General features: G+C 59.3%; 53 protein-coding genes, 4 tRNA genes and 1 pseudogene (2 of these 58 running past the window's edge). 49 read left to right on the forward strand and 9 right to left on the reverse strand.

Going from position 1 to position 57,671, the window contains the following annotated elements:
• Positions 1–107, reverse strand: the 5' end (the start) of a protein-coding gene (locus tag ACUY2T_RS05110; RefSeq protein WP_448307856.1) for a hypothetical protein. 766 nt of this gene lie to the left of the window's left edge; the window shows 107 of its 873 coding nt (coding positions 1–107); it begins with the start codon at positions 105–107; its stop codon lies off the left edge, out of view.
• Positions 108–272: 165 nt separating this feature from the next.
• On the opposite strand from ACUY2T_RS05110, the gene ACUY2T_RS05115 reads away from it, so the two are divergent.
• From ACUY2T_RS05115 to ACUY2T_RS05155, 9 genes and pseudogenes are all read left to right on the forward strand, one after another.
• On the forward strand, positions 273–1,208 hold the full coding sequence (locus tag ACUY2T_RS05115; RefSeq protein ID WP_035002620.1) for a Ppx/GppA phosphatase family protein: 936 nt from the start codon (positions 273–275) through the stop codon (positions 1,206–1,208).
• A 526-nt stretch (positions 1,209–1,734) separates the two neighbouring features.
• Positions 1,735–2,340, forward strand: coding sequence for a methyltransferase domain-containing protein (locus ACUY2T_RS05120; protein ID WP_434828314.1), 606 nt, complete (start codon positions 1,735–1,737; stop codon positions 2,338–2,340).
• Positions 2,341–2,551: 211 nt separating this feature from the next.
• Positions 2,552–2,914: a DoxX family protein gene (locus tag ACUY2T_RS05125; protein WP_034972524.1), complete on the forward strand. Its 363-nt coding sequence runs from the start codon at positions 2,552–2,554 to the stop codon at positions 2,912–2,914.
• A gap of 111 nt (positions 2,915–3,025) precedes the next feature.
• Positions 3,026–3,592, forward strand: a complete 567-nt coding sequence (locus tag ACUY2T_RS05130) for a cysteine hydrolase family protein (RefSeq protein ID WP_049358769.1) — start codon at positions 3,026–3,028, stop codon at positions 3,590–3,592.
• 809 nt (positions 3,593–4,401) lie between these two features.
• Positions 4,402–4,545: pseudogene (locus ACUY2T_RS05135) on the forward strand (IS481 family transposase); the annotation flags it as partial.
• A gap of 446 nt (positions 4,546–4,991) precedes the next feature.
• Complete coding sequence (locus tag ACUY2T_RS05140) at positions 4,992–6,023, forward strand: DUF2157 domain-containing protein (protein ID WP_448307800.1); 1,032 nt, start codon at positions 4,992–4,994, stop codon at positions 6,021–6,023.
• A gap of 79 nt (positions 6,024–6,102) precedes the next feature.
• Positions 6,103–6,969, forward strand: coding sequence for a pyrroline-5-carboxylate reductase (proC, locus tag ACUY2T_RS05145; protein ID WP_448307801.1), 867 nt, complete (start codon positions 6,103–6,105; stop codon positions 6,967–6,969).
• Positions 6,970–7,282: 313 nt separating this feature from the next.
• A complete protein-coding gene (locus tag ACUY2T_RS05150) occupies positions 7,283–7,483 on the forward strand; it encodes a helix-turn-helix domain-containing protein (protein ID WP_293792386.1) in 201 nt (66 codons plus the stop codon).
• 306 nt (positions 7,484–7,789) lie between these two features.
• Complete coding sequence (locus ACUY2T_RS05155) at positions 7,790–7,891, forward strand: 30S ribosomal protein bS22 (RefSeq protein ID WP_003855542.1); 102 nt, start codon at positions 7,790–7,792, stop codon at positions 7,889–7,891.
• 96 nt (positions 7,892–7,987) lie between these two features.
• On the opposite strand, the gene ACUY2T_RS05160 is transcribed toward ACUY2T_RS05155, so the two are convergent.
• Entirely contained in the window at positions 7,988–9,190 is a 1,203-nt protein-coding gene (locus ACUY2T_RS05160) for an HAD family hydrolase (RefSeq protein ID WP_448307802.1), read from the reverse strand.
• Between the two features lie 88 nt (positions 9,191–9,278).
• On the opposite strand from ACUY2T_RS05160, the gene ACUY2T_RS05165 reads away from it, so the two are divergent.
• The 18 genes from ACUY2T_RS05165 (at position 9,279) to ACUY2T_RS05250 (ending at position 29,867) form a co-directional block, all read left to right on the forward strand.
• Complete coding sequence (locus tag ACUY2T_RS05165) at positions 9,279–9,593, forward strand: glutaredoxin family protein (protein WP_448307803.1); 315 nt, start codon at positions 9,279–9,281, stop codon at positions 9,591–9,593.
• Between the two features lie 166 nt (positions 9,594–9,759).
• Positions 9,760–11,262 carry a glutamyl-tRNA reductase gene (locus tag ACUY2T_RS05170; RefSeq protein ID WP_448307804.1) on the forward strand — a complete coding sequence of 501 codons (1,503 nt, stop codon included), beginning with the start codon at positions 9,760–9,762 and terminating at the stop codon, positions 11,260–11,262.
• 8 nt (positions 11,263–11,270) lie between these two features.
• Positions 11,271–12,317: a hydroxymethylbilane synthase gene (hemC, locus tag ACUY2T_RS05175; RefSeq protein WP_448307805.1), complete on the forward strand. Its 1,047-nt coding sequence runs from the start codon at positions 11,271–11,273 to the stop codon at positions 12,315–12,317.
• 149 nt (positions 12,318–12,466) lie between these two features.
• Positions 12,467–14,311 (forward strand): uroporphyrinogen-III synthase, encoded by a 1,845-nt coding sequence (locus tag ACUY2T_RS05180; RefSeq protein WP_448307806.1) that lies wholly within the window; start codon positions 12,467–12,469, stop codon positions 14,309–14,311.
• Between the two features lie 84 nt (positions 14,312–14,395).
• Positions 14,396–15,409 carry a porphobilinogen synthase gene (gene hemB / locus ACUY2T_RS05185; RefSeq protein ID WP_448307807.1) on the forward strand — a complete coding sequence of 338 codons (1,014 nt, stop codon included), beginning with the start codon at positions 14,396–14,398 and terminating at the stop codon, positions 15,407–15,409.
• Positions 15,410–15,441: 32 nt separating this feature from the next.
• Positions 15,442–16,341, forward strand: a complete 900-nt coding sequence (locus ACUY2T_RS05190; protein WP_448307808.1) for a hypothetical protein — start codon at positions 15,442–15,444, stop codon at positions 16,339–16,341.
• Positions 16,342–16,343: 2 nt separating this feature from the next.
• Positions 16,344–16,889, forward strand: a complete 546-nt coding sequence (locus ACUY2T_RS05195; RefSeq protein WP_448307809.1) for a hypothetical protein — start codon at positions 16,344–16,346, stop codon at positions 16,887–16,889.
• A 5-nt stretch (positions 16,890–16,894) separates the two neighbouring features.
• Positions 16,895–19,666, forward strand: coding sequence for a heavy metal translocating P-type ATPase (locus ACUY2T_RS05200; RefSeq protein WP_448307810.1), 2,772 nt, complete (start codon positions 16,895–16,897; stop codon positions 19,664–19,666).
• A gap of 66 nt (positions 19,667–19,732) precedes the next feature.
• The gene (hemL, locus tag ACUY2T_RS05205; RefSeq protein ID WP_448307811.1) at positions 19,733–21,064 is read left to right on the forward strand and encodes a glutamate-1-semialdehyde 2,1-aminomutase; all 1,332 of its coding nucleotides are present in this window, start codon (positions 19,733–19,735) and stop codon (positions 21,062–21,064) included.
• A 97-nt stretch (positions 21,065–21,161) separates the two neighbouring features.
• Positions 21,162–21,767: a histidine phosphatase family protein gene (locus tag ACUY2T_RS05210; RefSeq protein WP_448307812.1), complete on the forward strand. Its 606-nt coding sequence runs from the start codon at positions 21,162–21,164 to the stop codon at positions 21,765–21,767.
• Between the two features lie 2 nt (positions 21,768–21,769).
• Complete coding sequence (locus ACUY2T_RS05215; protein WP_293792203.1) at positions 21,770–22,378, forward strand: TlpA disulfide reductase family protein; 609 nt, start codon at positions 21,770–21,772, stop codon at positions 22,376–22,378.
• A complete protein-coding gene (locus tag ACUY2T_RS05220) occupies positions 22,379–23,176 on the forward strand; it encodes a cytochrome c biogenesis CcdA family protein (protein ID WP_448307813.1) in 798 nt (265 codons plus the stop codon).
• Positions 23,177–23,260: 84 nt separating this feature from the next.
• Entirely contained in the window at positions 23,261–24,925 is a 1,665-nt protein-coding gene (locus ACUY2T_RS05225; protein ID WP_448307814.1) for a cytochrome c biogenesis protein ResB, read from the forward strand.
• A gap of 74 nt (positions 24,926–24,999) precedes the next feature.
• Positions 25,000–26,094 (forward strand): c-type cytochrome biogenesis protein CcsB, encoded by a 1,095-nt coding sequence (ccsB, locus tag ACUY2T_RS05230; RefSeq protein WP_448307815.1) that lies wholly within the window; start codon positions 25,000–25,002, stop codon positions 26,092–26,094.
• Positions 26,095–26,110: 16 nt separating this feature from the next.
• Positions 26,111–27,199 carry a dTDP-glucose 4,6-dehydratase gene (rfbB, locus tag ACUY2T_RS05235; RefSeq protein ID WP_448307816.1) on the forward strand — a complete coding sequence of 363 codons (1,089 nt, stop codon included), beginning with the start codon at positions 26,111–26,113 and terminating at the stop codon, positions 27,197–27,199.
• Positions 27,200–27,218: 19 nt separating this feature from the next.
• The gene (gene rfbC, locus ACUY2T_RS05240; protein WP_448307817.1) at positions 27,219–27,926 is read left to right on the forward strand and encodes a dTDP-4-dehydrorhamnose 3,5-epimerase; all 708 of its coding nucleotides are present in this window, start codon (positions 27,219–27,221) and stop codon (positions 27,924–27,926) included.
• Positions 27,926–28,801 (forward strand): glucose-1-phosphate thymidylyltransferase RfbA, encoded by an 876-nt coding sequence (rfbA, locus tag ACUY2T_RS05245; protein WP_448307818.1) that lies wholly within the window; start codon positions 27,926–27,928, stop codon positions 28,799–28,801. The genes rfbC and rfbA overlap by 1 nt, the downstream gene beginning before the upstream one ends.
• 4 nt (positions 28,802–28,805) lie before the next feature.
• Positions 28,806–29,867 carry an aminoglycoside phosphotransferase family protein gene (locus ACUY2T_RS05250; RefSeq protein ID WP_448307819.1) on the forward strand — a complete coding sequence of 354 codons (1,062 nt, stop codon included), beginning with the start codon at positions 28,806–28,808 and terminating at the stop codon, positions 29,865–29,867.
• Positions 29,868–29,878: 11 nt separating this feature from the next.
• On the opposite strand, the gene ACUY2T_RS05255 is transcribed toward ACUY2T_RS05250, so the two are convergent.
• The gene (locus ACUY2T_RS05255; RefSeq protein ID WP_448307820.1) at positions 29,879–30,223 is read right to left on the reverse strand and encodes a hypothetical protein; all 345 of its coding nucleotides are present in this window, start codon (positions 30,221–30,223) and stop codon (positions 29,879–29,881) included.
• A gap of 85 nt (positions 30,224–30,308) precedes the next feature.
• Here ACUY2T_RS05255 and ACUY2T_RS05260 point away from each other — a divergent pair, with 85 nt between their 5' ends.
• Both ACUY2T_RS05260 and ACUY2T_RS05265 read left to right on the forward strand, forming a co-directional pair.
• Complete coding sequence (locus ACUY2T_RS05260; protein ID WP_293792185.1) at positions 30,309–30,701, forward strand: DUF4229 domain-containing protein; 393 nt, start codon at positions 30,309–30,311, stop codon at positions 30,699–30,701.
• Positions 30,702–30,761: 60 nt separating this feature from the next.
• Positions 30,762–31,412, forward strand: a complete 651-nt coding sequence (locus tag ACUY2T_RS05265; protein WP_448307821.1) for a hypothetical protein — start codon at positions 30,762–30,764, stop codon at positions 31,410–31,412.
• Here ACUY2T_RS05265 and ACUY2T_RS05270 read toward each other — a convergent pair.
• From ACUY2T_RS05270 to ACUY2T_RS05290, 5 genes are all read right to left on the reverse strand, one after another.
• On the reverse strand, positions 31,409–32,305 hold the full coding sequence (locus tag ACUY2T_RS05270; protein ID WP_448307822.1) for a 1,4-dihydroxy-2-naphthoate polyprenyltransferase: 897 nt from the start codon (positions 32,303–32,305) through the stop codon (positions 31,409–31,411). The two genes, ACUY2T_RS05265 and ACUY2T_RS05270, sit on opposite strands and share 4 nt — an antisense overlap.
• A 50-nt stretch (positions 32,306–32,355) precedes the next feature.
• Complete coding sequence (locus tag ACUY2T_RS05275) at positions 32,356–33,663, reverse strand: AMP-binding protein (RefSeq protein WP_448307823.1); 1,308 nt, start codon at positions 33,661–33,663, stop codon at positions 32,356–32,358.
• Positions 33,664–33,810: 147 nt separating this feature from the next.
• On the reverse strand, positions 33,811–34,227 hold the full coding sequence (locus ACUY2T_RS05280; RefSeq protein ID WP_448307824.1) for a hypothetical protein: 417 nt from the start codon (positions 34,225–34,227) through the stop codon (positions 33,811–33,813).
• Between the two features lie 206 nt (positions 34,228–34,433).
• Positions 34,434–35,408, reverse strand: coding sequence for a DoxX family protein (locus ACUY2T_RS05285; RefSeq protein WP_448307825.1), 975 nt, complete (start codon positions 35,406–35,408; stop codon positions 34,434–34,436).
• 83 nt (positions 35,409–35,491) lie between these two features.
• Complete coding sequence (locus ACUY2T_RS05290) at positions 35,492–36,454, reverse strand: 1,4-dihydroxy-2-naphthoyl-CoA synthase (protein WP_448307826.1); 963 nt, start codon at positions 36,452–36,454, stop codon at positions 35,492–35,494.
• A 44-nt stretch (positions 36,455–36,498) separates the two neighbouring features.
• On the opposite strand from ACUY2T_RS05290, the gene ACUY2T_RS05295 reads away from it, so the two are divergent.
• The 5 genes from ACUY2T_RS05295 to ACUY2T_RS05315 all read left to right on the forward strand — a co-directional run bounded on the left by ACUY2T_RS05295 (position 36,499) and on the right by ACUY2T_RS05315 (position 42,124).
• A complete protein-coding gene (locus ACUY2T_RS05295) occupies positions 36,499–37,599 on the forward strand; it encodes an o-succinylbenzoate synthase (protein ID WP_293792176.1) in 1,101 nt (366 codons plus the stop codon).
• A gap of 49 nt (positions 37,600–37,648) precedes the next feature.
• Positions 37,649–39,478, forward strand: coding sequence for a 2-succinyl-5-enolpyruvyl-6-hydroxy-3-cyclohexene-1-carboxylic-acid synthase (gene menD, locus ACUY2T_RS05300; RefSeq protein ID WP_448307827.1), 1,830 nt, complete (start codon positions 37,649–37,651; stop codon positions 39,476–39,478).
• Positions 39,478–39,942, forward strand: a complete 465-nt coding sequence (locus tag ACUY2T_RS05305; RefSeq protein WP_448307828.1) for a DUF3592 domain-containing protein — start codon at positions 39,478–39,480, stop codon at positions 39,940–39,942. Before menD ends, ACUY2T_RS05305 begins: the two co-directional genes overlap by 1 nt.
• Before the next feature lie 92 nt (positions 39,943–40,034).
• Positions 40,035–41,354, forward strand: coding sequence for a glycosyltransferase family 4 protein (locus ACUY2T_RS05310; RefSeq protein WP_448307829.1), 1,320 nt, complete (start codon positions 40,035–40,037; stop codon positions 41,352–41,354).
• Between the two features lie 83 nt (positions 41,355–41,437).
• Positions 41,438–42,124: a demethylmenaquinone methyltransferase gene (locus tag ACUY2T_RS05315; RefSeq protein ID WP_448307830.1), complete on the forward strand. Its 687-nt coding sequence runs from the start codon at positions 41,438–41,440 to the stop codon at positions 42,122–42,124.
• 38 nt (positions 42,125–42,162) lie between these two features.
• Here ACUY2T_RS05315 and ACUY2T_RS05320 read toward each other — a convergent pair whose 3' ends face one another.
• The gene (locus ACUY2T_RS05320; protein ID WP_448307831.1) at positions 42,163–43,590 is read right to left on the reverse strand and encodes a geranylgeranyl reductase family protein; all 1,428 of its coding nucleotides are present in this window, start codon (positions 43,588–43,590) and stop codon (positions 42,163–42,165) included.
• Between the two features lie 210 nt (positions 43,591–43,800).
• Here ACUY2T_RS05320 and ACUY2T_RS05325 point away from each other — a divergent pair, with 210 nt between their 5' ends.
• The 15 genes from ACUY2T_RS05325 to ACUY2T_RS05395 form a co-directional block, all read left to right on the forward strand.
• Positions 43,801–44,811: a polyprenyl synthetase family protein gene (locus ACUY2T_RS05325; protein ID WP_448307832.1), complete on the forward strand. Its 1,011-nt coding sequence runs from the start codon at positions 43,801–43,803 to the stop codon at positions 44,809–44,811.
• A gap of 186 nt (positions 44,812–44,997) precedes the next feature.
• Positions 44,998–45,079: transfer RNA gene (locus tag ACUY2T_RS05330), tRNA-Tyr, on the forward strand.
• 572 nt (positions 45,080–45,651) lie between these two features.
• Positions 45,652–45,724 (forward strand) — tRNA-Thr (locus tag ACUY2T_RS05335).
• A gap of 73 nt (positions 45,725–45,797) precedes the next feature.
• A tRNA-Met gene (locus tag ACUY2T_RS05340) sits at positions 45,798–45,871 on the forward strand.
• 350 nt (positions 45,872–46,221) lie between these two features.
• Positions 46,222–46,294, forward strand: a tRNA-Trp gene (locus tag ACUY2T_RS05345).
• A gap of 40 nt (positions 46,295–46,334) precedes the next feature.
• Positions 46,335–46,679: a preprotein translocase subunit SecE gene (secE, locus tag ACUY2T_RS05350; protein WP_293791657.1), complete on the forward strand. Its 345-nt coding sequence runs from the start codon at positions 46,335–46,337 to the stop codon at positions 46,677–46,679.
• 87 nt (positions 46,680–46,766) lie between these two features.
• Positions 46,767–47,687 carry a transcription termination/antitermination protein NusG gene (nusG, locus tag ACUY2T_RS05355; protein ID WP_448307833.1) on the forward strand — a complete coding sequence of 307 codons (921 nt, stop codon included), beginning with the start codon at positions 46,767–46,769 and terminating at the stop codon, positions 47,685–47,687.
• Between the two features lie 199 nt (positions 47,688–47,886).
• Positions 47,887–48,327 (forward strand): 50S ribosomal protein L11, encoded by a 441-nt coding sequence (rplK, locus tag ACUY2T_RS05360; RefSeq protein ID WP_293791653.1) that lies wholly within the window; start codon positions 47,887–47,889, stop codon positions 48,325–48,327.
• Between the two features lie 74 nt (positions 48,328–48,401).
• Positions 48,402–49,112 (forward strand): 50S ribosomal protein L1, encoded by a 711-nt coding sequence (rplA, locus tag ACUY2T_RS05365; RefSeq protein WP_293791651.1) that lies wholly within the window; start codon positions 48,402–48,404, stop codon positions 49,110–49,112.
• A 206-nt stretch (positions 49,113–49,318) separates the two neighbouring features.
• Positions 49,319–51,145, forward strand: coding sequence for a TIGR03773 family transporter-associated surface protein (locus tag ACUY2T_RS05370; protein WP_448307834.1), 1,827 nt, complete (start codon positions 49,319–49,321; stop codon positions 51,143–51,145).
• A 2-nt stretch (positions 51,146–51,147) separates the two neighbouring features.
• Complete coding sequence (locus tag ACUY2T_RS05375; RefSeq protein ID WP_448307835.1) at positions 51,148–52,713, forward strand: anchored repeat ABC transporter, substrate-binding protein; 1,566 nt, start codon at positions 51,148–51,150, stop codon at positions 52,711–52,713.
• 113 nt (positions 52,714–52,826) lie between these two features.
• A complete protein-coding gene (locus tag ACUY2T_RS05380) occupies positions 52,827–53,885 on the forward strand; it encodes a choice-of-anchor M domain-containing protein (protein ID WP_448307836.1) in 1,059 nt (352 codons plus the stop codon).
• Positions 53,882–54,601 carry an anchored repeat-type ABC transporter ATP-binding subunit gene (locus ACUY2T_RS05385; RefSeq protein WP_448307837.1) on the forward strand — a complete coding sequence of 240 codons (720 nt, stop codon included), beginning with the start codon at positions 53,882–53,884 and terminating at the stop codon, positions 54,599–54,601. The genes ACUY2T_RS05380 and ACUY2T_RS05385 overlap by 4 nt, the downstream gene beginning before the upstream one ends.
• On the forward strand, positions 54,598–55,479 hold the full coding sequence (locus tag ACUY2T_RS05390; protein WP_448307838.1) for an anchored repeat-type ABC transporter permease subunit: 882 nt from the start codon (positions 54,598–54,600) through the stop codon (positions 55,477–55,479). The genes ACUY2T_RS05385 and ACUY2T_RS05390 overlap by 4 nt, the downstream gene beginning before the upstream one ends.
• On the forward strand, positions 55,469–57,671 hold the 5' portion of the coding sequence (locus ACUY2T_RS05395) for a choice-of-anchor M domain-containing protein (RefSeq protein ID WP_448307840.1). The gene runs 581 nt beyond the window's last position; the window shows 2,203 of its 2,784 coding nt (coding positions 1–2,203); the start codon lies at positions 55,469–55,471; its stop codon lies off the right edge, out of view. The genes ACUY2T_RS05390 and ACUY2T_RS05395 overlap by 11 nt, the downstream gene beginning before the upstream one ends.

Below are 57,671 nucleotides of genomic sequence, written 5' to 3' on the forward strand. Positions count from 1 at the left end.
CGGCAACGGTACGTGGACAGCAACCAGGTGAGATCCACCTGAATAATGTGTTCTGAATCGGCGGGGTCGATGAATTCTAGCCATTCGCGTGCGTGGTCAGCGGGCATTTCGCGGCCGGCTCGGATGGAAAGGTCGGCAGGGGTTCCCTCCGGGTAGCCGGTAGCCAGACCGTTGTTGAGGCCTTCTGGCTGGACCGTCGAGGGGGTTGCAGATTCGCTTTCCATAGACGTTTCATTCACGAGTTCCACCGTAGACGCATTAGGCTGGGAGGCGTGCGATTAGGTGTGCTTGACGTAGGTAGCAATACAGTTCATCTGGTGGTCGTCGATGCACAGCGCGGCGGACCGCCGACCCCCATGAGCAATTGGAAAACACCCATGCGCTTGGTGGAGTACCTGGATGACAAGGGAGCGATTAACCACAAAGGGCAGGAAAAGCTCCTCAACGGTGTGGCATTGGCGAAGGAGATGTCCGAGCAGTTCCGCTGTGAGGAAATGCTGCCTTTTGCCACCTCCGCAATCCGCTCAGCGGAAAACTCCGACAAGGTGTTGGACAAAGTGGAGAAGGAAACCGGGGTGCGCCTACGGATTCTTTCGGGGGATGATGAAGCGAGGCTGACGTTCCTGGCGGTGCGCCGTTGGTACGGCTGGTCCGCGGGACGGATTTGCGATCTGGATATTGGTGGTGGATCGCTGGAAATGTCCATCGGCATGAACGAGGATCCGGATGTCGCCTGCAGTGTGAACCTGGGCGCTGGGCGGTTGACTCGCGAATGGTTCGATACTGATCCGCCGTCGAAAAAGAAGATTGCTGCGCTGAAGGAATTCATCGATGAAGAGCTGAATGATCCGGTGGAGAAGCTGTTGGATTCCGGTGATATTGACTTGGCGGTGGGTACGTCTAAGACCTTCAGAATGTTGGCGCGACTCACAGGTGCAGCGCCTTCTTCTGCAGGCCCGCGGGTCAAGCGCACGCTGACTCAGGCTGGTCTGCGCCAGTTGATTGCCTTTATTTCCCGCATGACTGCCGCCGATCGCGCGGAGCTGGAGGGAGTAAGCGCCGAGCGCTCTCACCAGGTGGTTGCCGGTGCACTTGTGGCGGAAGCGACGATGCGCAAGCTAGATATCGACGTGCTGCACATGTGTCCGTGGGCGCTGCGCGAAGGAGTGATTTTCCGGCAGCTCGACCATAGTTCGCAGACGAACTAACAGTCCTTAACCTGGTTGATAGACCCCGTCTACGCAGACAGTCGCGCAGACCCGGCAAATATACGCCTCATGAAGCTTGAAGCGTTCTAGGTTTAATTCCTAGTTTGTCTGTTGCATCCTGTCGTCTGTGTGCGTTTCGCAGCCTCTAGATGACTATCGTGTGCAGTAAACATCCCGTGAGGCCGGTACCCCACGCGGTGCCTGACACAACCAGAGTCATCGAAATATGGATTACTTTCTCTCCGACCACCATGAAGTTGAGCGCAAGCAGTCCAGTTCATGGCACATATGCAGAAAACCTTCTTACGGCATGTGACAGTTTGTATGTTGGAGTAATTAGCAGCTCGCTGGCAACCCTGGATCTATGAGACCTATTTTTATGGTCATGCGTTGTTGACTGACTATTCTTTCTGCTTGATCGCTATGGGTCACGATAGATTTTTACCATTGGAGCTCTTTGTTGTCGCTGATTTACCCAGTCGCAGCGTTGTCTGCTAGGTCTCCGTTGAATACCAGCCAACAAGAAATGATGGGAGATAAAGTGCGGGTGCGGCAGTCATATGCAGAGCGTGCTTTCGAATACGTTGCGGCGCTAGGTGATGTCGACAGCATGGATCCACTAGACGTTAACCTTATAACTGATTGGGGGATGAATATTCATGGTCCTTTGCTTGATGCTGGTTCAGGGCCAGGTCATTGGACTGAACTCCTGCGTAGTTTGGGCTGTGACGTCACGGGTCTCGATATAGTTCCAGAATTTGTTGACTCGGCACGCCAGCGATTTCCTCTAGCCACCTTCGAGACAGGTAACCTTTTGGATATGCCGTTCGAATCTTCTAGATTCGACGGGATCCTTGCTTGGTATTCACTCATCCATATGACACCAAAAGAACGCCGCGCAGCTTTAAGAGAGTTTTCTAGGGTCCTCAAACCGAAAGGAACTCTCCTTATCGGGGCGTTCCTAGGGCAGCAGGGCGTTTCGTTTAGCCATGCGATCACAGAGGCCTTCTACTGGTCGGAAGCGGGATTGGTTACCTATTTGGAGTCTGCGGGTTTTCAAGTGATCTCCGTCGATACTCGTGATTCCGAAGGTAGGCGACCTCATATTTCAGTGCTAGCTCGACTTCCTTAGGAAGACTCATGGAGCACGGATGGGTTCTTCGTGTTTGGCATGATCTGTTCTTGATCTACAGGATTCCGATAGAACGTGAGGCTGCATTTAGGGGCGCACACCACAGGAAAGATGACAACAGGGTAAACGCTGAGAGGTAAAATTCGGGACAGCGCACTAAAATTGTTGAAGGAGCGATACCGCGCTATCTCTTGTCTAAGAAGGTGCTTCAATGAACTCTTTAGCAACCCGTGGAAATTATCTGCTGGCCTCGGTTCTTGCCGGGGATGCGTTAATGTCGATTAAGCCTCCGAAATTCATCAGCCGATGCCTCAACGGTGTGAACTTTCCCAAAGACTGGTGGTGGGCGCTCATTGGAATCAAGTCGCTCGCAGCGACAGGTTTAGTCACAGGAACAGTGAGCAAGAACAACTCGATGACGGCAACCGTGTCGGTAGGGGTTTTGGGCTACTTCATCTTCGCCATCATTGCTCACATCAGAGCAAACTTCCTCGGGCGAGAATTTTGGGTTAATTGCTTAGGTATGACAGCACTCAGTGCCACAGTCGTCTCAATGAATCTGACGAAACGATAACAAAAGCTATTACTAGATATGGCCTACCCCTAGGAAGAATGTCTGAGGTTGACTACCGATAGTGCTCGAACCTCGAAGTAATCAAGCTAGTTGTTGTTAAAAAGGAAGTCTATGAACCCTGCTGCACTGATCGTGATCGATGTTCAATATGCCTTTGATGATCAAACATATTGGGGAAAGCGTAACAATCCGGGCTGTGAAAGCAATATTTCCCGTCTGGTGAGTACTTGGCAGGATAGGGGTTGGCCGATCGTGGTTGTGCGCCATGATTCCGATCACCCAGGGTCGCCACTACATCCAAGTTCCGCAAAACATTCATTCAAAGATTGCGTGCCGCAAAACTTCGACTTGTTAGTCACCAAGAACGTAAATTCGGCGTTTTACGGTACCCCGTCCTTGGAAGAGTGGTTGCACACACGGGGGATCAACAAGCTCGTAATTTGCGGCATCACTACCAACCACTGCTGTGAAACTACCGCACGCATGGCCGGAAATCTGGGATTCGACGTGTCATTCATTCTAGATGCCACTGCTTGTTTCCCGCGCACTGATCATGAAGGAAAAACTGTATCCGCAGATGAGATCATGCGTGCCACTGCTGCAAATCTTCATGGCGAGTTTGCCAACGTAATGACAACGGCGAACTATGTGGAAACCTGTGCGAGAAACTTCAATTAGTACGTTGCACTTTAGCTATATACAGCTTGTTTCAGTCGTGAGAGGTGAACGGTTGCTAAGGCTTACAGGGGCTGTGAGTGCTGTGAGTACAAACATAACCTATGTGGGACCTGTCTGAGCTGCCCCAGATTTTCCCGTCTGCTCTAACGGAACAAAACTTGGGGTACTTCAGATGGATCGGTGCGCGCGTTCACTGACGGATCTGTACGCCATTGTTGACGAGTTGGTAAGCAAAAGGGGTGTCGGTGAAGTTCCTCAAAGAGAGGCAGACCTATTCGAAAGATTCCACCCCAATCACCAAACTGATGCTGGGTCTGCTGGGCTCGTTGGCGGAGTTTGAGGCTTCGATCATTAAGGAGCCCAGGCCGATAGGATCGTCCGTGCCAAAGCGCGCGGGGTCTACAAGGGTCGGGGCGAAGGTGTTTACTGACGCCCAGGAAGAGTTGAGAGGTCTTGCGCTCTCGCCAGTTCGTCGCGCACAGACCGTGTACGAGGAGAAGGCACGTTCGGCCGCCCCTCCCGCCCTCCATGTCCATCCACACCGTGCCTCCTCGCTCCCGCTCATGCGATTCCGGCCAAGGTCAAACTAGTCGACCAGCAATGTCCGGACACAACCATCACCCGCGTCGCCAGCACGAAGGTCCTCCTCGCCGAAGTGGCGATCGTTATCGCCTTGACAGCGCTGCGCGCCCTGACCTGACCCAGCCGCGCTCACATCGATCCGGAAGAACAAGCTATGTTGCACCCCACCGCCACACGTGAGCGCGAGAGACGTTTAAGGCAGTTGGGAAGCGTTGCATGAGTCTGCCGGTGGCGGCTGGCGTTATGTCGGACGACAGCAAGGCGGCAGTAAACGCGGTGCGACGCCGGACAAGCCCCGCAACCAATACGGCGGACCGAAGCACGGCTACGCGTTCGTGCACACTGTCATCGACGACTACTTCCGCGTCGCCCGTCGAGGGATTATGGTCCAGTCGAGGCGTCCAGGAGTTCCCCGCCAAACCGACTTAGGAGACAGGGATTGCGTAGTTGTTCCACACCGCGCATTACTTCCAGCATGCGTTTTGAACTTCTTGCAGCTTCATATAGATGCGATGGCTCAATGAATAAGGCACCGCACCAGTCGGGTTCCTCTAACCTCATGAAAGCTAGGTGCACTAGCAGTCCACCGAAAGAATGCCCTATGACAGTAACCTGCCGGTTAGTTATCGTGTGGTGTGGTCGGCTCAGAACTGGATTTCTTATAAGTGGGGCGACAAGCGCCAGTTGCTCCAAGCCAGGTGCAGGGGAGTACAGTACTCTGTTTGAAGACATATGTTTAAAGTGACACTTGAGGGCAGAACGTAGGCGAATGCCTCGTGCCTCTGTTATTCAGGTGGTCAAGTGATGGGATCAATGGATGAGTGAGAAGCTGACAGTCGCCGAACTCCTCGCCCGCAATGGGCGAGAAAGCAGTTCCGCTGACACTGGCCGGCGTCGACGTCGTCACCGCAACTTGGAACAGGGCGGCGTGTCCGTTGCCGAGCTGACGGGTTCCATTCCAGTAGTCCAGACTGAGGACGACGTAGCTAAGGCAGCTAAGCCGGAAGACGCGGCTGCGAAGGTAACTGAGAAGCCCGCAGCGCCGAAGCAAGAGCCAGCACCGAAGCAAGAGTCAGCACCGAAGCAAGAGTTCCAGCAGGATCAGCGTTCCGTGAGCCGCACTTCGGAGCGCCCGGAGGAAAAGACTGGTCAGCTTTCCAGCGTTGAGTCTTCCCCAATGAAGGCTGCCGAGGCTCCACAGGGGCGGAAGGCGACGGAGCCGACCTTTGGAGATGTTGCGCGCGGTCGCGTAGCGGAAAAGCCCGCTGAGCCCACTCAGCCCACTCAGTCCACTGAGCCCGCTAAGACTACTAAGGCCACCAAGGTCACCAAGCCGATCAAGCCCTCCAAGTCTGCAGCAGCCGGCACGGCCGCGGGAACCGCGGCTGCAGGCACCGCTGCGGCTGAGGCGGCTTCGGGTACTGACGCTAAGACCCCTGAAAAGGGTGGCGTCACAAAGCGCGAAAAAGACAGCGCAAAGAAGAAGGCAGTAACAGCTGCAGCCGCGCCTGGCGTGTCGAGTGACGAGCGGGCGCAGTTCGCGGAACTCGAGCGCACTCTCGAGGATGGCGAAGTCGTCGAATACGAAGACGACACGATTTCCTGGCCAATGATGATCCTGCAGGCGATCCTTGCTATCGCTGTGGGCGTGGGCGTGTTCTTCGGATTCAGCCTGGTATGGGCCAAGGCGCCGACGATCTTGGCGCTGGTACTGGCAATCGCCGTGACGCTGCTGCTCGTCGGCTTGGTACACGCACTGCTACGCCACCGCGACAAGCTGCTGATGATCCTCGCAGCCGTCGTTGGACTCGTGCTCACGATCGGGCCGCGTTTGGTTCAGGGGCTATAGAAGCCCAATATGTTCGCTGGCATGGGGGGAGCCAGCGGGGAGGTAGCAGGAAGCCGCCAATCCTGGCACGCTGGGTTATATGACTCAAATTGGAATTATTGGCGGAGGAAATATCGGCGAGGCCCTGCTGGCCGGAATCGTTGCGGATACGAAGGATGCCGCAGACGCTAAGAAAATCATCGTTGCGGATCCGTCGCAGGAGCGACTCGACGAGCTGAAGGATAAGTACGGCATGGTCACCGCCCACGAGGGGCGCGAGGCTGCTGAAGGTACCGATATCCTCTTCATCTGTGTAAAGCCCAACATCGTCCCCATTGTTTTGGATGAGGTAGCGGAGGTGCTGGATAGCAACTCACAGGACACGATCGTGGTTTCCCTGGCTGCGGGCGTCACCATCGGCACCATGGAATCCACTTTGCCGGCCGGTACCACCGTGGTGCGCACAATGCCGAATACCCCAATGCTGGTCGGTCAGGGCGCCATCGGTATCGCGGGCGGTCGCTTTGCCGAAGAGGGTCAGCTGAAGACGGTGCAGGACATCATGTCCAAGGTCGGCGAGGCTGTCATCGTCAAGGAAAAGGACCTGGATGCGGTGACGGCTGTGTCCGGCTCGGGTCCGGCCTATATCTTCCTGGTTGTGGAAGCCATGATCGAATCGGCAGTGCAGCTGGGGCTGGCACGCCCGCTGGCGGAGCAGCTGGCTATCGCTAACGTGCAGGGCGCGGCCACCATGATGTCCCAGAACTTCGCCGAGGGCGGGGATACACCGTCCGTTCTGCGCACCAAGGTCACAAGCCCGGGCGGTACCACGGCGGCGGCTCTGCGCGAGCTGGAAGAGTCCGGCCTCCGCGGAGCCTTCTACCGTGCGATGGAGGCATGTAAGGATCGTTCTGAAGAGCTGGGTGCGCCGAAGCCGAGTGCACAGTCTGCGAACAACGACGACTAGTTCGGCGCATAGCGGTAGCGTCACGCCCATTTGGGGTTAGTTTCACCGCTACACAGTCGACCCCAGTGATCTTTTTAGACACATTTATTTAACACAAATCACGCCTGTTCAATCCAGTCACGAGCGATCACTGGCGTGAGCTTTATTACCCCGAGTTGCGTGAGTCACTCGGGGCAAACTGCCCTCAATGGTTCCCCTTGTTGCACATTGTTCACAGGTTTCACGTTATGATGGTTCGCGAGCGATCACGTGTGACGTCCTGCAGGAGGGGAAGCCTGCAGCGCATGAGAGCGCAAAAGAAAGAGAATGATCTATGGCTAACACCGATAATGGAACATTTCTGACCGTCGCAGAGGTCGCTGATCTGATGCGCGTGTCGAAGATGACTGTTTACCGCTTGATCCACTCGGAGGAGCTGCCTGCCGTTCAGGTTGGCCGCAACTTCCGTGTTCGCGGATCTGCCGTTGATGCGTACCTCGGAGCTTCCGAGTACAACCCCGGCCAGACCGGCTAAAGAACCGTACCTGCAGTTCTCAGATACGGTCTGATTTAGCAGAAACAACAGTCCTCCATTATCGGTACTCAGTGGCTTCGACCGCTGACCCGGTGATGGGGGATTTTTGTTTCTCCGCGGTGGGGGAGGCTAAACTGTGGAACATTCGTGTCTGCGAGTGTGAGCAAACTCTTATGCGGTCGCCCGTCGCGGCGGCTCGCGCACATTCGAGGACACATCTTCCCTGCCGCCGTAAAAGGTCCGGCGGTGGGGGAGCAGACCTTTGCATTGAAGAGATAACTAACCGAGAGAAACGAGGCTTACCCCATGGGTTCTGTCATCAAGAAGCGCCGCAAGCGCATGTCCAAGAAGAAGCACCGCAAGATGCTGCGCCGGACTCGCGTTCAGCGTAGGAAGCTCGGTAAGTAACCTCCGCTGCCGCATATAAATAAACCCACCGCGGACGCCCCGATATAAGGCGCAGCCCCGGTGGGTTTTTGCGTGCTTGCGGGGTGACACTGGGCGCTAGCGGGACTGCTTCCGCCAAACCCACGCCCAACCGCTAGCCAGCCCCAGTGCACCGGCTCCTAGGGCAAGGCGCAGGCCACCTACTCGTCGGAGCATGCGGCGTAGTCGCCGATAGTCACGTACCTCCCAGCCCCGCTCGGTCGCAGCCTTTCGCAGCTTCGAATCCGGGTTAATAGCCACCGCCGTGCCCACGGTCGACAACATTGGCAGGTCATTTACGGAATCGGAGTATGCGGTACAACGGCTCAGATCCAGCCCTTCGTAGTTCGCCAGGGCGATCACCGCATGCTTCTTTTCCTCACCATGCAGCAAGTCACCGACCATGCGGCCGGTAAAACGACCATTCTTTACCTCGGCCACCGTGCCCAATGCGCCGGTGAAGCCAAGCTCCTTAGCGATGATCTGAGCCAGCTGCACTGGCGAGGCCGTCACCAACCACACCTGTTGCCCTGCCTGGATATGCATATCGGCCAGTTCCTTGGTGTCCGGGAAAATTCGCTCCGCTATGGTCGCGTCCCAGATCTCCTGTGCCATCTCGATAACCTCGGACTCTTTACGTCCCTTCACGAGTGCCAGGGCTTGTTCGCGGCCGCTGGAGATATCGTCGGCGCTTTCCTTACCCAATGTGCGAAACTTCAGCTGCACCCAAATGAAGCCAAGTAGCTGCCGCACGGTGAAGAAGCGACGCTTCGCCAGGCCACGCGCGAAGAGCAAAATTGAAGCTCCTTTGATGAGCGTGTTGTCCACGTCGAAAAATGCACCTACGCCCGTGTCCTGCGGAATCGATGGATCCGGATGTTCCAGGTGGCGCGGTGGCATCGTTGCGATGCCCGCACCTTCCAGGTTCGCTAGGCCGGTGCGTAGCTGATTGCCGTCAATCGCGTAGTTGTGCGCGAGCTGATCCAGCTGCGCTTCGCTGAGTTCCCACAGTGCTTGTGGCGCCCCGGTGCCGTACCCGACCTGTAGGTTTGGAGACGACGCCACCTTTTCCTTTACTTCATCCTCAGTAGCGGCCTCATGATCTGCGTGGCGAACCTTTGCAGCGCGCTCATCGCGGAGCTCCCGGAAATATGCCCTGGCGCTCAGCGACAGGGCGCGTAGGTAACCACGCCATTCGCTACTGGTATAGCGCCAACCCACGCGCCAGCGAGGGGCTGGCTTGGGGCGGTCCGACGGTTCCAGATCAGGCGCTTCATTCACATAGACAAAGTTACCCTGAAAGCACCGCATAAGCGTCCCTCTGCAAGAGCGCTTGTTCCGTCCAGGCTGACGGGTAGCATGATCACCCGTGAGTTCCGACAACATCGCAGCAGATAATGCTTTCGCCACAGCTGGGCAGCCGCAGGCACGCGTGCAGCTGATTACCCGTTCGACTTGCGGATCCTGTGCCCGCGTACACCAGCAAATCCTCCCCATCGCACATCGCTATGGCACGACGGTGGAAGTGATTGAACTGGACCGTGGTGGCGTCACCAAGGAAAAAGAAGAATTGGCACAAGAATTCGGCGATCGTGTACCGGTCGTGCTCGTCGACGACGAGGAAGTCGCCTGCTGGGAAATCGACGACGATGACCTGATCGCAGCGCTGGAACAGAACCACTAACTGAATCGATAGGGCGCAAGGGGAGCCCAGCGGGCCCCATATATCAGCCGTGGGAACTCGTTTTGGCAACGGGGTGGGTTAAGGGCTACCGTAGACACTCGTAACAACTTGGGGGTGAGCCATGTGCTGCCGCCCTAAGTGATCCCCGCAGGAGGCCTGAAGACAAATGAGTAGTAACACCCGGACTGGTTCCGCGTCGGTGTTGCTGGTCGGGCTGTCTTTCCGTTCGGCGCCGGTGACGATGCTGGAGCAGGCCTCGGTGGCTGATGCGGATCTTCCTAAGCTGCAGCTTTCGTTGGTGGATAACGATGTGATTTCCGAATCTCTTGTGCTGTCCACGTGTAACCGCATGGAGTTTTACACTGTCGCCAACGCCTTCCACTCCGGGTTGGATCATGTGGTGGAGACGGTTGCGCAGTTCTCTGGTTTGCAGGCCGCGGACTTGGAGCCGCATTTGTATGTGCACTACGCCGACTCCGCGGCGGAACATATGCTGAAGGTCGCTTCCGGGCTGGATTCTATGGTAGTGGGGGAGCAACAGATCATCGGCCAGCTGCGCAGCGCCTATCAGTCCGCCAATGAAACGGGCACAGTCGGGCGCACCCTGCACGATCTGACGCAGCGCGCCCTGCGCACGGGTAAGCGCGTACACGCCGAGACCAGCATCGATTCGGCAGGTGCTTCCATGGTCTCCTTCGCGGTGGATCAGGCTCTGCGCTATGTCGAGCCCGCGCACGCTCTTTCCTCTGTTGTGGATGACGCCCCTACGTCTCAACCCCTGGCAGGCCACCGCGCGCTGATCATTGGTGCGGGAGCGATGGCCTCCCTGGCATCGACCTACCTGGGGAAGCTGGGTATCGACCACGTGACTGTGGCCAATCGCACGCTGTCGCGGGCGGAGAACTTGGTAAACCATGCTCGCGAAGCCGGGGTGGATGCCTCTGCTGTGCCACTTGATGGAGTGGCGGATTGCCTGAATGCGGTGGATATTGTGGTATCCGCGACGGGTGCTGTCGGAAATGTCGTGACCGAACAGGCCGTGCGAGCCGCAGTTGATGCCGGGGTTGGCTTCGGTTCCGCCTCCAGCACCGGGACAAAGGTGCTGATCGATCTATCTATGCCGGCGGACATTGAGCGTTCCGTGGCCGACGTTGAGGGCGTCAAGCTGCTGAACATCGAGGAACTCACCACGATGGCGGGCGATCGTGTGAAGGACGAGGATCCCGCCCGAGCGATCGTCGCTGACGAGTTGCAGAGCTTCTTGGAACAGCAGCGTGCGCAGTCCGTAGTGCCCACTGTTAAGGCTCTGCGTAAGAAGGCCGGTGAGGTTATGGCCGAGGAACTAATGGCATTGGAGCGTCTGACCCCCGACATGTCCGAAGCGGATCGCGCAGCGGTAGCTAAGTCGATGAGGCGTGTGGTGGATAAGTTGTTGCACACGCCGACGGTGCAGGCAAAGAAGCTTTCCGCCGGAGGCCAGCAGGTTAGTTACCCGGATGCGCTCGCGGCGTTGTTCAACTTGCCGAACGGCATGGTGGATTCTGTTACGCAGCCGGGGCAGGTTACAACAGGCACACCCCAGACTGTGGGATCTACTACAGGAACCGTTGCCCGCGCTGATCAAATCCCAAGCGCTGCCCGTATTAGCCAGGTAGCGAAGGAGGCTTAAGACTTTTCATGTCCAATACCACGCCTAACCCGACCGCTGAACACAGCCGCACTTTCCTGATTGGCACCCGTAGATCCGCCCTGGCAACCACTCAGACCAGTCATGTCCGCGCAGCCATGCTCGCCGCGGGCTACCAGGCGGAACTGCATCTCGTCCATACCCCGGGTGATGCCTCGCAGGCCGCACAGACACCGGTCGCGCAGATCGGCGTGGGCGTCTTCACTGAGACCTTGCGTAAGGCTCTCGAAGCTGGCGAATGTGATGTCGCCGTGCACTCCTTCAAGGATCTGCCCACCGCACCCGACCCACGTTTTCGCACCGTAGTCCCGCGGCGAGTGGATCCGCGTGAGGTGCTGGTGAGCCGCAATGGCGAAGCATTGCTGGAGCTGCCACAAGGCGCCAAGGTAGGTACGTCTGCTCCCCGCCGTGTCTCCCAGATTCGGGCAGTCCGTCCCGACCTGGAACTAATGCCACTGCGCGGCAATATCGATACCCGCATGGGTCGAACGGAAAAAGATCTGGATGCGGTGGTTCTAGCCCGCGCCGGGTTGGAGCGCGTCGGACAGCTGGACCGCGCTGCCGAGTCGATCGACCCGAGCACGATCATGCCCGCGCCAGCTCAGGGTGCGCTGAGCGTGGAGGTGCGCGCTGACGATGATGCTGCCTGGCAGGCGGTTAGCCACCTGGATCACCTGCCCAGCCACATGGCTGCCGTCGCGGAACGTGCCGTCCTTTCCACCCTGGAAGCCGGCTGCACCGCCCCTGTAGCGGCATATTCCCTGTGGACAGAGCTGGAGGACACCACAGGCAGTGAACAGGAGCGGCACGTTCTGCGCGTATTCGGTGGCGTATTCGCCATGGATGGATCCCGCAAGTTAGTGCAGGTTGGCGAAGCTGCCTTCGACATACCAGCCCCCGCCTCTGATAAGGGATTCCCGGCAGCTGAGGAACCCCGTTGGCAGGAGTACATAGATGCCGCCAGAGCCATAGGCACTGACATAGGCAAAAAACTTCTCAAGGATGGTGCCGCCGAGATAGTGGCTGAAGCCGATTAACTCACTTTCTTTGTGACGCCCTCAGGGGATGAATCACAGCCCTTTCAGCTCGGCAGCGAAGTGCCAAAAGTCCTGGAGACATTCACATTTCCTGTTGAGCACTGCTTTCAAAAAATCTTAATAACCCCGACAAAATAGAAAGTTCCACCATGACCGATTCCGGATTTGCCCAGGTAGGAGGCACTGATTCCGCTACCGTGGCGTCAGTAGCCGACCTGGCTCCCACTGGACACGGCCGGATCCTCTTCGTGGGCGCGGGCCCCGGAAACCCGGAGCTGTTGACCATCCGTGCGCGCGACATTCTGGAGACCACCGCTCACGCTTGGGTTGACCCGGCTGTATTGGGATCCGTACGGAACATTATTGCCACCCGGCTCCCGGTGCCGCAGGCCAAGCTGGATGCCGCCGAAGCTGAGTGGGAGGCACAGGTAAAGGCAGCTAAGGAAGCTGGCGCTCGCCGTCGTCCGCCGCGCCCCGCCCCGCCGACCGCTGCCGAGATCGTGCTGGCTGCCCCGGCGGCAATGGAAAATACTCCGCAGGCTACGGAAGAACAGACCTCCGGTGAGTCCGCGGAAGAACTCGACTCCACTGGAGTTTCCCTGGCCGTAGCCCCAGACGTGCTGGCCGAGCAGATGATCGCCTGTGCAAAGGCAGGCAACGACGTTGTGCGACTCGTCGCCGGTAATCCGCTGAGCAACCCGGCCGTCATGGATGAGCTGCAGCACGTCGCGGCCAGCTCCGTGGACTTCCAGGTGATCCCGGGCATGACAGGTTCCGTGGCCGTGCCCGCTTTCACCGGCATCGGCGTGGGACCTGACGTTACCGAGGCGGACGTACGCGGCGGAACTGATTGGGATCAGCTGGCCGCCGCCGGCTTGCCGCTGATTATCACCGCCGCCCCGGACGACCTGGCCACAATCGCACAGGAACTGAAGTCCCGTGGCATTGCGGGAAACACCCCCGCGACAGTGACACTGCACGGCACCACCCGCCGCCAGCGCAGTTACGACGCCACGCTGGATACGATGAAGTCCATCACCACGCAGTCCGGCCCAGCTGCCAAGGACGGCGAGCTGCCTGATGAGCTGATCGTGACTATCGGTTCCCAGGTCGGCAACCGCTCCAAATACTCCTGGTGGGAAAACCGCGCACTCTATGGCTGGACCGTCCTGGTGCCGCGTGCGAAGAACCAGGCCGGCCCAATGAGCGCCCGTCTAGCCTCGCACGGCGCAATCCCGGTGGAGGTTCCCACGATCTCCGTCGAGCCGCCGCGCAGTCCCGTACAGATGGAACGCGCAATCAAGGGGCTCGTGGACGGTCGTTACCACTGGATCGTCTTCACCAGCGTTAATGCCGTGAAGGCCGTCTGGGACAAACTTCGTGAGTTTGGCCTGGACGCCCGCGCTCTTGCAGGTGTGCGCGTGGCCGCTGTAGGGCCGAAGACCTCTCAGGCAGTGAAAGATCTGGGTATCACGCCTGAGCTGTTGCCCAAGGATGACGCACGTAATGCCGCTGGTCTGGTGGATGTCTTCCCACCGCACGATCCAGACCTGGATCTGGTGGACCGTGTGTTGCTGCCACGCGCAGATATCGCCACAGACGTGCTGGTCGATGGCCTGATTGAGTTGGGCTGGGACGTCGAGGACGTGGTGGCTTATCGTACTGTCCGCGCCGCCCCGCCGAGCCCGGAGATCCGCGACATGATCAAAACCGGTGGTTTTGACGCGGTCTGCTTCACCAGTTCCTCGACCGTGAAGAATCTGGTGGGAATCGCCGGCAAACCGCATAACCGCACGATCATTGCCTGCATCGGGCCGATGGCTGCGCAGACCGCCCGTGAGCATGGCCTGCGCGTCGACGTGATGCCCGAAGCAGCTGGGGTACCGGAGCTGGTTGACGCCCTCGCTGCCCACGTGGCTGACCTGCGCGCCAAGGGACAACTTCCGCCGCCGCGAAAGCGGAGGCGGCGTCGGAAAAAGACCACCGAAAAGTAAAGCACTGAGCGGCGGACAAGCACCTCGGCGACCGCGTGACGGGGCGATGAACTCCCGTCCGGGCGCGGGAGTAGCATCGTGGACATGACTTCGAACTACACTCCGTTTCGCCGTCCCCGCCGACTTCGCACGTCCCCGCAGATGCGTAATTTCACTGCGGAGACGGATCTGAACCCCAACAGGCTGGTGCTGCCGATGTTTATCGCTGATGGGCTGGATGCGCCACGCGATATTACGAGCCTGCCGGGGGTGCAACAGCACACCGAGGATTCGCTGTTGCGCGCAGTGGAAGAAGCTGCGGAGGCGGGCGTGGGCTCCATCGACCTGTTCGGTGTGCCCCGGGACGAAGACAAGGATGCAACCGGTAGCCAGGCGGTGGCCGAAGATGGCATTCTCAACCGCGCGGTGCGCGCCGTTCGAGAGCGTTTCGGCGACGATATTTTGGTCATGGCCGACACCTGTCTCGACGAGTTCACAGACCACGGCCACTGCGGTGTACTTTCCACGGATCGCTTTGGCCACCAGATCGTTGACAATGACGCCACCCTGCCGCAGTACGCCAAAATGGCAGTAGCCCAGGCGGAGGCCGGCGCCCACATTGTGAGCCCCTCCGGAATGATGGATGGACAGATTCGCTACATCCGTGAAGCACTGGATAATGCCGGCTTCCAGGACGTGTCAATCATGGCGTATTCCGCGAAATACGCCTCCGCGTTCTTTGGACCTTTCCGCGAGGCCGTTGGTTCCTCGCTGCAGGGCGATCGGCGCACCTATCAACAGGATCCGCGCAACCTACGGGAATCCATCCTGGAAACCCAACTGGATATCGACGAGGGTGCGGACATGGTTATGGTCAAGCCCGCAATGCCCTACCTGGACGTTCTGCGTGAAATTGCTGACATGTCTCCGGTGCCGGTCGCGGCCTACCAGGTCTCCGGAGAGTACGCGATGATCTCCGCAGCCGCCCACAAGGGGTGGATTGACCTGGACGCTTCGATTATGGAATCCATGTACGGCATCCGTCGCGCCGGAGCAGACATCATCCTGACCTACTGGGCCACCCGCGTAGCCCAGATGCTCAATGGCAAAGATGCTTAAACGACGGTAATCACAGTAGGCTAGGTGGCTGTATGAACAGCACCGACAGCAGCGCACGAATGAATACCCAACAACAAGATCCACGCCAGATGGGTGGGCCGCACACCGGCCCCCAGCAGCGGCCACCGATGGCGCCACAGGGGTATGGCATACCCCAGGGAGCCCCAGGACAGCAGGGGCCGCTGGGCACCCCGAAACCGCCGAAGCCGCCGAAGGTGGGCCGCAAAGACGGCCTAGCTCCGGATATCAAGAACGCGCCAGAGGACGTACGTTACGGCGTGTGGGCATGGTTGAGCGTCGCCGTTTTACAGCTCTTGGCCAGTGTGGTGCAATTCGTGGCAAACATTGTGGATCCGCGTGCGCTGACGCAGAGCAGCCAGGGGATGCTGGACAGCCAAAGCGGGTTGTTTGCCAGCGTTTTGGCAGATCAGGATGCTTCGCAGATCGCCACGCAGGTGAACATCAGCTCGCTGGTGTGGGGCATTATTGCTTCCGCCGTCTGTGCATACCTGGCCTGGCGTGCGGGACGGGGCGCACCGTACTCGCGTCTCTTCCTCAACGTGGCCTCTGTGTTCATGATCTTCAATGCAGTGCTCATCACGTTTGCCAGCGGGCCAGAGTACATGCCCGTAGGGTTCGTGCTGATCATCGGCATCTTGACCATTCTTTCTGGAGTGGGTGCCGCGCTGGGACTCTGGTTTATGTCCCGCCCGGATAACCGTGATTGGTTGGGCATCCCCAGCGACAAGGAGATGGATAAGTACGCCAAGGAGCTCGACGAGTATCGGGCGGAGACGCGGCGTCAAAAAGAAAACCGTCAAAAAGAAAACAGGGACAGGGCAAAGGAAAAGGCGAACGCCAAGACAAACGCAGGCACGGGCGAGGACAGCGACCGCACCAACCACAACGACCACACCTGGGGAGGGCGCTAAGCATGCCTGCAATGTTCCCTTCGATGGTGCCGAGCGGTGACGACCAAAACCGCAAGGTCCACTATTGGAAGCCGGGCGACCCCACACCGCGCATTGTTATTGTCTCGTTTGCGATGCTGCTGATCCTGGGGATACTGATGATTTTCTTTGGGGTCCTGTCGTTGACAGCCTCGTGGGATCGCGAACCGCTGAATCCCGAGGAAGCAGAGCGCATGAACTTTGTCCGCAACAATGTGCGCATTCTCGGTGCAATCAGCATCGTGGTCGGCGCCGTGTTGGCGTTCTTCTCCCGCGGCATACGCGATGGTAATCGCAGCAAGCGACGCCTGGTGCTGTGGGCTGGTGCGATCGGTATCTTCTTTATGCTGGCAGGTTGGGTTTTCCAGTTCACCGGACCGGGGCAGGCTGTTTTGGCGTTGCTGTTGGCCGTAGCGTTGCTTTTGGCCTACAGGCCCGCTGCCAATCCTTATTTTGACGCCGGGAAACCGTCGACCGAAGCTCCCGTCGAGGGTGATGGCACCCTTCCGGGAGACATACTGCGGGGCTAGGAGAAATGTCAGAAAACGATTCTCAGATCGTACCGACCAGTAGCCGAGTCGCGAGCCAATCTTCCGTGGAGGTCGACGACGTCGACGAAGCCATCCTGCAGGCACGCGAGGCTGCGGCGAAGGCTGGCTTCGACATGGATCGCTCTCCCCAGTCGCCGGAAGAAGTCGAACGCGCGCCCCGGGAGCACTGGGGGTTGACCAGCTTCGCCTATCGAGTGGAGGGGCTGGAAAGCGCGGTGGATGCCACCACCGTAGAAACCGAACTCAACAACATCTCGGGCGTGCAGGCCGCCGTGGTGTACTCCACGGGAATGGTGTGGATCTCCGCAGAAGATCAGGTGAGCCTGACGCAGATCCAAGAGGTGCTGGAAAAACACAACCTAGATAGCTGGCTGACCGATTCCTCGCTCCGCCGTCGCGCCGCCAGGCTGGAGATTGAGGAAACCCGTCGACGTATGCGGCGCCACGCCAGTGCCCACCGACGCGCGTGGGCGGCAGCAGAAAGCCGCAAACGACGCGATGCAGGCAAAGTGGAATTCGAGCGGTTCCGGCGCAATAACCCTTTCGACCCGACGGAAGGATTACACACTGCCCGGCAGCTCATTACCCGCATGCGGCTGATCGTCGCTGTGCTGCTTGGGTTACCGGTGGTGGTAATGCAGCTGGTTTCCGCCTGGCAGTTCGACTATTGGCAGTGGATCTGCCTCGCACTAGCCACCCCGGTGGTCACATGGTGCGCGTGGCCTTTCCACCGGGCTTTCCTCGGTGGGCTTAGGCGCGGACAATCGGCACTCGACGGTGCCAGTTCCGTGGCGATTTTATTGGCCTATGTGTACTCGGCGTGCATGTTGATCTTCTCCTCGGCTGGCAATGTGGGCTGGCAGAGCCACCAAGTGCTGTTCGCAGGCGTGTGGTCTGCCCAGCACCTCGAAGGTGCAGTGTTCTTTGACGTGGCTTGTGGTGGAACGATCCTGCTGCTGTTCGGCAGATTGCTATCCCGCCGAACGGCGCTGCGCTCCAAGTCGATCTTGTCCGTGCTTACGGTGCCCGCGGCCAAGGAAGTCACGGTGGTGCGCAAGACACGCAAGTCGAAGACTGAAAAGAAGAACATTCCGATTGCGGAGATCCGCACGGGGGATGACATCATCATCCCCACCGGCATGATGGTGCCAAGTGATGGCGAGATCATTAGCGGTAAGTCCCTTGTGGACATGGGGCCGGTCGGTGGTTTGCACCGTACCTTTGAGGTCTCTGTTGGCGATCGGATTTACGCCGGCGCCCGAAACCACGGCGCCGCATTGAAGATGCGCGTGCATGCGACAGGTTCCTCTACCCGCCTGGCCGCGATGCACCGGTGGGTGCGCGGTTCAGCTTTGGACGAAACCCGCTTGTCCCAGCTGACAAACCGTACAGCCAGCCTGCTGGTGCCATGGGCGTTCGGCCTGGCTATCGTAGACTTCATTGCCTGGTTGGCGATCACCAAGTCCGTCGACGCAGCAATGGCCACGGTGCTTTCGTTGCTGGCCGTCGTGGCTCCGGTCGCATTGGCTCTGTCTGCTCCGCTGGCGCTGCGCTTGGGACTTTGGCGTGCTGCCACTTCCGGCGCGTTGCTGCGCGATACGGGTACGATTCACAAGCTCGCTGAGGTCGACGCCATTATCTTCAACCGAGTCGGCACTCTCACTGAAGGACCGATGCACGTCATCGGCGTAACCCCTTCCAAGGGAGAGAACCCGGATCTGATCCTGCGCGTGGCGGGAGCGCTTTCCCTGGAATCGAACCACGCCGTTTCTCGCGCGCTGGTGCGTGCCGATCGAGAAGCACGTGACGCGGGTACAGGTGGGGAGGGGATCCCGCATTGGTTGGATGTCGGTGAAGTGAAGATCACCAAGGACGGCACGTTCGAGGGCATGGTAGAGCTGCCAGTGGAAGGGGAGATGCGCAATGTGAAGGCGCGTCTGTGGCGTCCGCATGACCTCGGTGAGGTGCGCGATCCACACCTGGCGACTGCCGTGCTGAGCGGCGGTTCCCCCGTCATCGTGAGCTGGAAGGGCAAGGACCGCGGGGTAATTAGCCTGGCGGATAGCTTTAAGGACGATGCCCCGGCTGCCATTGATCGGCTGGAAGACATGCAGTTGGAGACCTATATGCTCTCCCGCGACATCTACCCGGTGGCTCGCCGCACAGCTAACTCTATTGGCATCTCCACGGTGCTGGCAGGTATTGCGCCGAACCGCAAGGAGGCGACGGTGCGCGGTGTGCACGCCGCGGGTGTGCGCGTGGCAATGGTGGGTGACAGTGATGTGCTGGGTGCCCTACGAGTGGCGGACGTGGGCATCCTCATGGCCTCTTCGAACCGTATTGACCCGACTGCTTCTGAGGTGGCGGACGTGGTGATGCAGCGCGAGGACGTATCGGCTCTGCCGGAGCTGGTGAATTTGGTTCGCCACGTGCGCAACACCACTGACTGGAATGTGTGGTTGTCCTGGACCTATAACGTCGTCGGCGCGATGCTAGCCGTTGCCGGTGTGCTTAACCCACTGTTGGCAACTTTGTTTATGCTGCTCAGCTCTACGCTGATCGAAAGTCGCAGCGCGCGTATCCTGCACCGCAATTACGCGCGGGGCACATTGCGCCAGACGCACTCGTGGCAGGGATGGGTAGCCCGTCGTAGGGAGATCCGCGAACTGCGCAAGCAGGAGAAGCAACGCGCCGAGGCTATTTCTCTAGCCCGTGCTGAGGCATTGGACGAGGAGATTGACCAGGCACAGGCCTAGCCGCGCTAGGCTGGTGGGGATTGCAAGCTAACCACTTTTCCGGAAGTGGCGGAAAGGATTCCTTTCGTGTCTGTCAACGTCGATGCGCAGCACTCTGACAACTCCAACCATCAGGCCAGTGCCGAGGCCATGGATCGGGCACGTGCCCTGATCCCGGGCGGTGTGAACTCGCCAGTTCGCGCCTTCGGGTCGGTAGGCGGAACCCCACCGTTTATCACCTCCGCGCAGGGATCCACGCTGAACGATATCGACGGGAACTCTTATGTGGATTTGTTCTGCTCCTGGGGGCCGATGATTCACGGTCACGCTCACCCGCAGATCGTCGAGGCAGTCCGTGAGGCCGCAGGCCATGGCCTGTCCTTCGGCGCCCCGACCACGGTGGAGGTGGATCTGGTGGAGGAGATCGTCCGCCGCACCTCGGTAGAAAAGGTGCGCTTGGTCAACTCGGGTACTGAGGCCACCATGTCCGCTATTCGTCTGGCGCGAGGCTATACGGGACGCGACAAGATCCTAAAGTTCGAAGGCTGCTACCACGGCCACGTGGATTCACTACTGGTTGCGGCTGGTTCAGGCGTCGCTACCTTTGGCCTGCCGGATTCCCCGGGCATCACTAAGGCCGCCGCCGGCGACACTGTCGTGGTTCCCTACAGCGACGTGCAGGCCGTCGAGAATGCTTTTGCCTCCCACGAGGGCGAAATTGCCGCGATCATTGTCGAGGGCGCGCCGGGCAACATGGGCACGGTCAACCCACAGGACTTCAATGCAGAGCTGCAGCGTATCGCCCACGCCAATGGCGCTCTGCTTATCGTCGATGAGGTCATGACTGGCTTCCGCGTCACCGAGTCCGGCTGGTTTGGCAAGGACGGCGTGGCCGGCGATCTCACCACCTTTGGCAAGGTTGTTTCGGGCGGCCTACCTGCCGCCGCATTTGGCGGTAAGGCGGAGATTATGGACCACCTCGCGCCGGTCGGCCCGGTGTATCAGGCAGGCACGTTGTCGGGCAATCCCGTCGCCGTTGCGTCGGGTCTGGCCTCTTTGAAGCTCGCCGACGCCGCCGCGTACCAGAAACTCGATGCGAATGCCGACACTTTGGCAGGCATCCTGTCCGATGCTTTGACCAGGGCCTCCGTCGCTCACAACATCCAGCGTGCAGGAAGCATGCTGAGCGTGCGCTTTGCCGAGGGGGAGGGCACGAACTTCGCCGATATGAAGGCAGCAGATACCTTCCGCTACCCGGCGTTCTTCCACACCTTCTTGGACGCTGGGGTATTTGCTCCGCCGAGCGTGTTTGAGACCTGGTTCGTCTCTACGGCGCTCAGCGATGCGGACTTTGAGAAGATCGCGGCAGCTGCCGCTCCAGCCGCCGCGGCTGCTGCGGTAGCCACCCCCACCCGCTGAAGCCTGATACCACAAAGCTAAAACCCCAGTAAGAACCCCTTAAAGCAGGGATCGCCTTACTTGGGTTGAGGTGGTCGGCACGCTAAGCTAGGTGACCATGGCAACGATCGTTCACCTTGTACGGCACGGAGAAGTGCACAATCCGGATCGCATTCTCTATGGCCGTCTGCCCGGTTATCACCTCTCCGAGCGAGGACGGAACATGGCACACGCCACCGCCTCTGACCTCGCTGATCACGATGTGGTTTACCTGGCCGCGTCCCCACTCGAGCGGGCGCAAGAAACCGCCCGCCCCTTTGCAGAGAAGCTCGGGCTGGACGTAACGACGGACGAGCGGATCATCGAGGCGGGTAACGAATTGCAGGGTCTGCACATCAAGGGTGTGCGCAGTGCTCTGTGGAATCCGAAGCGTTGGCCGATGCTGAAGAACCCCACCATTCCCAGTTGGGGTGAGCCTTACCAGGAGATCGCCGAACGCATGTGGCAGGCCATTGACACCGCGCGTGAAAAGGCGCGAGGGCATGAAGCCGTATTGGTGAGTCACCAGCTGCCCATCGTGATGATCCAACGCGACGTCCAGGGGCTGCCTTTGGCACACAACCCAGCGGATCGACAGTGCGAGCTGGCATCTGTGACCTCGCTGGTGTACGACGGCGGACACCTGACGGATATCTTTTACTCCGAGCCAGCACAGGAGATTTAACCGTGCGTAAAACCACCACCGCAGCGCTTGCGGTCTGCCTCCTTGCCAGCGGCGCAGCACTTTCTGCGTGCGGCGAAGACAACACCGCAGGCACTAATGCCGTGGCTAGTGGCGGCAAGTTTGAATTCGTGTCTCCCGGCGGACAGACAAGCATCCACTACAAGCCCGAGGAGCGCAAAGAGGTCGCTGACTTCACCGGCACAAACCTGAATGGCGACAAGGACATCAACCTCAGTGACTTCGAGGGACAAGTCGTGGTGCTCAATGCCTGGGGTCAGTGGTGTGGCCCCTGCCGTAGTGAATCCGATGACCTGCAACGAGTGCAGGAGAAGCTGGAGAAGCACGGAGGCGGTACCGTCCTGGGCATTAACGTGCGAGACAGTGTTAAGGAGAAGCCACAGGATTTCGTGAAAGATAACGGGATTACCTACCCGTCGATTTACGATCCGCCGTTTAAGACTGCTCTAGCACTAGGCGGCGTGCCGGCCTCCGTCATCCCCACCACCATTGTGTTGGACAAGAAGCATCGCCCGGCACATATCTTCTTGAAGGAAATCACGGATAAGGAACTGTGGGAGCAGGTCGAACCGCTGTTGAATGAGGACAAATAAATGATCCTCGCGGAGTCGATCGGAGAGACCTTCGCGGATACGGCAGCCGCCGGTCCGTTGTTGCTTGCACTGCTGGTCTCTGCGGCTGCGGGCCTGGTTTCCTTCGCCTCGCCGTGCGTCATCCCGCTCGTGCCGGGCTATATCTCCTACCTAGCGGGAGTCGTTGGCGCGGAGACTGAATTCACCGAAGAAGGCACGGTGGTTAAGGCCAAGCGGGGCCGGGTGGCCACTGCTGCACTGTTGTTTGTGCTGGGCTTTACCGTCGTATTTGTGCTCGCCACGGCCACAGTCTTCGGTGTGATCAGCGCCCTGACTTTGAACCAAGCGCTCTTAATGCGCATTGGTGGCGTGGTGACGATCGCCATGGGTGTGGTGTTCATGGGGTTCATCTCCCCGCTGCAACGCGACACGCGCCTGAGCCCCAAGCGCTGGACGACTATCGCCGGCGCGCCTCTGCTGGGCGGAGTTTTCGCCCTGGGCTGGACCCCCTGCCTAGGCCCCACACTCGCTTCGATCATTTCGGTCTCCGCCGGTACCCAGGGGATGACAGCTGCCCGGGGTGTGATCCTCATCGTCGCCTATTGTCTGGGGCTCGGGCTACCATTCATTATCGTGGCATTGGGATCCTCCAAGGCACTGACGGGGATCGGTTGGCTAAGCAAGCACTCCCGCACAATTCAAATGATCGGTGGCGCGCTGCTTATCATCGTCGGTCTACTGCTGGTCACCGGCCAATGGTCGGTGTTTGTGGAATACATCCGAGAGGTCTTTATCTCGGATAAGACCTTGCCGATCTGATCCGCCCGGGTTACTGACCCGAGCGGGGCGTCGAAAAAGTAGGCGTCAATAAAAACGAGAAAGCGAAAGTACGAGAGAGCAACCATGCTGAAGACGATCCTGAGCTTGCCGAAGAAGGGCTGGCTGTGGCTCACGAAGATGAAGACTGCCCTGGTGCTGCTTTTCCTCCTGGCGCTGGCTGCGATCCCGGGAGCGCTGCTACCACAGCGGTCGCTCAACGAGGGCAAGGTTGCCGAATATATTGACGCCAACGGCAAGACCGCCCAGGTTTTCGACAAGTTGCAGCTTTTCGATGTCTTTAGCTCTACGTGGTTCGTGGCAATCTACGTGTTGCTCTTCATTTCCCTGGTCGGCTGCATCCTGCCACGCAGCATTGACCACTACAAGGCACTGCGTTCCTCCCCACCACCGGCGCCGAAACGCTTGGACCGCATGCCGTATCACTACTCCGGCACCGTCGAAGAATCAGTGGAAGAGGTACAGAAATCCCTGCGGAAGGAATTCAAGGGCTGGAACCTCAACGAGGTCGATAAAGAAAACGACCGCGCCGGGGCATGGTCCATCTCGGTGGAAAAGGGATATCTGCGTGAGGCTGCGAACCTGGTGTTCCACTTGTCGCTGGTTGGCATTCTCATCGCCGTGGCGGCGGGCAAGATGGTCTACTACGAGGGACAAGTCGTCGTGGTGTCCGGCACCGAGGGCGAACAGTCGCAGTTCTGCAACTCTGCGGTGTCTAACTACGATTCTTTCCGCAATGGTCCCCTCTTTGACGGCACAGGGCTGACCCCCTTCTGTGTTCACGTCAAGGATTTCAAGGGTGACTATCTTCCAAACGGCCAGGCAGTGGGTTTTGAGTCCAACATTGACTTTGCCGACAAGGAGACCGCCTTTAAGTCCACGGATCAGTGGCAGCACGAGACGCTCAAGGTGAACCACCCACTGCGCTTCCAGGGCAACCGCGTGTACCTGCAGGGGCACGGTTATGCTCCAACGTTCACCATTACGTGGCCGAACGGAGAAAAGCGCACCGAGACCGTCCAGTTCCGCCCGGACGACATGACCTATTTCTTGTCCTCCGGTGCGGTGCGCTGGGACCCGCCGGCAGGTATATACCCCGACCTACAGGAACGGCGCAAGCACCAGATTTCGCTGCAGGGACTATTTGCACCGTCGGCAGAGTGGACCGGTCCAAAGGGTAAGATCCTTTCCTCCAACTTCCCGGCGATGCGAGATCCGGCAGTGGCCATCGACGTCTACCGCGGTGATACTGGCCTGGACGGTGGCCGCAGCCAGAATATTTTCTCGCTGGATCGTGAGGCTTTGCATTCCGGTCAGATGCAGATGCTGGACCGAGTGAACCTGACGAAGGGTGAGTCCGTCACCCTGGACGACGGTACGAAGATCACCTTCGATGGGGCAAAGGAGTTTGTGAACCTGCAGATCTCCAAGGACCCAACTACCACGTGGGTTCTGGTGTTTGCCCTGCTCATGCTGGTTTCTTTGGTCGGCTCCCTGGCTGTGAAGCGTCGTCGTTTCTGGGTACGCGTGACCCCGGAGGGTGCCGGCACGCGTATCCAGATCGCCGGGCTTTCCCGTACCGATTCCGCCGGTTGGGGTAAGGAATTCAACCGTCGCGCCGAGCGCGTACTGGGGTTGGAAGAAGAGGCCCTCGACGAGGATTACGACGTGGACACTGCCGATTGGGAAGATCACGTGGACGATCACCTTTCTTCTCACCCAGATAGGTGATTGTGGAAGCGCGTGAACAGGGGCTAAGCTGTCACTTTGTAGCGATTTAAGACTTTTCTTTAGAAGGATTTTCGATGCAGATCGATCCACAGCTATCCGATTTCTCCGACTTAGCCTTCCGTACCGCGGAGGCTTTGTATCTGCTGGCTCTTGCCGTGTCTCTTGTGTTCTACGGCATTGTGCGTATGGCCAATGACCGTCGCCACCAGCGAGCCGCTGACCTGGAGAAGCTACGTGCCAAGGAATCTGCAAAGGTTAACTCCACCGCGAAGGTCGCCGTCGGTGCGGGCGTTGGCGCTGGGGTGGATTCGGTTGCTGACGAAAGTAGGGCCGAGGAGCCTGACTATGCGGTTTTCGAAGCACAACTGCCCAAGCGCCTGCGCTCTGAGCAGGTAACCAAGTCTCTGAATCTTGTGGACAAACTGGGTGGTATTACCCAGGCGCTGGTCTGGCTGGCCGTGTCGATGCATGCCGTGTTCGTGGTTCTGCGTGGCCTGGCTACGAACCGCTTCCCGTGGGGCAACCTCTTCGAATATGTCGGTGTGGTCACGCTGTTTGCCATGGTCATCGCCGCGTCTATGGTGCGCCGTAAGGCCATGCGTGTGATGTGGCCATGGATTCTGACCCCGGTCGTGGGTCTGCTGTTCTACGCAGGCACCAAGCTATACGCAGAGACCGCCCCGGTTGTTCCGGCACTGCAGTCCTACTGGCTGGTCATTCACGTTTCCACCGTTGCTATTGGTGCTGGTATCGGCATGATGTCTGGCCTGGCTTCGCTGATGTATCTGGTACGCCGTGCACAGCCGAAGGGCGAGGAAAAGGGTTGGCTGCGGACGTTCGCCGCCCCGCTGCCAGAGGCCAGCAAGCTGGACGCACTGGCTTATCGCACCGCCGTGTGGGCGCTGCCGATTTTCGGCCTGGGTATTATCTTCGGCGCAATCTGGGCGGATGCTGCATGGGGACGCTTTTGGAACTGGGATCCGAAGGAGACCGTATCCTTCATCACTTGGATCCTCTACGCTGCTTATCTGCACGCCCGCGCCACCCCGGGCTGGCGTGGCCCGAAGTCTGCGTGGATCAACGTCTTTGCCTTCGCCACGATGGTATTCAACCTCTTCTTCATCAACATGGTGGTCTCCGGCCTGCACTCCTACGCCGGCCTGAACTAGTCACCAAAGGAACAGCGTGAGCACTTTCTCTACTGTCCTCGTCACCGGCGGGGCGGGTTTCATTGGCGCTAACTTTGTGCACCGCACACTGGAAACCAGGCCGGACGTCAAGGTATTTATTTTTGACGCCCTCACGTATGCCGCTAATCCGTTGAATCTACGGACGGACGAGGGCATCCCGCTGGAGGATGCCTATCCGGGGCGGGTGGAGTTCATCGAAGGGGACGTGGCAGACGCCCCGGCATTCCGGGCCGCCTTGGAGCGAGTGATCGCGGCGAGCGGCACCAGCGAGCAACCTTCCTCCGAGAGGGTAGCGATTGTGCACTTCGCGGCGGAAAGCCATAACGATAATTCGCTGGCCACCCCGGCGATCTTTGCCCGTACAAACGTAGAGGGCACCTTGAATGTTGCTCAGGCTGCCGCTGATTTTGGTGTGCGCCTGCACCATATTTCTACCGATGAGGTTTTCGGCGACCTCGCTTTGGACGACCCGAATCGTTTCACGGTGGATACCCCGTACAATCCGTCCTCGCCTTACTCAGCTTCGAAGGCTGCGGCGGATCACTTCGTACGCGCGTTCGTCCGCTCGCGGGGACTGCAAGCGACGATTTCGAATTGTTCAAACAACTACGGGCCACGCCAGCACCCCGAGAAATTCATCCCTCGCCAGATCACCGGCCTAATCGAAGGGCAGAAGCCCCGGTTGTACGGGACAGGTGAGAACGTGCGCGACTGGATTCACGTGGATGATCACAACGACGCGGTGTGGGCGATCCTCGACTCCGGGAAAGTGGGGAAGACCTACCTGATCGGCGCGGAGGGGGAGCGATCCAACCTACAGGTTGTGCGCGATCTACTGGAGATCTTCGACCGTCCGGCGGATGATTTTGTGCATGTTACGGATCGCCCAGGCCATGACCGGCGCTATGCCATCGACCCCAGCAGTATCGCCGAGTTGGGGTGGCAGCCGCACTTTACGGATTTCGCTTCCGGGCTCGCCAAGACAGTGGAGTGGTATCGCCGCAATGAGAAGTGGTGGGTTGAATCCAGGGCGGCGTCCGAAAGAAAGTACCGGGATAACGAGCAAGAAATAGATCCCGCATAACGCCGCTAAAGTAGAAGCTATGAGTGATACGACCTCGCGCACCGATGAGCTACTAGCCGCCGCTGAACCCGGCAGCATCGTGGATTTACCGATCCCCGGAGCCTGGGTGTATGTGCCTCGCGTGCATGGCGACGGCCGGGGCAGTTTCCACGAGAGTTTCAAAGCGGAGGCTTTTGGTGAGAAGCTCGGTTACCCCTTCGAAGTAGCACAGGGGAATCTCTCGCGCTCGTCGCGAGACGTGGTGCGTGGCATCCACTTGGCAGACGTTCCTCCAGGACAGGCGAAGTTTGTCAGCTGCCTGGCGGGCGCTATTACCGACGTACTCGTGGATGTGCGGGTGGGGTCGCCGACGTTCGGCCAGCACATCACCGTGGAGCTGTCAGCGGAGAATAATGTCAGCGTCTACGTACCCTTGGGCGTAGGACATGGTTTCCGTGCACATGCCGACCACACGACGGTGAACTACCTGGTCACCGAAGCGTATAACCCAGAGCGGGAATACGGCATCGACCCGTTTGATACGGAACTGGCTGTGGCGTGGGGCGTCACAAAGGAAGAAGCCGTGCTCTCGGACAAAGACCATGCGGCACCGAGCCTCAGTGAGGTACGCGATCGTTTGCCGAACTACCGGGAGGTACGTGCATGGGAAGCACAACTGCGCGCGGATTGGGCCGAGGCGCTGCAGTCGGCTGATGAGTGGGCTCCCGAGCAGGGAGATACCAACTAATGAAGGGCATCATCCTGGCCGGAGGAACCGGTTCGAGGCTTTGGCCGATTACACAGGGCGTCTCCAAACAGCTAGTGCCCGTGTACGACAAGCCGATGATCTACTACCCACTGACCACCCTGATGCTGGCAGGGATCCGCGACATTCTGGTGATCACCACGGGTGCGGATGCGCAGCAGTTCCGCAGCCTCCTCGGCGATGGCTCGCAGTTCGGAGTACAAATCAGCTATGCGGTTCAGGATCAGCCGAATGGTCTGGCTGAGGCCTTTATCGTTGGCGAAGACTTCATCGGCGATGACTCCGTGGCTCTGGTTCTGGGCGACAACATCTTTTACGGCACCGGCCTGGGAACCCAACTGCGGCGCTTCCACAACCCCGAAGGCGGAGCGATCTTTGCCTACTGGGTGGCCGAGCCAGAAGCCTATGGCGTGGTGGAGTTCGACCGCGAGGGCACGGCGCTGAGCTTGGAGGAAAAGCCCGCTGAGCCGAAGTCCAACTACGCGGTACCGGGACTGTACTTCTACTCCAACGCCGTAGTGCAGATCGCTAAGTCACTGGAGCCCAGTGAGCGCGGGGAACTGGAAATCACCGACATCAACCGTCGCTATTTGGCCGAAGGACGCCTGCACGTGGAGGTACTGCCGCGCGGAACCGCCTGGTTGGACACCGGAACGGTAGATGATCTCGCCGCTGCTGGCGACTTCGTCCGTGCCGTCGAACAGCGGCAAGGCCTGAAGATCAGCTGCCCGGAGGAAGTTGCTTGGCGCCTGGGGTACATCGATGATGCACAACTGCGGGCGTCAGCAGACAAACTAGGCAAAAGCGCATATGGACAGTACCTCAGCGCATTAATGAAACGCGGAAAAGAGCGGTAGACAAGTGGCTATCTCTATCGAGACGATCCCCGGCCTGGTGGCACGCACATGGCGCGATCTGGAATGGTCGGGGCAGCGCGTGCCGAAGCAGGGCATCGACCATGCGGTGGTGATTCTGGACGGGCTGCGATCCAAGGAATACGAGCTTAACGACATGCTCCCGGAATCTGTCGTGGTTCGCGTGCCCTTCGAAAAGGAATACCGAGCCCAAGCCATGCTGGAATCTTCGCTGATCGCGCAACTGTTCCGCCGCACAAAGGTACGTGTGCCGGGGACGGTGCGGCAGGCCTACGCGCGCGGGACTTTCAACACCGCCGAACCCGTGATGCTGACCATGCAGACGGAAATGCTGGGCGAACCACTGAGCGCGGAATTGTGGCAGTCGCTTTCCGCCAGTCAACGTGCCTGGGTGGCCGAGCAGCTGGGAAGTCTACTGGCCACGATGCACGCCTTCGACCCCGATGTCCTGCCAATGAGCCGCGTGGATTCCTGGTGGACTGACGGTGCTTCGACCTCCACTCTGAGCCATGCCCCGCGCACTCTCCCGGGCAAAAATGAACTGATGAAGTCTCGCGTGGAAGCAAATCTGGTTCCGCACCTCACGGTCGCGGAATTGGACTTCGTAGAGCAAATATTTGGCCAGATTGATGACCTTCTCGCCCGGCCGAACCAGCAGCGGGCGCTGACTCATGGCGAACTGCACGAGGAACACATGCTGTGGAACGCTGAAGGAGGCGTGGGCGTCATCGACTTCTCCGACATGACGGTCGGTGACCCGGCGCTGGACTATGCACATTTCGCCGGCATTTCTCCGAATCTTCCGGAGCTGGTGTTCGAACAGGCGATCATTCAACATGAGCAGCGTCGCCAGGCGCCTGCCGTGCCAGGAGTGCCGCCGCCGATGCCTGGACCGTTGTATCGCGCGGCCGACGGGGGCCGAACCTCGGAAAGCTCCGAGGATACGGATGTGTTGCGCCGGGCTGAGATCTACAAGAACTGGGACAACATCTTCCTGCTGATCGACCACTACCGGACGGGGCGCTCACCCCGCGTGAAGCTTTTGTAGGTTCGCTAGCGCTACTCCTGCTCAGGATCGTTGTTGCTCTGGTTCGGGTTGTGCTGCTCTCGTTCCTGCTGCTCGCGTCGCCGGAGTTCCTCCCGTCGCTCCACGCGTCGTTTACGCTCAGCCTCTTCGGCTTCTTTGGCCTCTTGCGCACGCCGCTGCTTGAAGCGCTCTTTCTCGATGTTCCATAGAAAATCCGGGTCGTCGTCCGGCCCCTTGTGGTTCCTCGCCACTTCGTTGTTCCTATTGACGCCCCCACGCCGGCGCTGCTGAGCATTTCCCCAGGTCTGTGGACCGAATGCTTTCCACAGCAGTACGAGAGTGACGATGAACAAAGCGAGCAAAAGAAGTCGACCCATGTAGACAATCCTAAAGGATCCTCAGACAAGCACCTGCGGCTTGACGATTAACGGAACTTCACGGGCTAAACGTAGTGTGGTGTGCGTGGCTAACGAAGATGTGAATGCGAAGAACCAGGCTAAGGCTTCGGCTGATACTGCGGCCGCTGGCGATGAGGGCGTCAACAAGAAAGACGGCAAGAACCTCGACAAGGGCAAGGCCGTCCGTGACGTAGCGCTATATGCCTTCCTGCGCCTGCTGCTGTTCCTGGTGCTGACGTTCATCATCCATTCGATCGTGATTTTGCTGGGCATGGCAGACTACTTCCCACTGCTGGTGAGCATGACGCTGGCGCTGATCCTGGCGCTGCCTCTGTCGATGTTTATGTTCAAGGGGCTGCGCCTGCGCGTCACCGAACAAATCGCGCGGTGGGATGCCGAGCGCCAGGCTCACCGGCAGGAGCTACGTGACCAGCTGCGCGAGCGTTTGGACGATTAATTTCTCTACAGTTTGTCCACCGATCTTGGTGGCGGTCATCTGCGGATTAGACTCGCTGCTATGAACGGCAAACCGCGGGACGTGGTTGTATGGGCAGACTCCCGTCACCAACGCAAGAAGCAGATCGGCGGCGCTACGATTGGGCTGTTATTCCTCGGGCTGGTGGTGGCATGCGTGGCTATGGCCATCGAAGAGAAATCCCCGGTTCCTTTGGTTGCCATCGCCATCGTGGGCATCGCGCTGTGGGGCTGGTACATGAGCCAGAAGGACGTGAATGCACGGGCTAACGCCAGCGCGCGGGAGGGGGTGAACCCGGCTTTTATCGCCGATGATTTTGGGGTGGGCGATGCGGCAGTGCGGATACCGTGGAGAGATATAGCACGGGTGAGCGTGTACGACCTTCGTTACAACACCACAGGGCCACTCTCGGTTGGACTTGGACAGGAACTGGCAAGGAACTGGACGAGGAGCACGGGCACCCTGGATGGACAGTTCGAAGTAAGGGTTGAACTCCGTACTCGCCTAGGGCATGAATCGGCCTTGGAGCGCTATCGGGTCAATCCCACGGCATCGCTGCCAAAGGGGATTTATAGCGTCGATTCCTATGGCGTGAACTTCATTTTGGGCTCTGTGGTGCCCTCAACGTGGCGAGCAGGGCTTACCCGCGAGATCGAAGCGAAGGTTCGTTTCCACGGGGTGGAGTTTCGCTAGGCCAACAGCGCGGCGACAAACTCCAGAATCGACCACAGCAGCATTCCACGCCCCAGCATGCCCAGCACGGGGATTAGCGCCTTTCCTTCGGCGCCACGAGTTACAGGGCTGGCGGCAATCACAAACAGCGGCACAGCCAGCAGCGCAAGCAGCCCCCACCAGTGGCCGACGCTAATGCCGATAGTCACCACTACCGCCAGGGCGACCAGCCCCACCCACAGTCGGCGGGTGTTTGCATCCCCCAGACGCACAGCCAACGTGATCTTTCCGGTGACAGAATCAGTGGGAATATCGCGCAAGTTGTTGGCTAGGTTCACCGCGCTGGAAAGGCTACCGACGGCAATGGCCAGCAGCCCGCCCCGCCAGCTCACGGCGCCGGTCTGGGTGAACTCCGTGCCCAGCACCGCCACCAGGCCGAAGAAGACGAACACAGCTACTTCGCCTAGTCCCCGATAACCGTACGGGTTCTTTCCACCGGTGTAGAACCAAGCGCCCGCAATGCAGGCCACACCTACGAGTACTAGCCACCAAGCGCTCAGCACGCTCAGCACAATGCCGGCAACGGCACCCACTCCGAAGGCGGCAAACGCGGCGTACTTCACCTTCCGCGGTTCCACAAGGCCACTGCCGGTCAGACGCAGCGGCCCGGAACGGTCGTCGTCCGTTCCCTTGATGCCATCGGAGTAGTCGTTGGCGTAGTTCACGCCCACGATCATCGCGAGGGCAACAACCCCGGCCAGAACCGCCCGCAGTGGGTTGGCGGCACCCTCCAGGGTGGCGGCAGCTGTGCCCGCAAGCACAGGGGCAACGGCGTTGGCCCAGGTGTGCGGGCGTGCCCCTTCGAGCCACTGAGCTGGGGTTGCTCCGGGGTGCTGCCTGCTGGTGGAGGTCATGGTTCGCCTTTCTAGAGCTCACACTCTTAATGGCACTCGTACAAAAACCTTTATTCTAGTCCCCCAATAGGCGTGGCTTTCTGAGTACTCTCCTGCAACATTTCGCGCAATATTTTCGCGGCCCGTTGGCGGTCGGTTTTCCCCGGGCCGGTGGTTGGCATTTCGTTGATTACCCAGGCGCGCCGGGGGAGTAGTTCGGGCTTCACTTGCCCGCGCATGGCTGTACGCACCATCTCGGTAATGTCGGGTGCGGTGGCTCGATCAACGCCGTCGTTGAGAACTACCAGCACCCCAATCGACTCGCCGAACTCTGCATACTGTGGGTCTTCTATGCCCGCGGCAAAGGCAGCTTCCGCGCCGGGAACGCTTTGACAAAGGGCCTTTTCAACCTCCTCGGGAAGTACCTTGTATCCGCCCGTGTTGATCGCCCCGTCGGCGCGCCCCAGAATCCGCAGCACGTCACCGTCCAGCACTCCAATGTCGGAGGTTAGAAACTCTCCCGCAGTCGGGAACGCCTCTGCTGAGTCCACGTTGCGGTAGCCGTCGGCCACCATCGGTCCCGCGATCCGCACCCGCCCGGCTCCGCGCTCGTCGGCGTCACTAATCCGCACCCGTGCTCCCGGTAGGCAATGCCCGTTGTATACCATCCCTCCGGCCGTTTCGCTCGACCCGTAGGTCAGTGCGATCTTCGCTCCTGCTTCCGCCATCTTCTTTATGACGCCCTCACGCGCTGCTGCCCCGCCGACCAGTACACAGGCGTAGCGTGTCAGTGCTTGCACGGCGGCGGGGTCTGTGGCGATCCTTTCCAGCTGTGCGGGGACGAGGGAAGTGTAAAGATCTGCACCTGGATAAGTGTCTGCGAGGTGCAGCGTGTCCGCGACGAAACCAGCTGTGTTGAAGTGCGATCCCTGCTGTAAGTGCTGGGCTGCGATGGGAGTATAGCCCGCTCGGAGGCTACGGAGTAGGACTTGCAGCCCGGCGATGTGATGCGCTGGAAGTGTGAGCAGCCATGCCCCTGGTTGGGCTTGAAAGTGGTGCTCCATGAAGGAGACGGTGGCGTCCGCACTGGTGGAGAGTTGGCTGGGGCCGAGCACTGCGCCTTTCGGGGTGCCTGTGGAGCCGGAGGTACAGGCGATGAGTGTGCCCGGCGCTACGCTGTCTGCTTTGTCTGTGCTTCCCGCGCGCATTTGTTCCGGCAGGTCGGGGCAGGTTTGTTGCCAGTCTGCGGGGAGTGGGAGGAGGGAGAGTTCCTCTGCGAGGAGTTGCTGGAGTGCCTCCAGGGAGTCGGCGAAGAGTTCGGGCGAGGAAGCGCTGATGACAGTTGGCTGCAAGGGAACGGAGGCGGGATTTCCGGTCATGCTGACCAATGTACAACCTGCCTAGAGGTGTGCCCTGTCCCTGTGACGGCTTGTAAGGGGTGCGACATTCGGAGGAGGGGGAGGGGGCGAAGCAAAACCCCCGCGCGCAAGAGGTGCGCACGAGGGCTATGTTGCTCCGGCGAGGGGTTAGTCGGCCTGAAGACCGAATTCCTGGACGCGCTTTACAGTGGCTTCCAGCTCCTCCGGGCCGGGTAGACGCTTATGGATGGCCAAGAAACTAGCCTGTACATCCTGGCGAGTGGCCGGGGTTTTCCCGGTGTCGATGAGGTAAGCGACGATGTCGAGGTAGGAGGGGCTGCGTGTATCCAAGGCGTTCAAAGAAGGGGTCGGGAGATCGTTGTTTGCCTTTAGGTAGTGGCGATACTGTGCGGGAAGGAGGAGGGAATCTGTCTCGGTTGGTGCGTGTGTGTTGCGTGTGCGGTGTGCATTTGCGACGCGTGTGCCGGCGGCGTGAATCGACGCAAAATGCGCAGCCGGATCAGGGCCCTTGGTGGTGACAGCGGTTCGGAGCTTAGCTCGGAGCTGGTTGAATGGGTTAAACATGATGCCTACCCTCCTTCCTTCGACGACGTTGAGTTTCTAACGATAGAACATAGGGTAGTTAACAACTGTTGGGAACGTCAAGTATTTTTTGTTCCAACCTTAAGTTCGTACTTGAAAGCAACAAAACCCGCCGGGAAGCTATCAGCTCCTCCGGCGGGGTAGTGGTGGGCGAGCCTTAAAAGTGGCTCGCGGATGGCGTTTGGCCTTTAGTCGCCACCGCCGCCATCTCCGCCGCCGTCACCGCCAGCATCGGAGCCACCGTCAGAGCTGGAACCAGAACCAGAGCTGGAGAAATCGCCGAAGCTGTTGCTCGACGGTCCATTGCCCTGGTTGCTGTTCCACTGGGTGGTAGGCGCATCGGCATTGGAGCTGTCGCCATATTGGGAGCTACCAAACGGAGTGGCATTGCTGCCGCCGATGACACCGGCACCACCCGCGGCGGCGCTGGTGTCGCGGCGTGCGTTATTCCACATGTTGTTGCTCTGGTTGTTAGCACCTTGGTTATTCAGGCTCTGGTTGTTAGCGCCTTGGCTATTCAGGCCCTGGCTATTCGAGCGCTGAGCCGGGGAACCGTAATTGCCGAAAGGATTCTGCCCCGGATTCTGCCTCTGAGCCTGACCCTGCGCCTGCCCCGAATTCGGAGCCATATTCTGATTCCCGACCGATCCAGCCGGCGCACCTGCGGGTGCAAAGTTGCCGTTGTTTAGGCCGAAAGCTTCATTGCCCCTAGCCGTTTCAGCCTCCTTGGCCGTCTTTTCCTTACGTTCCTTACGGGCACGTACGGGCGTCATAAAGAGGTAGTCCAAGCTAAAACGGCCGGAGCCATACGCTGCCAGGGCGAGACCCGCGGCGCCCAGAAGACCGACAAGCTCCCAGCCGCCATCGGAAACGAAGACACCCTTACCCCAGTGCGCGAAACCAAATGCGAAGACCATTTGCACAAACAAGATTGGGCCGACGATCCGAACCAGCAGACCCAGGATAAGCAGCACACCGGCAGCGAGTTCGAAATATGTTGCGAACTGTGCGGAAGCGTTCGGCCATGGGACGCTCATGGACTCGAAGGATTTAGCGGTACCGTCGATGGTCCAGGAATTGTATTTTTGCCAACCATGCGCCAGCAGCACGATGCCCACCAGGATGCGGGAAATGGTGATGCAAACATCTTTATAAATGTTCATGCTGCTAACGCTACCAAGTTAGCGCTGCTCCGGGCTGGCTAAAAGCAAGAGCGGCTAAAAGCAAGGGCGCACCCTAGTTAGCCCTAGTAGTAATAAGGGAAGGGCTCCCAGCGTGGCTCACGCTTCTCCAAAAAGGCCTCCTTGCCCTCGACCGCTTCGTCGGTCATGTAGGCCAGTCGTGTGGCCTCGCCCGCGAAGACTTGCTGCCCCATCAGACCGTCATCGGCCAGGTTGAAGGCGAACTTCAGCATGCGCTGGGCAGTGGGGGACTTCGTGTTGATCTCGCGAGCAGCTTGAATAGCCTCGTCCTCCAAGCTGCCGTGGTCAGCGACGATATTCACCGCGCCCATCTGCTGCATCCGCTCGGCGCTATATGTCCGGCCCAGGAAGAAGATCTCACGCGCGAACTTCTGCCCCACCATCTGCGCCAGATACGCCGAGCCATAGCCTGCGTCGAAAGACCCGACATCCGCATCGGTTTGTTTGAACCGCGCCTCCTGCCGGGAAGCAATTGTCATGTCGCACACCACGTGCAGCGAGTGTCCACCACCTGCAGCCCAGCCGTTAACCACGGCGATGACAACCTTCGGCATCGTTCGGATCAGACGCTGCACTTCCAGGATGTGCAGGCGGCCTCCCTCGACCTTTTCGCGTGCCGTATCCACACTCGACTCATCCGCCGCTGCCACGTCCCCAGTGTGCTCGGTGGCATAGCGGTAGCCAGAACGACCACGGATACGCTGATCGCCGCCGGAACAGAAAGCCCAGCCGCCGTCCTTCGGGGATGGCCCGTTGCCGGTCAGTAGGATCGTGCCGACATCCGGGGTGCGACGCGCGTGATCTAGCGCCCGGTACAGCTCGTCGACGGTATGAGGACGGAAAGCATTGCGCACTTCAGGGCGGTTAAATGCGATACGCACGATACCATTCGCCCGCCCCTCGCCGACGTGGCGATGGTAGGTGATGTCGGTGAAATCGTTGACACCGGGGGTGTCCACGGGTCGCCATAGTTCGGGCTTGAAGGGATTGCTGCTGTTTTCGCTCATGTTCGCCATTCTATCGGGCAGCAATTTTTGGCAAGGTAGGGAGAATGAACACTGAGACTTCCAAATCCGCTGCCATTGCCCTACCGCCGCTCGCCGAGTTGCTTGAGCGCTCTCATGTGGTTGCTCTGCCGATGCGGGTACCTTTCCGCGGTGTGGCTGTCCGTGAGGCCTTGCTTATTGACGCCCCGTCCCAGTGGGCAGAGTTCGCTCCTTTCCCGGAATATGAGCCGGCGGAAGCCTCCTTGTGGCTGCGCTCGGCGATTCAGTTCGGATACAGCGAGCAGGGTGAGCAGGAGGAATGGGTTCCCGTGAATGCCACCATCCCCGCAGTTGATGTGGCGGCACAGCCCGAGATCATTGATGACCTCATGGCGCGCTACCCCGGTTGCACTACGGTGAAGGTCAAGGTTGCGGAAAAATCTGCTTTGGCGAAGGATCCTGGGATCAGCATGCAGCAGGATATTCAACGCGTCCGCGCGGTTCGAGAATGGTACGCCGACCAGGGGGTTGTGGCTCCGAAGATTCGCATGGACGCTAACGGCGGCTGGACCGTACAGCAGGCATTAGAAGCGGTGGAAACCCTCGCTGCGGACGGTCCGTTGGATTATGTGGAGCAGCCTTGTCGCACCATCGCCGAGCTGGCGGAGGTACGCCAGAACCTCATGCGGCGGGGGCTTTTTGTGCGTGTGGCCGCAGACGAGGCCATTCGCAAAAGCATCGACCCGATCGCCGCAGTCAAAGAGGTAGCGAGCGCGGGCGCATGCGACGTTGCCGTCCTCAAAGTGCCACCGCTGGGAGGTGTGGACCAATTGCGCCGGGTAGCTAGCGAGGTAGCCAAGCGTGGGGTATCCATCACGGTGAGTTCTGCATTGGATACCGCAGTGGGGCTGGGAGCGGGGCTGCGAGCAGCCGCCAGCCTGGCGCATATAGATGACGACGGCATGGTTGCCGAACCCAATGCAGCCGGCTTAGCCACAGGTACTCTTTTCGTCCGCGACCTCGCTGAACGTCGGATCGTGGATGGGCGTATGCACGCCGGCGCAGTTGCTCCGGATCCGGACCTCCTCAACGAGTTCCGCGTCACCGGCGAGCGTCGTGACTGGTGGATCAACCGCCTGAGTGCGGCCTATCGCTTCCTAGAGTGAGCGGATCCTTCCGCGAGGCTGTCCGAGGTGAAAGGTAAATTGAGGAACTGTGACTAACACCGATAGTTCTTCCCAGGATTCTTCTCCTGCGGCTGCTGAGCCGCTTCCCAGCCCTGTCGCCGTCCACGCTGCCTTAGTGTTGGTGGATCAACTAATTCGGTGTGGCGTGCAGGAGACAGTGCTGTGCCCCGGCTCGCGAAATTCCCCGCTGAACTTGGCTTTCGTGGAGGCTGAACGGGTGGGACGGGTGCGCCTTCACGTGCGTACGGATGAGCGTTCTGCAGCCTTCTTGGCTCTGGGGCTGGCGAAGGTTTCCCGCCAACCCGTCCCGGTGGTCATGACTTCCGGAACAGCCGTGGCTAACTGCCTGCCGGCAATGGTAGAGGCCACGCTATCCGGCGTACCGTTAATTGTTCTCTCGGCGAATCGGCCGCTTTCGATGCTGGGGTCTGGCGCAAATCAGACCATCGATCAGGCGGAGATTTTCGGATCCCATTCAGTGTGCACCCTGAATACAGGAAACTTGGCGCTGGAAGGGGAAGACATCAAAGCACCGGACGATGCCGATGCCTCCCGAGCCGGCGGAGCTGCCGCGCAGCTACGCGATCTGGTCTGTCAGTTAGTCGCTGCTGCGGTTGACCCCATCGACGGCGGTGGCGTGCATTTGGATGTTCCTTTGCGGGAGCCGCTGGTGCCACCGACTCTCGACGAGCTTTCGCTATGGGCCAGCGCGGTCACCGGCAATACACCGGAACCCCGGGGGGTTCGCTCGCTTCCCTTTGGGCAGGTTGAGGTTGATCTTTCACGCCGTACTCTCGTCATTGCCGGTTCGGTAAGCGATGTTGCCTGGGCGCGAGCGATCATGGATGAATTGGCGGACGTGCCGACCATTGCGGAGCCTATTGCCCCCGCCCCGGACTTCCCTGTCCATAGCGCGGCCGTTGACATGTTTAGCACCCAGGTCGTCGGTGATGGCGAGTATTCGGCGGTCACCACCCCGGAACAGATCGTGGTGATCGGCCGGCCAACCCTCCACCGTGGCGTCACAAAACTCCTGGCCAACAAGGACATCAACGTCATCGCCCTCAGCGACACCCGTAACGTCACCGATGTATTCGGCAATGTGGACGAAGTCGGCAGTTCTGTCCGCCCGCACGGCGAGCAACCAGAAACGTGGCTTCAAGTAGCGCGCGCCATTAGCGACATGGGAGCTGGACAGGTGCGCGACGCACTCGCCGAGCACGAACCCTTCACGGCGGTACACGCTGTCGCCGTTGTTGCTGACGCCCTGCGCGACGGTGACCTCTTGGTACTAGGGGCTTCGACAGCGGTGCGAGATGCCTCCCGCGCCGGGCTGCCCTTTGACGGCGTGCAGACTATAGCTAATCGTGGGGCGGCGGGGATCGACGGGACGATCTCCACCGCAGTGGGGGCCGCGATGGCTCACGCTCATGCTGACCCGACGGCTATCCGCGCACCGCGCACGATCGCTGTGATGGGGGATCTGACTTTTGCCCATGATCTCGGTGGGCTGAATATCGGACCATTGGAACCGCGCCCCGATAACCTGCTTATCGTGTTGACCAACGATAGCGGCGGCGGGATATTCGAGACCTTGGAGCCGGGGGCAGAGAACTTGCGCACCTTCGCTGATGGCACCGCGGCTTTCGAACGGGTCTTCGGTACTCCGTTGGACTTGGACTTTGCAGAGCTTTGCGCTGGATTTGGGGTAGAGCACAAACTAGCGACCAACGTAGAGGAACTCGCAATGGCCATCGATGAGCATGCTGAGATCGGGGCACATGGGATCACGGTGCTGGAAGTGAAGGTGAGCAGAGGTGGGCGTCGAGAAATAGAAAAAAGAATTGCGGGCGCTTGATGAATCGCTTGAGAAACCACGAGCTCACCCCGAAGCAATTTCGAATTGCCCGCCGTTTAAGGCGAGTCAAGCAGGTGGTGATCGGGCTTGCGGCAATAGTGATTTTGGTCTGCGGTGGCATGATCGTCACCTCTGCGATTGATGACTATGCGATCTCGCGGGATAAGGGGGAGGCGACGGCGGAGGTTGTGTCGGTACAAACCCTGCGAACGACCGTGCGTTTCCGCGATGCAGAAGGCAATTTTCGGCAGCCGGAGGAAGGGCTAAAGTACTCGTCCGGTCTTGTTGAAGGCCAGAATGTGCGCGTGGAATACCAGGTCAGTGACCCGGAAAACGTCAAAGTGCAGGGGCGAGGATGGACGTTGGCATTTCTTCCTGCGTTGTCTTCAATGACCGTGGGGCTTGCCGTGTGCGCTGTTCTGATGCTGCTGATTCGGCGATGGGAAAAGAAACATAAACTTTGAGTAGCGAAAGTAACCTTTTGTTTCCCTAGACTTGTTAATGTTTTTACCCAGACGAAACGCGGGCGTGAACTACAAAAGGGATGCTGAAGGGTATGCGAGTTGCGATTGTTGCCGAGAGCTTTCTGCCCAATGTTAACGGGGTTGTAAATTCCGTACTCCGCGTGCTGGAACACCTGCGAGCCAATGGGCACGAAGCGCTAGTTATTGCACCGAGTGCGAAAGACGGGCAAGAAGAAATTGCGACTTATGAGGGGTTCCGCATTGCGCGCGTCCCTGCTGTCGATGTGCCGGGTATTAACTCTCTGCCGATCGGCGTGCCAATGCCGAGCGTGTACACCGAACTGAAGAAATTCCAGCCGGATGTTGTGCATCTGGCTAGCCCTTTCGTACTGGGTGGTGCGGGTGCTGTGGCGGCTCGGGCGCTCAAACTTCCCTGCGTGGCGATTTTCCAGACTGACGTGGCGGGATTCGCCAACAACTACAAATTGAAGTTCCTGTCCAAAATGGCTTGGCGCTGGGTGCGTGTCATGCACAACATGTGCGCAATGACGTTGGCGCCAAGCTCCGTAACGATGCGCGAGCTGGAAGAAAACAAGGTGCGTGGTGTGGCCCATTGGGGTCGCGGGGTGGATACGGAACGCTTCCACCCCTCGAAGCGCTCGTCGGAGCTGCGTCGTGAGTGGCTGCTGGCTGGTGAAGAAAAGCGCTGTGGAAAAGCAGGCGAAACCGACGTGATGGAGCTGGAGAACCGCCGGAAGATCGTCGGTTTCGTGGGGCGCCTGGCTGCTGAGAAGTCCGTGGAGCGCATGGCAGCGTTGAATGGACGAGACGACGTGCAGATCGTCATTGTTGGCGATGGCCCAGAGATGGACTCCCTGAAAGCACTGATGCCCACCGCGGTGTTTACCGGCGGACTCTACGGCGAGGATCTAGCCCACGCATTTGCCAGCCTGGATATTTTCGTACATACCGGCCAGTTCGAGACGTTCTGTCAGGCCATTCAGGAGGCGCAGGCTTCCCGTGTGGCAACCATCGGCCCGGCAGCCGGGGGTCCGATCGATTTGATTAAGCCCGGCCACAACGGCTTCCTGTTGAACGTGGAGAACTTCGAGGCCGAGCTGGTTGACGCGGTAGATACCATCCTCGCTGGGGGAGTGGATTCCTACCGGGACAACGCCTTCGAAGGTGTGCAGAACAAGAGCTGGTCTAGCCTATGTGACCAGCTACTCGGCTACTATCGTCAAGCCATTGCACAGGGCGGCAAGGCTGCACCCCGCACCAATTCGCAGCGCGACTTCACCGGTGTACGCGAGGTACGTCAGACCACCGTCGAATCCCAGTCGGAGCAGGCGGCTGTAGAAGCAGACCTAGTGGCCGAAGCGAAAGGTTCCGCAGAACCAGTGGTGCGCTAACGCAACCCCCAATCCGCGGATAGCCCCGCCCCCTTAGCCGGGTGCGATCGGGGTATGCATCGAGGCACGCTAAGATGTGTGTCGTGTCTCGGGCAAGTTTGGAAAAGAAACCGCAGGAAGTTGCGTCGATGTTCGACGCAGTGGGTAAGAAATACGACCTCACTAATACGGTGTTGAGCTTCGGCCAGGATCGCTATTGGCGTAGCCGCACCCGCAAGCGCCTGGACTTAAAGCCCGGCGACTTGGTGCTCGACCTTGCTGCTGGTACGGGCGTATCCACCGAAGAGTTCGCTCGTACGGGAGCGACATGCATCGCCTGCGACTTCTCCTTCGGCATGCTGTCCGCGGGCTCCCACCGCGACGTGCCAATGGTGTGTGCCGACGGCACCAACCTTCCTTTCGCAGACGAGACCTTCGACGCCGTAACGATTAACTACGGTCTGCGAAACATCGTGGACTTCCGCGCTGGCCTGCGTGAAATGGCGCGTGTGACAAAGCCAGGCGGCAAGCTCGCCGTGGCAGAGTTCTCCACCCCCGTCATTCCCATCTTCAAAACTGTCTACAAGGAATACCTCATGCGCGCCCTTCCGAAGGTCGCGAAGGTCGTCAGCTCTAACGCGGATGCCTACGAGTACCTTGCCGAGTCAATCCGCGCTTGGCCCGGCCAGGAGGAACTCGCCGCCGAGATCCGCGAGTGCGGTTGGGACGAAGTCGGCTGGCAGAACCTCACAGGCGGAATTGTCGCTCTCCACAGCGCCATTCGCCGATAGTCCTGCGCTACTAGCCCAGCGCCGGTAGTTCTGCGCGTCTAGCCCCGCGCGGCGAAGGGCTTATCGATCGGCGCGAGGTTCACCACGCGCCCTGCACCTCTCCAGATCCGTGCGGCAAAATCGCGATCTTCCGGGCTGGCCAAATTCCCCATCAGGCGCGTCGCCACCCCCATCGTGCGGTTCGCCAGCGGCCCGCGCATACCCAGCGGCCCGAGTGCACTCATTAGCCCCGGCATCGTCAGAACCACCGCCAGTCGTCGCGCCAACCCGAATGCCTGTCCATACTGTCTTTCGAGCTCGGCCGTCCATTCTGGCTCGATGCCGGAGCCGTTGTTGCCCCTAATTCGGGACGCCCACTTCTCCGGCCTTCCCCATTCCTCCACCAACAACCGGATGAGTAGTTCGGCGGATTCCAAGGCATAGTCGATGCCTTCACCATTCAGCGGATTAACCAGCGCCGCCGTATCGCCAATTGCAGCCCAGTTCGGCCCTGCCACCCGGCTAACGGCACCGCCCATCGGTAGCAGTGCAGAGGTGATAGATTCCGGCTCTCCGTCGATTTCCCAATCCTCACCAACCTGTTGGGCATAATCGCGCAGCAGCTTCTTGGTATTCACCTTTGCCGGGCGTTTAGTGGTGGCCAGCACACCACAGCCGAGGTTAGCCCGGCCGGTATCACCGCTATTGCCTAGCGGGAATACCCAGCCGTAGCCAGGCTGCGCGGTGCCGTCAGCATCGTTGAGCTCCAGATGCGAGTGAATCCACGGTTCATCGCCGAAAGGAGTGTTGACGTAACTGCGGGCGGCAATGCCATGGACCAGACCTTTATCCCACTTCACACCTAACTTCCGGGCGATGCCACTTCGCACGCCTTCGGACAGCACAAAGAAACGCCCGCTCAGCCGCAGGTGTGTGCTTGCTGTTGACTTCCTCTGCACTCCTGCACCGGTGCGAGTGCCCGTCACCTCGATGAGTTGCTGGGTGGTTGGATCGCAGGTGGCGTCACCCACCTTGGCCTGGATAAAACGCGCACCCGCAGCGATAGCGAGCCTTGCTAGGGAAGCATCCAGGCGTGAGCGGGGGATAGCCGAACCGTGGCGCGGAAAGCTGCCCACGGGCCACGGGGCAGTAATGGAACCGCCGAAACCATGCAGTTTAAGGCCGCGGATGTGGGGCGCATCGTCGAGGAGATCCGCTGCGCCCATTGATTCGAGTGCGGCGACGGCGCGGGGAGTTAATCCATCGCCGCAGGTCTTATCGCGCCCAGTGGATTGGGTGGGGGAATTCTCGGCGGATAAAGCGCCGGTGCCGGGGACATCAGCCATGTCCACCAATGCGACATCCAGACCTGCGCGGGCGGCGTGGAATGCGGCGGCGGAACCGGCTGGTCCTGCGCCCACGACGACGAGATCGGCGTCGACCTTGGCAGGCGCATTCGTGGGGGTTTCAACGAAAGGGGAATTCATCGACCACCATTGTTTCACGGAGGTGGGGCGGAGGTCGCGTCGGTGCTGGGGAAACGGTAGCGGAATTAAGAGACGTGAAGTATGCATGTGGGTTAAACACCGTCCCGCCGATCGACTAAAGTGTCGATAGACATGTAAAAAACACATGCGAAGTACACGGTTGTACCAGCATGTGGCGTTAAAGAGGAAAAGTCGAGGCTGACCACGGACATGCCAAGTGCCACACCCCGTAAACCGGTGCTCCCTGACGTCGGGGACGCGCAACTAAACGAGGCCTTGGGCCAGTCGATGCAGCAGGTGGAGCAGCTGCTTAAGGATCGACTGTCGGTTGGCGAGTCCTTCCTTACCGACAAGATCAGCCACCTTTTCGACGCTGGTGGTAAGCGCTTCCGCGTGATGTTTGCGCTGCTGGCGGCTTACTACGGTGAGAATCCGACGGCGCAGCGGGTGAACGAGGCTGCCGCAGTGGTAGAGCTGACCCACCTGGCAACGCTGTATCACGACGACGTGATGGATGAGTCCGATCAGCGTCGCGGCGCGGAGTCTGCGAATAAGCGATGGAACAACTCTGTCGCCATCCTGGCAGGCGATTATCTGTTCGCCATTGCCAGCGACATTATGGCGCAGCTGGGCACTGACACGGTGCAGCACTTTGCGGAGACTTTCCGCGAGCTCGTCACTGGCCAGATGCGCGAGACTATCGGCGCCCGCGAGGGTGAGGATGAGATTGAGCACTATCTGACTGTGATCCAGGAGAAGACTGGTGTGCTCATTGCTTCTGCTGGTTGGCTGGGTGCGCTGCACAGCGGTGCTTCGGACGAGCACCGCGAGGCGCTGTTTAGGTTTGGCCGCAATGTCGGTCAGATCTTCCAGATCGTCGATGACATCATCGACATCTGGGCTGATCCCGAAGTCTCCGGAAAGGTGCCTGGCACGGACTTGCGCGAGGGCGTGTTCACCCTGCCGGTTCTTTATGCACTGCGACAGGATGACGCCACAGGGGCGCGACTCCGCGAGATTCTCACCGGACCTGTGACTGAGGATGCCTTGGTGGACGAGGCTCTGGAACTTATCCGTGGTTCGGAAGGCCGCGAGAAGTCGTTTGAGGTGGTGCAGCGCTACCGCCAGTACGGTGAGCAGGAGCTGGCGAAACTGCCGGATAACCAGGTGACCCATGCGCTGCGACAGCTGATGGATTTTGCCTTGGAGCGACTGGGATAGTCGGCTGGGGAGTCCGCCGGTTGTCTTCCTTTCGGTGGCTAGGGGTGGATTCGGACGGTTTTTGGTGGGGCGGGATTCCGGTGGCTTGAGTGTGTGGTCTGAAGGTGGGTGTGGCCTCCCTGTGCAGGCGATTTGCATAAGTTGGGGCTGTTCGTAGTAGAGTTACCAGCGCACCGAATGGTGCATGCCAGATTGCCCGAGCGGCCAAAGGGAGCGGACTGTAAATCCGCCGGCTCTGCCTTCGTTGGTTCGAATCCATCATCTGGCACAGCGCCGAATGGCAAAAACAACAACCCGGTGGTTGCTTCCCGATGCGGGAGGTGGCCACCGGGTTTTGCTATCTGGAGTTCTGGGGTTTGCTGTGTGAGTGTGGGTTTTTCCGGCTCAACGGGGCAGGGACAGTGGGAATGTCGCTAGAACGGGAAAGTGAAGACCTACATTTTTGGTGACCGAAAAATGGAAGCATCTGAGCTGGGGTTATGCATACATGAAAACCAGATGCAGTAACAGATTCCCGATCTAGCGACATTTCTCGCTAAATGGAGGTGCATATCCACAGTTGGGGGCGAGGGCGGAAATTGGGGCAAGAGTTGGGTGACAGAAGTTCGTGCGACGCGAGCTACTGGCGCGCAATAAACTATCGGCACGCAATGAGGAGTTAGCGCGTGATGTGCCGTCGGGGCACAACAAGCTATCGGCTGAAAGTTTGCAAAGGTAGTCGTGAATGAGTCTGAAATCTCTATCTGAGCTGCCGATTTGTGTAAAACGCTGCTAGGTGGTTAAGCTAACTCAGGCTTCAAGCGATGCGGTTAAAACAAACTGCAATGCAAACGAAGTAATGCCCCCTTAGCTCAGTCGGCAGAGCGTTTCCATGGTAAGGAAAAGGTCGACGGTTCGATTCCGTCAGGGGGCTCTGTCATTTTATGCGCCCCGTCACGCGACGTTAGACACAGACCGTTGGCGGTCCGTATCAAAGTGGCGATGATGGCGGTGTAGCTCAGCTGGTTAGAGCGCACGACTCATAATCGTGAGGTCGAGGGATCGAGTCCCTCCACCGCTACCGAATGAAAACACCCGGAGATGGAAAATCTCCGGGTGTTTTTCGTTTGCGGAAGATGCTGCGTGTAAGGGGGTGTGGGCATGGTGGCATTCTAGAATGCTCCATGCACTACGCGCGCAGAGCATGTGCAAGACCGGGGAGGGGCGCGCGCCATACGAGGACAAGTTCTGAGAAACCCGCGCCCTATTTGGTTGCAGGCTTAGAACCCTGCTATTGTTCTTGAACGTTGCACTGAATGTGTGCCGTGGAAGCAATGCCCCAGCAACTGGACGCTGTATCTTCCCCGTTCACAGGACGTTGCTTCACCTACGTTGGTCTGATCACGTACACTCGTGAGTCAGAACTTCGATAGGGGCGTGGCTCAATTGGCAGAGCAGCGGTCTCCAAAACCGCAGGTTGCAGGTTCAAGTCCTGTCGCCCCTGCACGATCTTCCTTGTAGGTACCTTTAAGGAGAACTTAGACGTGAGCGACGAGAGCAAAAAGACCGCAGCCGGCGAATCCGGTAATGGCGGCAGCCTTCGTCCGTCTGGCAAGCGCCAGGTGGCTGGTCAGGCCACCACGTCTCGCGCTGTTGCCAATTCCAAGTCCAAGGCGCCAGAGGTTGTAAAGACCCGCAAGAATCCCTTCAGCGCCATCGTGGATTACATCCGCGGTGTTGTCTCTGAGATGAGCAAGGTTATCTGGCCTACCGGTCGAGAGATGGTGAACTACACCATCATCGTCCTGCTGTTCCTCATCTTCGTATGCCTGCTCGTTGCTGGCAGCGATTGGGTTGCTAGCTGGGGCTTGCAGCAGATTATGCGTTAATTGTGCTAAGCTGACGAACATCAACTTTTATACCGCCTTCGCCGCCCCGGCGAGAGGCGGATTTTTAATGATATGGAGGGTATTTCCATGGCAGAGGAAAACCAGAACGACCAGGCCGTAAGCGCCGAAAGCTTGGCCGCAGCCGCACAGGAAGACGTGCAGCAGGCGGTAGCTGAGGCACAGAAGGATGCTTCGGGTGCTGAGGCTGAGGGCGTCACTAATGGTGACGCCGCAGCGCCAGCTACCGAAAACAGCGAAGAAACCGCTGCAGCTGCACCGGCCGACGCGGAGCAGGCGGAGGGGGCAGACGATGCTGAACAGTCTGCAGAGGACGCAGCAATGGAGGCGTACAAGACGCGCCTGCGTCAATTCATGCGCCAGCTGAAGAAGCTGCCGGGCGACTGGTACATCATTCAGTGCTACTCCGGGTACGAGAATAAGGTGAAGACCAACCTGGAGATGCGTGCGCAGACCCTGGGCGTAGACGAGCAGATCCATGAGGTCGTGGTACCGATCGAGGAGGTCGTGGAGCTGCGCGACGGTAAGCGCAAGCTGGTTAAGCGCAAGCTGCTGCCAGGCTATGTGCTGGTTCGTATGTCTCTTGAGGACGCCTCCTGGTCCGTCGTTCGCGATACCCCGGGCGTGACTAGCTTCGTCGGCAACGAGGGCAAGCCCACCCCGGTGAAGATCCGCGAAGTCGCAAAGTTCCTGCTGCCTCCGGAGACTGCGAAGCCGCAGGAGACCGAGGACGGCGAAGAGGTTCCAGCTACCGGAGTGGACGTTTCCGCTACCGGCGTGGCTACCCCGCCGAAGCCGGCCAGCGAGCAGGTTGTGGTGGACTACGAAGAGGGCGAGTCCGTCACCATCCTTACCGGCCCGTTCGCCTCCGTCTCTGCAACCATCAGCGAGATCGACACCGAGAACAACCGTCTGAAGGCCATGGTCTCCATCTTTGGCCGTGAAACCCCGGTTGAGCTGGAATTTGATCAGGTAGAGAAGCTGAACTAAAGTTATGCAGGTTGTCTGTGGCTAAACGCCGCAGATCGACACGCAAGTTTTCCATTTTCCGGTGGCCGGTGAAACTCCGGCATCCGGTCGACGCGATAGCTCTGCACTGGCCATCAATGGTGCAGTACCGTGTGCTGATCATTCTCTTTGATAGTGAATCGCCCGCGGATTGCGTTGATAACAGAAAGAAGGTTTAAAGATGGCAAAGAAGAAGGTCACCGGCCTCATTAAGCTGCAGATCCAGGCAGGCCAGGCTACCCCGGCACCGCCGGTTGGTCCGGCTCTGGGTGCCCACGGCGTGAACATCGTTGAGTTCACCAAGGCATACAACGCTGCAACCGAGTCCCAGCGCGGCAACATCGTGCCGGTGGAAATCACCGTCTACGAAGACCGCTCCTTCGACTTCAAGCTGAAGACCCCGCCGGCCGCTAAGCTGCTGCTGAAGGCTGCGGGTATTCAGAAGGGCTCCGGCGTTCCGCACACCGACAAGGTCGGCTCCGTTACTTGGGATCAGTGCAAGGAGATTGCAACCACCAAGAAGGAAGACCTGAACGCTAACGACGTTGAGGCTGGCGCTGCCATCATCGCCGGCACTGCTCGCTCCATGGGCATCACCGTCAAGGACGCTCCGCAGAAGTAGATTTTTCAGACCGTGGTAAGGCTACTTGCTTCGCCTGCACCACAACTCCAACGTTTCAATAGATTGGAATCATCATGAGCAAGACCTCTAAGGCATACCGCGCGGCAGCGGAGAAGATCGACGCTGGCCGCCTGTACACCCCGCTGGCAGCCGCAAAGGCTGTCAAGGAGACCTCCTCCAAGAACTTCGACGCCACCGTTGACGTTGCGATCCGCCTGGGCGTTGACCCGCGCAAGGCTGATCAGCTGGTTCGTGGCACCGTATCCCTGCCGAACGGCACGGGTAAGGAAGTTCGCGTTGTCGTCTTCGCTGAAGGCCCGAACGCTACCGCTGCTGAGGAAGCTGGCGCGGACGTCGTTGGCACTGCTGAACTGATCGAGAAGATCCAGGGCGGCTGGACCGACTTCGACGCTGCGATCGCTACCCCGGATCAGATGGCCAAGGTTGGTCGCGTGGCTCGCGTGCTGGGTCCCCGTGGCCTGATGCCGAACCCGAAGACCGGTACCGTCACCACTGACGTTGCCAAGGCTGTTTCCGAGATCAAGGGCGGTAAGATCTCCTTCCGCGTGGATAAGGCTGCTAACCTGCACGCCATCCTGGGCAAGGCCTCCTTCTCCGAGAAGCAGCTGGCTGAGAACTACGGCGCTCTGATTGACGAGCTGCTGCGTCTGAAGCCTTCTTCCGCTAAGGGTCGCTACTTCAAGAAGATCACCATGGCCTCCACCAACGGCCCGGGTGTTCCGGTGGATAACACCATCGTGAAGAACTTCACCGAAGAGGACTAGTCTTCTCTTCCTAGATTTTTCTAGGGGTTTATAGCGCCCTCGTTGCCTTCGGGTAGCGAGGGTGCGTTTTGTTTCTTTTGAGCCTTGACAGTGCTGCAGGGGGAGGGGTGGACAGCCGATCCGACCCCGTGTTTGAAAATGATTACCGCTTCACTATAGTCCTTAATGAAAACTAGACTCATTGTTTATTAGAAGGGCTATAGCTGGTGCACAACTCACCCCTCACGGCCTTTGGCCAGCACGGCGGCGCCGCACGCCGTCCCCTTGCGGTTCTCGCAGCCGCATTTCTTACCGCTTTTACCGCCTTCATCGGCGCTGGCAGCTTTGGGCTGCAGAGTCTGCCTCAGGCAAAGGCTGAATCAGTGACCCTTAACCAGGGGCACATTGATGCTTTCCATGTGACTTCTTCTGGCTCCGGCAACCTCAAGCTGGATCTCACCGAGGATGCCACGGGTTCCCATGTTGTACGAGATCCGAATAACGTCACTCTGGAAATCGGGGCACACGCTTACGAAACTCGCACGAAGGATATTAAAGGGATCGGCGCGCCGACCTACTACCTTCCGCAGACACAGCAGGAGAATTTGATCTGGCCTGGCTGGGATACGCAGGGTGTTGCCCCTCACTACCAGGGCGTAAACATCAACTTCAACCGGGTGTGCGGCCCAGGCCGAGTGTTTATGTGGAGCCAGGGCAACATTGGCGGAGTGGCACCGCTGCTCACGGATGGCATCGAGGTGAAGTCCGGCAATAGCATCAACCAGTCCTACCCGAGCCATGTCCACGCCAACTGGGCCTTCGAGCGCCCTGGCCGTTACTCCATGCAGGTGCAGGCTACCGCGGACGGAGCCAAGTCCGAGGTAAAGACCTACACCTGGGTAGTGGGCAAGTCCGATCAGGATGAAAACGCTGATCAGCCTGCCGAAGGTGCAACCCCATGCGGTAGCGAAGACGCCGCTGGTGGTGGCGGATCGGCTGACGGAGACAGCACCTCCGGCGGTGCCACAGGTGGAGGAACTACAGGCGCAACTGGAGCTAGCAGCGCACAAGGTACGTCCAACAAGTCCACTTCCAACGGCAAGTCCAGCAGCAACTCCACCTCCAACAACAAGTCCGCATCCACCGCCAGCGGTAACAGCACTTCTTCTACTTCGAGTGCAAATGGAAAGTCCGAAGGCTCCGCTACTTGCAAGAAGGGCGAACCAGCCCTACGCCCGCAGATCAAGGACGACCGCACCCAACCGCCAAAGTGGACCAACCCCACTGCGCTCAACTTCGGCCTCGGCTCGGCAGCCAAGACGAACCTGCCCCAGGCCCTTGGCCCTGTTGGCGCCGGCACTGCATGGATGATCGGCGCCACCCAGACCAACGGCGTGCCGTGGGTGGGTGTCAACACCATGCACCCGGATCTACTGGCTAACACGCAGGGAGACGTCACATTCCAGCTGACCTCTTTCAGCGGCCCCGGAAGTATGTACGTCTTTGAACAGGGCAACCTCGGTCAGGTCGTGGGCAAGGAATGGTTCAAGGCTTCCGGCGGCAACCCTTCCGGCTCCCACGTTGTTCCGCGCAACTCCCATGTCCACCCGAACTGGGTGTTCTCCAAGCCTGGCACGTACAAGGTAGGCATCACGCAGACTGCCACCACGAAGCAAGGCAAGAAAGTAAGTGCACCCGCTACGCTGACCTTCACTGTCGGCGGCAGTGGCAACGCCAATAGCGGCCACTTCGACTTCGGCTCAAGCATCACCACCGACGGCGACTGTGCTGCCGGTGCTGATGGTGCAGCCGGTGGATCCGGTTCCGCCGACGGTGGGGCTGGCGGATCCGGCTCGGGCGCAACGAACTCCGATGGCTCCCTGGCGGACACCGGATCTGCCTCGGCAATGCTGGCTCTCGCCATCGCAGGTGCGGGTCTGATCGCCCTCGGCGCAGGTGTGGTGTACATGCTGCGCACGAATACTCTGTCGTCCGAGACCTTGCTACCTTCTCGTTCTATGACGCCCCCTCGTTCCAAAGGCTCCAAGTTTTAGGGATGGAGCGTCACGATTCATCGCGTAGGGGAGCAGCCAAATCCCTTTGCGCAAACGTCAGCGCAGCGCTGCTGGCTACCGGTTTGGCGGGCTGTGCGGTGGCAGGCGGTGAAAGCCTGCCCAGCCGCGAGGATGGCATCACCGATGTCGTGGCTTCTACCCCAATCATCGCCGATATCGCTCGCCACGTGGCGGGAGACTCCGCCCGTGTAACTTCGCTGATTCCGAACACCGCGGACCCGCACTCCTACGAACTAACCCTGCGTGATGTGCGCAATCTCGCCAACGCCGATATTGCCTTTAATAACGGGCTTCTGTTGGAACAACAGTCGGTGCTACGAACCATGGACAACGGTGTATTGCCCGGTGTCGAGGTCGTGTCTCTCGCGGATGTCGCGGCCAACCAGGGCGCCACAGTTATTCCGCTGGTGGAGAACATGGCGCTCGACACGGTGTGGCTGGGCATTCGAGCTCAGGGCATTGGCGCTAAACACGGTGGTTCCGCACACTCCGAAATGCACCTCAGCGTCACAGATGTTAAAGGGCCAGGAGATTCTGCGGCGTATATCACCGGAACATTTGGTCAACCGGAAGTGTTCTTCAACTCCCGCGATGGTTTCGATGCCTCCCGCGGCTACGAGGGCGATACCGCCACGCTGCCTGTCGACGCGCACACCCACATGAGCTGGTCTTTCTCCAAACCTGGCACATACACCCTGCACCTTCGTGCTTCTTTGGTTCCGGATGAAGGCAAACCGCCGCAGCACATCGCGGATCAAACCGTGCAATTCAATGTGGGTACGGATGACGGGGCGTCCAAAAAGATAGACAGTGGGCACTACGACATTTCGGTGAATGCGGACGAAAACAGCATCAACCTCGTAGGCGACGGCGGCACCTTTGACCCCAAGAAAGCTGTGGTCAACGTGCCAAACCAGACGTTGCAGCCGATCCCGGGAGACCCAACTTTCCGCTTTCTCGGAAACGCTGGGGATGAGACGTACCTGCTGCCTCAGGCTGTGCTGGGCAAGCACGTTCACGGTGAGCTCGACCCGCACCTGTGGCACAACGCGAAGAACGCAATGGCATACGTGAAGGTGATTCGCGACAAGCTCATTACTGTGGATCCCGATCACGCCGCGGACTACCAGGAGAACGCGCAGAACTACCTGGATCAGCTGGATGGCCTTGATCGTGAAATCAAAGGCAAGATCCGCACAGTTCCGGAGCACCGCCGCCACCTCGTGACCGCTCACGATGGCTATGCCTACTTTGCGGACGCCTACGGCCTGGATGTCGCAGGTTTCGTTACTCCGAACCCGGAAATCGAGCCGAGTACACGGGACCTTGTGAGTCTGACGCGCACTCTGGAAAACCTGAAGGTTCCGGCGGTGTTTATCGAGCCGACGATGGCGGGGCGCACCCGTGAGCTACAGCAAATCGCCGACCGATTGGGAGTCAGCGTATGCCAAATTCGCAGCGACACACTCGACGATAAAGCCCCGACATATGTGGACCTGATGCGCACCAATGCCGAGTCGATGGCCGACTGCCTGAGCAGCGCATGATCCGCAGTCGCGGTGGAGTCGATGGCCACGCGGGCGAAGCGCCGAAGACGTCCTTCAAGAACTTTTAGAACAACCGACGAACACAAAAGTCAGACGACAAGAGGAAAAGAGTAATGGCAACAATCAAGAATTCAGCAGCTAAGGTTTTCCTGGCGCCGGCGACGGCCATGCTGCTAGCCGGGGGAGTATTAGCAGCAGGCTCTCCAGTGGTTCTGCCGGTAGCGGCGGCGCAAGGGGCGCAAGGAGCAGAAGATCCCGCGCTGAAGCAGACCGTGACGGACAAAGAAGAGCACATCCCCGCCGGCACTGCGCATGTATTCGATCGCGGACATGCGGACCTGGGCATGCGCTTGGACGGTGGAAAGCTGGATGTGCAGCTGCGCGACGATGCGGAAGAAAAGCCCGTGTGGCGTGTGCTGGACGATGTCGTCTTCGACGTATCCGACAAGGCCAAGCAGCAGCTGCCCGCCGATGGCGGCTATGAGTTCACCGGCGCGCAGCCGGGGCAGGAAGTCTGGGTGTTGCCGCAGACCGAGGTGCAGGGCGTGCCGTGGCTGGGATGGAACACGCAATCCCCGGCACTGATCGCACAGGCAAACCGCGGTGTGACCATGGAGTACCTGGGTCACCAGGGGCCGGGACAGATGAGCATGTTCCTGCAGGCCGGTGGTTTCGAAAAGCCCCAGGAGCTGTGGAACTCCGCGCAGCCCACTCCGCAGGATCTCTGGGTGGATCTCAATACGCACACCCACGCGAACTGGGTTTTTACCGAGCCGGGAGTGCATCGCGTTGCGATGGGAGTGCGAGTGAAGATGAAGGATGGCTCTGAGAAGACCACGACGAAGGTGCTTACCTTCGCTGTGGGAGTGGACCCTGCTGAGGCCCAGAACTCTGGTTGGGAAGGCGAGCTGCCGAAGGCCGGTGCTGCTTCTTCGGGTGACGCCAACGCTGCCAATGCCAACAATTCCAACTCCAACAACGGCGCCGACGGAAATTCGAACAACGCCAGCGACGAGGACTCCTCGGAGAAGAGCTCTTCCGCCCTGCCGTGGATCCTCGTTGGTGTGGGCGTGGTGGTCGTCGCGGTATTAGTGCTGGGTTTCCTTTCCCTGCGAAAGGGCGCCAAGGAGCGCAAGCGCATTGAGGACGAACTGTGGGGTCAGCTGAAGTGACCGCACTCCAGATAGCGGACCTGCACGTGCGCCTGGCGGGACGGCAAATCCTCACCGACGTGAACCTGGAGGCACGTCCCGGTGAGCTGATTGGCCTGCTGGGGCCGAACGGCGCGGGCAAGACCACGTTGATGCGCAGCATCCTGGGGCTAATTCCGCGTACCAAAGGTAGCATCAAGGCCGCCAGCGTGGGCTATGTTCCACAGCGCCACGAGTTCGCATGGGACTATCCCATCGACGTGCGCCACACGGTACTCAATGGCCGTGCCGGCCTCATCGGTCCGCTGCGCAGGTCCCGCCGGGCGGACTTCGCAGCGACGGCACATGCCCTGAAGCGTGTAAATCTGCAACATTTGGCGGATCGGCCCATCGGACAGCTCTCCGGCGGCCAGCGTCAGCGCGTGCTGGTAGCCCGCGCCCTGGCCGTGGAACCCACTCTGCTGCTATTGGACGAGCCTTTCACAGGCATGGATTTCCCCAGCATCGAAGCTTTGGTGGAGATCCTGCAGTCCTTGGCCGCCGATGGCATGAGCATCCTCATGGTCACCCACGACCTCGCACAGGCGGTGCATGTATGCGATCGCCTGGTGTTGCTGAACGGACGGATTATCGCTGATGGTTCGCCTAGCGAACTGCAGAATGCGGAGCCGTGGATGGAGACTTTTGACGTTCAACCTGATTCGCCATTGCTGCGGGGAGTGGGGTTGTCACAATGATTTCCTTCTCCCAATTCTTGGCCGACCTGACCAACCCTGCGTTGGCTTTCCTCCCGAAGGCGCTGCTTGTTGCGGTGCTTTCTGCATTGGTCTGCGGCGTCATCGGAACCCATGTGGTGTTGCGCGGTATGGCTTTTATCGGCGATGCGGTGGCACATGCCGTGTTCCCCGGCCTTGCGATCGCTTTTGCTTTGCAGTTTTCTGTCATCGCCGGTGGTGCGATCGCCGGTGCCGTGGTCGCTTTGCTGATTGCCCTGTTCTCGCAGCGCAGGCGTGTCAAAGAGGACACGGTCATCGGTATTTTCTTTGCCGCAGCCTTTGCGCTGGGTTTGGTCGTGATCTCGAAGGTGCAGGGCTACACGGCCAGCCTGAATAGCTTCCTTTTCGGGTCTATTACGGGTGTGTCCAACGAGGACATCATCTTCAGCGCCGTCGTCGGAGTCACCGTGATCGTTGTGGTGGCTGCCTTGCACAAAGAGATCGTTGCCGTCTCCGTCGATCGCGAGACAGCAGCTGCCATGGGAATCCGCGTGCTGCTGATCGATGTGGTGTTGTACCTGGCTGTCACAGCTGCAGTGGTGATGTCGGTACGCACCGTTGGCAACATCCTGGTGCTCGCATTGCTGATTACCCCGGCTGCTGCTGCACGTCTATGGACCGACCGACTGGTCGTGATGATGGGCTTGAGTGCGCTCATCGGCACGGTCGGTTCCTTCGTCGGCGTGTATGTCTCATGGGCCATTGATGTGCCTACGGGTGCGACGATCGTCCTGGTGCTCACCCTCGTTTTCCTCCTCTCTTTCTTCCTAGCGACGCCCATTCGCGCCGCCAAACAATCCAACAACCCCTCACAGGTGGTAGCTACTGATGCAGAATAAGCGTGATCTTCTCAAGCAGCTGCGGTCGAAGCAGCTGAATGGCCTTGAACGGGCACACCTTGCCGAGCTCAAGCGCAGCCAGCATAAGTCCGCGCGGATGATGTGGGCGGCCAAGTCCATGTTGGCGGTATTGGGAGTGCTGGTGTTGACGGTGGTGTTCGGTGCGTGGAATGCGGCGTCACCACTACGCAGTGACCACCAGACCGCCGATATCCTGCAGCGAGCGCAGGCGACGCCGACGGGACACAAGCCCGGCGAGGTCAGCAGCGGGCCGACCGTGGGGAAGGATGTAAAGAACACTGCAACTGGTAAACCGCATGTGTGCGCAGGCAAAAAATTGCTGTACAAGGCGCATGTTGATGCGATCTACGGCACGTACAACAAAGGTAAGCCGGATGTGATGGTCGTGGACGGGCAGCAACCCGTTCCGGCCGACGACGTCTGCCTGCGCCTGGCGCCCGACGCAGTTGACGGTAGGGAAGTCTCCCGCATTAAGGTGCCGAACAAGAAGGCGCTGTCCTTCCTGGGTAAGCCCGGTACGGTGTTGTGGAATGCCCCGCAGGCCGTGGACTTTTCCTCCCAATGGCGCCCTATCTGGGCCGGCCTGGGTGCCTTTGATCCGGCACATGAGGTAGAGGTGCCAAAGGACTTCGCAGAGGGGGCGTTGCACTTCCACATGAAGAAGTTCTCCGGTCCCGGCAACATGGAGGTCTTCTTCCACAATTCCGGCACGCCTACCCCAGAGCGCGTGCTTTCCACCAAGGATGGCCTCAAAGACTATGACTATGAGGTCGGTGGACATGGACACTTCAACTGGACTTTCTCTAAAGCGGGGCTGTACCAGCTGACGATGGCTTGGGATGTGAAGAAGTCCGACGGCACCACCGTCAAGTCCGCTGAGCGCACCATCAATTGGCTGGTGGGTAGCGACAAGCAGGTGGGATTGCCGGAGGGAACAACGACGGGATTGGAGAAGATCACAAAGCCTGTCGCGCCCTTTGACAAGGAGAAGCCGGATGAGGGGGATAAGCCGGGGCAGCCTTCGGATACTGAATCTACTGATCCGGCTGATCCCACGGCCCCGACTGATCCCGCAGACCCGACTGCTCCGACCGATTCGACCGAGGGGACTGATCCCACAACCGGGGATTCCGGAGATGCCGGAACCGGTGAAGAAGGTGCCGAGGAGCCGACCGATCCCGAGGATGGAACGGAGGAAACGGAAACCTCCTGCGAGACTCCGAAGGAGGTCTCCGATGAGGAAGTCCGTGGGGAGATTGACGAGGCCTTTGGATCCAATGAAGGTACTGAGAGAGCGGTGATCCCCAGCGGCCACATGGATCTGGGCGTGGGTACCAATGATGCTTCGGATACAGACCCGCACACCTTCCTCAAAGACGGTGCGGATCCGGCAAATGTTCAGGAACGCGAGTCCGGCAGCTTCATCTTCCTGGTTAATAGTCCAAAGGCTAAGGTGCGCGTGCCGGATGAGTACCGCGAGGAGCTGGGCAAGAGCGCCATTTCCTTGCCACAGGCGCAGCAAGAAAACCGCGATGTTCCGTGGCTGGGCTTTTCCACCGAGCACCTGAACTCCGCAAAGGAAGGAGTGGACCTCTCCATTAAGGATTTCGAGGGGCCGGGTCGAATGGTGACATTGGAATCCACTGGCTTGGATACCCGACTCCGCCTCGATTCCGAGCACCGTGAAAACAAGCTCCACTATTCGGTGGGCGCTCACAATCACCAGCAGTTCCTCTTCACCAAGCCGGGTGCGTATCGAGTCGTCTTCCGCTACGAAGGCACCACCGTGGATGGCAAGAAGTTCGATAGGGAGCTAGAGACCTTCTTCGTCATCAAGGACAGTTGCGGTGAAGAAGGTAACGCAAAGAACGGTAAGTCTGGGCTCGAGGAGCTACAGGAGCTCCAGAAGCATCTCGATAGCGAGAACGTGAAGATCGGCAAGTACATGGACACGATTGTCGGTGGTATCGAGGCACTGCGTGGAAACAACAAGTCTCCACAGTCGGATGCTAAGAACAACTCCGGCAACACCGCCGCGGGTGGTGTAGGCAATGGTGCAAGCGGCGATGGCGGAGCGAGCGGTACAGCGACCGGCGCATCCAGCGGCACAGCGAGCGGCGCAGCGACCGGTACGTCCAATGGACACTCCAACGCTGCAGGCGCTGCATCCA

Source organism: Corynebacterium sp. 22-2729 (genome assembly GCF_053479475.1).

Bases quoted from the DNA above. Each gene is read 5' to 3' on its own strand.
- ACUY2T_RS05390 (WP_448307838.1), top strand. From the start codon at position 54,598: ATGATTTCCTTCTCCCAATTCTTGGCCGACCTGACCAACCCTGCGTTG.
- ACUY2T_RS05220 (WP_448307813.1), top strand. From the start codon at position 22,379: ATGATCCTCGCGGAGTCGATCGGAGAGACCTTCGCGGATACGGCAGCC.
- rfbA (WP_448307818.1), top strand. From the start codon at position 27,926: ATGAAGGGCATCATCCTGGCCGGAGGAACCGGTTCGAGGCTTTGGCCG.
- ACUY2T_RS05375 (WP_448307835.1), top strand. From the start codon at position 51,148: ATGGAGCGTCACGATTCATCGCGTAGGGGAGCAGCCAAATCCCTTTGC.
- ACUY2T_RS05255 (WP_448307820.1), bottom strand. From the start codon at position 30,223: ATGGGTCGACTTCTTTTGCTCGCTTTGTTCATCGTCACTCTCGTACTG.
- ACUY2T_RS05170 (WP_448307804.1), top strand. From the start codon at position 9,760: ATGAGTAGTAACACCCGGACTGGTTCCGCGTCGGTGTTGCTGGTCGGG.
- ACUY2T_RS05120 (WP_434828314.1), top strand. From the start codon at position 1,735: ATGATGGGAGATAAAGTGCGGGTGCGGCAGTCATATGCAGAGCGTGCT.
- ACUY2T_RS05320 (WP_448307831.1), bottom strand. From the start codon at position 43,590: ATGAATTCCCCTTTCGTTGAAACCCCCACGAATGCGCCTGCCAAGGTC.
- ACUY2T_RS05180 (WP_448307806.1), top strand. From the start codon at position 12,467: ATGACCGATTCCGGATTTGCCCAGGTAGGAGGCACTGATTCCGCTACC.
- rplA (WP_293791651.1), top strand. From the start codon at position 48,402: ATGAGCAAGACCTCTAAGGCATACCGCGCGGCAGCGGAGAAGATCGAC.
- ACUY2T_RS05285 (WP_448307825.1), bottom strand. From the start codon at position 35,408: ATGAACATTTATAAAGATGTTTGCATCACCATTTCCCGCATCCTGGTG.
- ACUY2T_RS05310 (WP_448307829.1), top strand. From the start codon at position 40,035: ATGCGAGTTGCGATTGTTGCCGAGAGCTTTCTGCCCAATGTTAACGGG.
- hemC (WP_448307805.1), top strand. From the start codon at position 11,271: ATGTCCAATACCACGCCTAACCCGACCGCTGAACACAGCCGCACTTTC.
- ACUY2T_RS05305 (WP_448307828.1), top strand. From the start codon at position 39,478: ATGAATCGCTTGAGAAACCACGAGCTCACCCCGAAGCAATTTCGAATT.
- ACUY2T_RS05190 (WP_448307808.1), top strand. From the start codon at position 15,442: ATGAACAGCACCGACAGCAGCGCACGAATGAATACCCAACAACAAGAT.
- ACUY2T_RS05265 (WP_448307821.1), top strand. From the start codon at position 30,762: ATGAACGGCAAACCGCGGGACGTGGTTGTATGGGCAGACTCCCGTCAC.
- ACUY2T_RS05275 (WP_448307823.1), bottom strand. From the start codon at position 33,663: ATGACCGGAAATCCCGCCTCCGTTCCCTTGCAGCCAACTGTCATCAGC.
- ACUY2T_RS05210 (WP_448307812.1), top strand. From the start codon at position 21,162: ATGGCAACGATCGTTCACCTTGTACGGCACGGAGAAGTGCACAATCCG.
- ACUY2T_RS05295 (WP_293792176.1), top strand. From the start codon at position 36,499: ATGAACACTGAGACTTCCAAATCCGCTGCCATTGCCCTACCGCCGCTC.
- ACUY2T_RS05200 (WP_448307810.1), top strand. From the start codon at position 16,895: ATGTCAGAAAACGATTCTCAGATCGTACCGACCAGTAGCCGAGTCGCG.
- ACUY2T_RS05325 (WP_448307832.1), top strand. From the start codon at position 43,801: ATGCCAAGTGCCACACCCCGTAAACCGGTGCTCCCTGACGTCGGGGAC.
- ACUY2T_RS05155 (WP_003855542.1), top strand. From the start codon at position 7,790: ATGGGTTCTGTCATCAAGAAGCGCCGCAAGCGCATGTCCAAGAAGAAG.
- ACUY2T_RS05225 (WP_448307814.1), top strand. From the start codon at position 23,261: ATGCTGAAGACGATCCTGAGCTTGCCGAAGAAGGGCTGGCTGTGGCTC.
- ACUY2T_RS05195 (WP_448307809.1), top strand. From the start codon at position 16,344: ATGCCTGCAATGTTCCCTTCGATGGTGCCGAGCGGTGACGACCAAAAC.
- ACUY2T_RS05280 (WP_448307824.1), bottom strand. From the start codon at position 34,227: ATGTTTAACCCATTCAACCAGCTCCGAGCTAAGCTCCGAACCGCTGTC.
- rplK (WP_293791653.1), top strand. From the start codon at position 47,887: ATGGCAAAGAAGAAGGTCACCGGCCTCATTAAGCTGCAGATCCAGGCA.
- ACUY2T_RS05380 (WP_448307836.1), top strand. From the start codon at position 52,827: ATGGCAACAATCAAGAATTCAGCAGCTAAGGTTTTCCTGGCGCCGGCG.
- ACUY2T_RS05290 (WP_448307826.1), bottom strand. From the start codon at position 36,454: ATGAGCGAAAACAGCAGCAATCCCTTCAAGCCCGAACTATGGCGACCC.
- rfbC (WP_448307817.1), top strand. From the start codon at position 27,219: ATGAGTGATACGACCTCGCGCACCGATGAGCTACTAGCCGCCGCTGAA.
- ACUY2T_RS05150 (WP_293792386.1), top strand. From the start codon at position 7,283: ATGGCTAACACCGATAATGGAACATTTCTGACCGTCGCAGAGGTCGCT.
- ACUY2T_RS05140 (WP_448307800.1), top strand. From the start codon at position 4,992: ATGAGTGAGAAGCTGACAGTCGCCGAACTCCTCGCCCGCAATGGGCGA.
- ACUY2T_RS05125 (WP_034972524.1), top strand. From the start codon at position 2,552: ATGAACTCTTTAGCAACCCGTGGAAATTATCTGCTGGCCTCGGTTCTT.
- ccsB (WP_448307815.1), top strand. From the start codon at position 25,000: ATGCAGATCGATCCACAGCTATCCGATTTCTCCGACTTAGCCTTCCGT.
- nusG (WP_448307833.1), top strand. From the start codon at position 46,767: ATGGCAGAGGAAAACCAGAACGACCAGGCCGTAAGCGCCGAAAGCTTG.
- ACUY2T_RS05130 (WP_049358769.1), top strand. From the start codon at position 3,026: ATGAACCCTGCTGCACTGATCGTGATCGATGTTCAATATGCCTTTGAT.
- ACUY2T_RS05270 (WP_448307822.1), bottom strand. From the start codon at position 32,305: ATGACCTCCACCAGCAGGCAGCACCCCGGAGCAACCCCAGCTCAGTGG.
- proC (WP_448307801.1), top strand. From the start codon at position 6,103: ATGACTCAAATTGGAATTATTGGCGGAGGAAATATCGGCGAGGCCCTG.
- hemB (WP_448307807.1), top strand. From the start codon at position 14,396: ATGACTTCGAACTACACTCCGTTTCGCCGTCCCCGCCGACTTCGCACG.